Raw genomic sequence first — 57,671 nt, 5'->3', positions numbered from 1 at the left:
ATCCTACTGCCCGCGCAGCAAACTTGCCCTTGGTTAAACAAAATGCCCATCTGAACGCCGTCTAGAGCTAGATCAAAGTCCGCGTCGGCGTAGATGATGTTGGCTGATTTGCCGCCTAGCTCGAGCGTTGCGGGGATGATTTTTTCAGCCGCCGAGATAGCGATCTCGCGTCCGATCTCTGTCGAGCCGGTAAATGCGATCTTGTCGATGCCGCTATGTTTTTGCAAAAACGCTCCGGCGCCGCTGCCTTTGCCCGTGATTACGTTTACTACGCCTTTTGGTAGCACGTCTTTGATGAGGCGCATTAGCTCGAGTACGCTCAGACTGGTCTCAGACGACGGTTTTAGCACGCTCGTGTCGCCGGCTGCGATGACTGGAGCTAGTTTCCACGCCGCCATCAAAAACGGGAAATTCCACGGTACGATCTGTGCTACGACGCCGATAGGCTCGCGCAAGATTAGCGAGAGGTGCTTTTCCTCGAGTACGTTTGCGCTGCCTTCTTCGCCCTGGATCACGCCTGCAAAATACCTAAAATGCTCCGCCGCGTACGGCACGTCCACGTTTAGCGTCTCGCGGATAGGCTTGCCGTTATCCATCGTCTCGACCGCGGCCAAAAAGTCCTTGTTTGCGTCGATTATATCGGCGATTTTGAGCAAAATTTTGCTTCGCTCGCTCACAGTGCTATGGCGAAACGTCTTAAACGCTTCTCGAGCGGCCTTGACCGCGGCGTCCACGTCCTCTTTGCTCGCGTCCGCGATCGCGGCTAGCTTTTTGCCGGTGGCCGGATCAAAGGTATCTAGTGTCTTGCCGCTACTTGCGGGGACGAATTCGCCGTTTATAAAAAGGCCGTATTTTTCTTGTAACCTAACCATTTTTTCTCCTTTAAAATTATTTAATAACTGAAATATTACTCCTCCATTATAAATATTTTGATAATTAGAAAATAATCGTTATCAAAAATTTGAGCTGGAATTTGACGGGATTTAGATTAAATTTGCGGGGAATATTTTAAATTTGATCCGCTGAGACCCATATCGCTTAAACTCGCGACGCTTTGCGTCAGCAAAGCTATGTCGCCACCTTAAAAGCGTCGTAGGGGGGGGGATTAAAGGGGGGGGAGCGACTTCGCAATTTAAGCCCCCACCCTTACAATAAAGCAAAAACAACCCTTGAGCGGTTGTTTTTGCTCAAAGAAACTCAAAAACTTAACTAAGCTAAATTTAGCGTTTTTGCGGTGCGGGTCTCGGTGGGTAAAATTTAAAACCAGATTTTTACAAAATTTGACTTCAAATTTGAACGTAAAAAACAAGGCAAAGTATTTTGAGATGGATTTGAATGTTGTGAAGCAAAAATGAGCAAGGCTAACCACGTAGGTTGCCGCAGCGATATTTTTGCAAACTCATTCAAAGACGCTCAAAAGCCAAGCCGCTAAGCAAATTTATTTAACAAGATCAGCTAGCACCTTCGCCGCATGCTCCTTGGCCTTCACGCTCTTATACACCTTCGCGATCTTGCCGTCTTTACCGATCACAAAGGTCGAGCGCGCGATGCCTAGATACTCTCTGCCGTAGTTTTTCTTTACCTGCCAGACGCCGTAGAGTTTGGCGACTTCGTGCGCGGGGTCGCTTAGCAGGATGTGTTTTAGGCTCTGTTTTTGCGCAAAGCCCGCGTGCGACTTGACGCTATCGGGACTAACGCCTACGATCACGGTATCTTTGGCTATAAAGTCGTCGTAAAGTGCGCTAAATTCGCATGCTTCGGTCGTACAGCCGGGGGTGTTGTCCTTTGGATAAAAGTACAGCACGACGTTTTTACCGACGAAGTCTTTTAGGCTCACGCTTACGCCGTCGCTGTTTTCTAGGCTAAACTGGGGCGCCGTATCGCCCGCTGTTAGCGTGATTTTTCGCTCCAAATCTTCTTTAGAAAATTCGCTCATTTTTGCTCCTTTCTAATCTCCTCAAGCGTCTTGCCGCCCGAGCCTATCGAGCTTGCGTCGTATGTTTCGATATAAATTTGCACTCGTTCGCGACTTTTACCCAGTACGCGTACCATAGTTTCGGTCATCTCTTCGACTAGCTTTTGCTTTTGCTCTTTTGTCGGCTCCGGGCCTGCCATTTTTACGTTTATGAAAGGCATTTTTTCTCCTTAAATTTGATAAATAGAAACTAATTATATCAAAAATTAATCAGTTGCCCAGCTCGTTTGTGCGTTAAAATTTAAGCCTTTATATTAATATTTAGCTTTAAATTTGATATTTAAGTAAAATTTAAAGCTAGTATGATTATTATGTGATTCGGTGGTAGTAAAATTAGATAAATTTACCCAAAAGGAACGAATATGCGTAAGAATTTTTTCGGTTCTATCGTTTTGGCTGCGGCTTTGGCAAGCGGCGCGTTTATAGCGGTGCCGCAGACTGCGAGTGCGGGCGTTTTGGCACATCAGGTAAAAACCCAAGGCGAGCTTGGCTCGGTGTTTATCAACCCATACGACGTGGCGCCTCTAACGGCCGTTATTGATCGTGCGGGCAAGGACATCAAGGATATCCACGTGCGGGTTCTGGGCAAACCTAACGGCGGCATCGACATCGCCTATAACGTCTCCGAGCATGCGCTACTGACGCATGACGGCGTGCCGATCTGGGGGCTGTATCCGGACTATCTAAACGAGGTCGAGGTAAGCTACGTTTTTAACGGCGAAAAGAAGGTCGAAAAGTATAAAATTTACGCTCAGCCGATCGTGACGTATAGCCGTGATTATAGATTTAGCCATATGCAAAAGATGAAGGTTAAAAAGGTCGATCCTGCGTTTAAAAATAGACTCTATCTCATCAACAACACCATCACGAGCGTTTATAAGCCGCTTGATTGGAAAAACGGCGGTGCCGCTAGCTGGAATGATTTCACCGAAAATTTCGTCGTCGATACGCAGGGCGAGGTCAGATGGTATCTGGACTATCAGAAATTTTACGACCGCAGCGAGCGCAGGGTTATGGACGGCGGCATGATGATGGGCTTTCATCAGCTGCCAAACGGCGATCTGAGCTGGGGTATGGCACAGCGATATATGCGCTACGATATGATGGGCAAGGAGGTGTATAATCGCGAGCTACCGCGCGGCTACATCGACCTTAGCCACGAGGTGATGCCGCTAAAGGGTGATCACTTACTGCTTCGCGTCGGCAAATACAACTACCACCACGCAGACGGCAGGATCTCGCACACGATCAGAGATCACATCATCGAAGTGGACGGCAGCGGCAAGGTCGTGGACGAGTGGGATCTGAATGAAATTTTCGGCAAAAACGTCTACCGCAGCAGCCTCATCAAGGCTCTTGACGCTCGCGCCGTGTGCCTAAATATCGACATGGACGCCAAAGAGATCAAGATCAGCGACGATCTGCCATTCGGCGACGTGACTTCGACCGGCACGGGACGCAACTGGGCGCACGTAAACTCGATCTCGCACGATCCTAGCGACGACGGTATCATCCTCTCGCTTCGCCACCAAGGCATCGTTAAGATCGGCCGCGACAAAAAGGTAAAATGGATCCTCGCATCGCCTGAGGGCTGGAGCGCAGACTTTAAGGAAAAAGTGCTAGTACCAGTGGATAAAAACGGCAACAAAATCAAGTGCGAAAACTCAAAATGCGAGGGCGACTTCGACTGGTCGTGGACGCAGCATACCGCGTGGCTAACTCCGCGCTACGACAACAAGGGCCCAGTTAAGCACATCAGCGTATTTGACAACGGCGACGGCCGCGGCATGGAACAGCCTGCGCTAAAAGAGCAAAAATACTCACGCGCGGTCGAGTATAAGATCGACGAGCAAAAGGGCACCGTCGAGCAGACGTGGGAGTTTGGCAAGGAGCGCGGATTTGACTTCTATAGCGCGGTTACGAGCATCGTGGAGTGGCAAAAGGATAAAAGCACCTACTTCATCTCAAGCTCGAACGTCTATCTGCTAAAGCCCGATAAAACGATCAAAATGGTGCTTGTGGAGATCGATCCGAAGAGCAACGACGTCAAATTTGAGATGGACGTGGAGTCCGCGTCTAGAGACGACGTGGCATACCGCGCGCTGGTGATCGATCCGAATATCTTTAACTATTAAATTTGACCTTTCCGGTTTAGTTTTTCTAGCCGCCGTCAAAATCGGGCGAGCGGCTGGATTTAGGATTTTGCGGCGAGTAAAATTTGAGAGAAAATTCGGCTCGCCGCTTTGTTTAAATTTAACCCGCTTGCCGAAATTTTATCCGCAACGCCGTCAAATTTAACCCGTCAAATTTGCCGAGCTTAGCCCGCTTAATCTCAAATTTACCCTTTATTTTATACAATCTTTAAAAATTACCGTAAAGGAAATTCGATGAAAGCGATCTCCAAGATTATACGAGCTCTAGCCGCCGTTTGCTTGCTCGGCATCGGTGCAAACGCGCTAGAGGAGGGCACGGACTATCAGACGCTAGAAAAGCCTCTAAGCGTACCAAAAGATAGCGTCGTAAAGGTCTTTAGCTACGAGTGCGTCCACTGCTATAAATTTGACCGAACCGTCACGCCGAAGCTATTTAGCGAGCTAGACGGAGTCAAATTTATCCCGTACCACCTAAAAACCAAAGGCAAGCTGGGCGAAACGGCGAGCAAAATTTTTGCAGCGATGATCGTTTTGGACGAGGCTAACGACGTTAGTTTGCTAAGCGACAAGTCTAAATTTAAAAAGGCCAAATTTGCGATCTACAAGGCCACTCACGATAAGGACGACGATTTTAACGGCGGCAAAGATAAGGCTAGGTTTATCAAAGAGGCACTTAGCGCGGCAGGCGTGAACGACGCGGACTACGACAAGGCTCTAGCCAGCGAGCGTGCGCAAGAGATCCTAAAAACATGGGACGATAGCTACGACGTGGCGAAGATCCAAGGCGTGCCCGCATACGTGGTCGGCGGTAAGTACCTGATCAACGTGAAGGCGATCGGTTCGGTAGACGCGATGGCGGCGGCAGTGAGGGAGCTGCTAGCAAAATAATGGACTATAATATCGAAAACAAGGGCTTTGTCTGCTTTGTTTATAACTTGCAGCGAAGGCGGGTATTTTGGGCGGCGTTGCTCGCGATTTTGGCGGTCAAATTTATCTTGTGCGAGCTGTTTTTAGGCGGCACGGTAGCTGACGCTCTCGTAGTAAAGCTACGCTTTGCGACGCTGTTTGCGGCGTTTGGCGTATGCGTAGCGATGTGCGCGCCTAAGGTATTTGGCATCAAGCTCGCGGGATTTTTCCTGATTTTTTTGGGCGTGATATTTGGGCTTGATTACTCTACGAGCGATTTTAGTGGCGTTAGCGAGATTAGCTTTCCTTTCGCGCTACCGCTAAACGAAATTTATCCGAGCCTTTTTGCGCCTGATTTTAGCGCGGCAAACGAGGCGGGATTTATCAAAATTTATGCGTGGGCGAATTTTGCGTTTTTTGCGGCGTTTGGGGCGTTTTGTTTGGTGATGATTTTGAGTTGGTTTGTGTATAATGCGCGTAGCAGCGAAATTAATCAAATTTAAAAATCTGAGATTCCCCGCGCTTGACGGATTTCAAAAGTAGTTTTTGATTAAGGCGCTCGGTCACATACTATATGTATGCTCCCGTCACTCCTAATCAAAAGCTATTTAAACTACGCCTACCGACGTCTGGAATATTTATCTCATATCCTGCTAAATTTACAAATTTAAAAACTCGAATTTGACATTTTTGAGGGGCGGGTCTCGGCAACTCAAATTTGTAAATTTGACCCAAAATTTGACTGCAAAAAAACAAGGCGAAGTATTTTTGTCATAGACAAGGCGGATAAGCAAGGGCAAAGGAGCGTATATATAATACGTGACTGCAGCCCGCAGCGAAATCGGGCGCCGTATAGGGCAAAAAGACAAGCCGCAAAGTTAAATTTGATCGCCGCTTAGCAGTATATATCCACTTTCGCTGATATTTTTAAACCTCACCCCCAGCTCCCGCTTTAGCCTCAGCACGACGTTTTGTATCGCGCCCTTGCTAGGCAGCTCGCCCTCATAGACGAACTCCTCTATCATCTCGTAGCTTACGAGCTTGTTTAGATTATACGCAAAGAGCCAAAAGAGCTTGTTTTGCAAAAATGATAGATAAATCTCCTCGCCGTTTTTGTAGATTTTTTCTTTGGCGAGATTTATGCTGGTTTGTGGGCTTAAGCGCACGAGCTTTTCGCCCTTTTCGTAGGTTAGAGCCACGAGCAGGCGGCAGAGTGCGGCGATATCGACGGGCTTTTTTAGAAATGACGCTGCGCCGTGTTCAATGCTTTTGATGAGGTTGTCGTCGGTATCGTAGGAGGTAAAGACGATAAATTTTTGCGTGGGTTTGATGCGCAGTATCTCTTTTATCATCTCAAAGCCGTTCATCGCGGGCATGTGGATGTCGGTGATGACGACGGCGGGAGCTAGCTTTTTAAAGCGCTCCAGCCCCTCCAGCCCGTCCGCCGCGCCCCAGACGCTTAGGCAGTAGGGCTTTAGCCCGCCTATTAGCAGCTCTCTTGCGATCTCGTCGTCTTCTACGATGAGGACGGTCAGGTCTTTAAGCAGCTTTAAGTGCTCTTGCATCTCACTCCTTTAAATTTATCTCAAAGCTCAGCTCAAACGTCGTCGGATCGCCCGCGCTTAGAAGCCTAATGTCGCCTGCGAGCTTTTTGTTTGCTAGCTTTTTGCCAAAATACAGCCCGATGCCGCTTCCTTGCTTTTTGGTGGTTTTTGGCTGGGTTAAAATTTTATCCCGAGCCGCCTTGCTCACGCCGCTGCCGTAGTCTGTGACGGATATTTTGCACATGCCGTTTTCAAATTTGACTTCGATAAAAATTTGCCGCTTGGTGATTTCGTCTTTGTACCGTTCCACGACTGCGTCTTTGGCGTTGTGAATGAGGATGAGTAAAATTTGCTGCACGATGCCCATCCGCTGCGTGGCCTCTTCGTCTTTAAACTCGCGCAGGCTTACCGAGACGTTTGCCTTGCTAAGCTCGGTGTGCATGAGCTTTAGCAGGTCTTTTATGCAGCGCTGCACGCTAAATTTTTGCGGGCTGTCGCTGCTTTTATAAAAATTTCTAAAAATCTCGATCGTATCGCTTAAAAGCACGGTCGCAGCTTGGCCTTTTTGCAGCATACTCTCTAGCGTCGCGGCGTCTAGCTTGCCGTCTTTTTGCAGCATAAGCAAGCTTGAGATCATCAAATTTAGCGAATTAACCGGCTGGATAAACTGATGATTGATGCCGCTGATTAGCTCGCCCGCCTCGCTCATACGCGCTTTGTGCTTTAGCAGGGCCTCGTAGTCGTCCTGCAGATTTTTGATTTTTGAATACATAAAGTTGTGGAGGAAATTTGCCACCAGCGCCAGCGCCGCGAACGCAAAAAGCAGGATGAGGGCGTTTTTTAGCACGGAGTTGAGTAGCGCGGCGAGCTCCTTTTCGTTATCCGTACCTGCGCCGATGAACCAGTTTAGCGTGGGGATCTCGGCGACGGAGATAAAATTTGATCCGATATTTAGGCTCGTGATGTCCTCGTCGCGCAAAAAAAGCTCTTTAAATTTATCCTCGATCTGCTTTTTTAGTGCGGCATCCTTCATCGGCGTTAAAATTTCGCCGCCGTGAGTGACGATGAAGGCGTATGAATCGGGCGCAAGCTTAAATTTTTCCATATTTTTTAGTATGTTTTGCAGCTTCACCACGCCGCAAAACACCCCCGCAAACGAGCCGCCGTCCAGCACGGGCACGCATAAATTTAGCGTCGGCTCGCCCAAAATTTTATGGCGTTGCATAAAATTTACCGTGGGCGCTAGCGTGCTTTTGGTCTCTTCAAACCACACAAGCCCCGTGCGCAGACTCTTTGGCATAGCTTCGTTCTCGCCTAGCTCCTTGCCGTCCACGAAGATCTCCCCGTCCTCGCGCAAAAACTGCAAGGCGTCGAATTCCGCGGAGTTTTCTTTAAAAAGCCGTATGAGGCCGCCCAGCTTTTCGCTATCTTGCGAGATGCCCGCGTTTTCTATAAATTTAGCCGCGCGGACCAAAGAGTGCAGCCGCTCGTCTAGCCAAAACGAGAAATTCCCGACGATATTTTCGCTAGCGGCGATCTTGTTTTTATCCGCGAGCGCCTTGATCTGCGCCTTGGCGTCCTCGTAGTTTTTCACGCCCAAAAGCACCACGAAAAGGCTTGCGAAAATGATGATGAAGTAAATTTTAAAATTATGTTCGCGTAAGGCTCTCATGCGGCGAGTATAGCAAAATCGGTCTAAATTTAGACCGATTTAAGCTTTTTTCAGAGTTAAAATTTTGCAAATAAACATCGTGGCGAGCACGACGAAGCAGACGCCAAAGCCGATAAGCGTGCAGTCGGCCATCGACATAAATTTGCTTGATGGGATCAGGTACCAGCCGTCCCCATAAAGATCGACGAGATACTTCTGAAAGCTGCTTAGCGTGACGCCGTCGGGAACCATCGGATTATCGTAGCCGCAGTCGCCCGTAGGCAAGAACCAGTCAGGCGCCCACTTTTCAAGCGGCAGTCCGAACGGATAGTGCGGCTCGGTCGAGCAGCCCTGCACGCCAAAGGGATCGTCTCCGTGGACGGCGTCGTGGATTTTGATTAGTTTGGCGCTATACATTATGCCCTGGATCGCGCCCCAAAACGCTAACAGGTAGCCAAGTGCGGCGAGGAGTAAATTTTTAGGATTTACGATCGCGACCAGGCCTCCTAGCGCCATGCACAAAAAGGCAAAGCGGATATAGACGCACTGCTCGCAAGGCGGCATATAGACGTAGTTTTGAAACAGCGAGTGCGCGAGGATCACGAGTCCCACGCTCACCGCTACGAGGATCGCCCACGGCAGACGGCTGTCTGCGAATTTCGCTATTTTTTCCGCAAATTTCATGCCCGCGCCCTATTTTTTGAGCAGCTCTTCTATTAGCTGCGCCATGCCGTCGATGGAGCTGATGGACTTCGTCATGATGAGGTATTTGCCGTTTACGACAAAGGCCGGCACACCTTGGATCTTGGCTACGTCGTAGCTTTCGTCCCATTTTTTAAGTAGTTCGGCGACTTTCGGATCCTCTAGCTTTTTTTGATAGTCCGCTTCGCTGATACCCGCCGCATCAAGCCCCGTCTTTAAAAACGCAGCCTCGTCCTTGCCGTCGCTCCAGCGCTGCTTTTGATCGTGATAGGCTTTGTAGTAGGCAAATTTAGCCTTTTTAAACAGCGAGTTTTCATCTAGCAGGCTCACGCCCTTTTCCTCGTCCATTACGGCTAAAACGGCTAAAATTTTACTTCCTAGCTCGCCGTATTCGCCCTTGGTTTTTAGATGAAACGGTACGTATTTTAAGCCGGAAATTTTCTCAACTACCTTTGGCGTTACGGTTTTGTCGTATTTATAGCAAAACGGGCAAGCGTAGCTAAAGACCTTAACTAGCGTGTTTTGCTCTACTGATAGCGGTTTTTCTAGCTTGACGTAGTCCTCGCCCTCGGTAAACGCGGCTGCGCTTATGGCGCCAAACATCGCGACTGCTAGAAAGCCTTTGCTAAATTTAGAAAGTAGGTTCATGGAGTGCTCCTTAAAATGATTTCGTTTGAGTTAATTTTATATCCTCTCGCCGCCGCAAAACTCACGCTAAGATAAATTTTAGATTAAATTTATGAAATTTCGGCTAAATTTTGGCGCAAAAGCTAAAATTTGAAATTATTTTTTATAATTAAGCTAGTTTTAATAAACGCGTGATTTTTACGTTAGCGAGGTTGATTAAAATTACGATATCAAACCAATTCAAAGGAGAATAAGATGAAGCGAACTCTTTCCTCATTTGCGCTAGCTGTGGCGCTTCTGGGCGGTCTAAGCACGGCCGCGCTAGCTATCGGCGGACCTAGCGGCTCGCACATCGACTACGGCATCCCGGGTAAAATCGGCGAAGTAGTCGTAAACCCGTACGACACCGCGCCTCTAACGGCGGTGATCAAAAACGGCGGCTACACGCTAGCAAACGCGAAAGTCACTATCGTGCCAAAACCGGGCGGTCAAGTTATCAGCTATAAAGTCGCGGACAAGCACCTTCGCACGCACGGCGGAATCCCGGTTTTCGGGCTCTACCCCGACTATCAAAATACCGTCGAGGTCGAGTATGATAAAATTTATAAGGGCCAAACCGAGCACGTAAAAGAAAGCTATAAAATTTACGCTCCGGCGATTTATCTAGAGAGCTCGGGTATGCCGTCTCAAAAGGGCGCGCTGTTTGACAAAATCGAAGTCGTAAAAGCTCCGAGCGCGAAATTTGCTAACCGTCTTTACTACGTAAATAACTTCGTAAATAAAACCGGCAAGGGCACCAAAGTCGTGTGGAACAACCCCGCAGGCGGCGCGATCGAGTGGAACTACAGCCCAAACAACTTCGTGCTAGACACCAAAGGCGAGGTGCGCTGGTATCTAGAACCTAGTAAAATTTACGACCTCAAGCAGCCCTTTAGCGCGGGCGTCATGATGGGCTTTAAGCAAAACGACGACGGCGCGATGACGTGGGGATATGGCCAAAGATACGCCAAATACGACATAATGGGACGAGAAATCTTTAACCGCGAGCTACCTGCGGGCTACAACGACTTCTCGCACTCTATGGACGTGGCGCAAAACGGACACTATTTCCTCCGCGCGGCAAACGCCAACTATAAGCGCGCCGACGGCAAAAACGTCCGCACCGTGCGCGACGTCATCGTAGAGGTCGATAGAGACGGCAACGTCGTAGATGATTTTAGGCTGTATGAAATTTTAGATCCGTACCGCGACATCGTGCTAAAAACGCTCGACCAAGGCGCGGTATGCTTAAATATCGACGCTAGCAAGGCGGGCCACACCGCGAGCACGGACGAGCTAGCCGCGATGGATACGAACGAAAAATGGGGCGACATCGTGGGTTCGGGCCCTGGACGCAACTGGGCGCACGTAAATAGCGTGGACTACGACCCGTCTGATGATAGTATCATCATCTCCAGCCGCCACCAAGATGCCGTCATCAAGATCGGCCGCGACAAAAAAGTCAAGTGGATAATGGGCGCGCACAAGGGCTGGAAAGATCAGTTCAAGGGCTATTTGCTTCAGCCTGTGGATAAAAACGGCAAAAAAATAGTCTGCGAGGACGAATACTCAAAATGCCCGGGATATGAGAGCGAGAAGGGCGGATTTGACTGGCAGTGGACGCAGCACACGGCATTCCGTATCGATAGCAAGTCCAAAAAGGGCGTAGTGTATCTCACCGTCTTTGACAACGGCGACACCCGCGGTATGGAGCAGCCTGCGATGGCGGGTATGAAATACTCCCGCGCGGTCGTTTATAAAATCGACGAGAACGCCAAGACCGTCGAGCAGGTCTGGGAATACGGCAAACAGCGCGGTAGCGAGTGGTACAGCTCTGTTACATCGCTTGCGCAGTATCAAGACGACCTAGATAGCGTGATGGTTTACTCCGCGGTCGCGGGCATGCAGTTTGACATCGCCAAAGGTCGCCCGGTCGGCGTGCCTAGTCCTCACATCAACGAGTTTGAATGGGGCGCAAAAGAGCCGTCGATAGAAATCAAAATGACAAACGCGATGGGCTATCAAGCGTTTCCGTTTAGCCTAGAAAAGGCGTTTGAGAAGTAAAATTTAGCGGCTCCCGGCCGGTTCGGTTCGGGGTCGCTTTTGGTAAATTTGGATTTTGCGCTTGCGGCCGGGTTAAATTTGCCCGCTCAAATTTGACGGGTCGCAGGCTTTAAATTTAGATCAAATTTGATCTTGTAAGAGGTAAAATTTAGGCTCGCGTTTCCATCCTTTGCGCTAGTCTAAATCTTACCTTTTCCTGCCAAGCGTTTAGGAAAATAGGACTCCGAAAGACAATAGCAATGCCTGAACGCTTGGATTTTTACTGTTGCTTAAATTTACCCGTTTGCTTCATAAATTTTGCTCAGATTTTTAAAATTTACACCCTTGTTGCCGTAAAACCGATATAATCAACAAAAACGACGGAGGCGAAATATGCAAAAATTTGTCGAGCAAAAATTTATCGGCGAGCGCGCGATGTTTGACGCAAAGGACGCGGAATTTGAGCGGTGCGGGTTTGCGGCAGGCGAGTCCCCGCTAAAACACGGGCAAAATTTGCGCCTAAAAAACTGCACTTTCGAGTGGAAATATCCGCTGTGGTACATCAAAAACGTCGCCGTGGAGGACGGGTTTTTGATGCAAACGGCGCGCGCGGGCATCTGGTACGCGCGAGACGTGAGCTTTAAAGATACGCTAATCCAGGCGCCAAAATCCTTCCGCAGGTGCCAAAACGTGAGGCTAGAAAACGTAAATTTGACCCAGGCCGAGGAGACGCTGTGGAGCTGCGCGGACGTGGAAATAAAAAACGTCTGCGCGCGCGGGGATTATTTTGCGATGAACTGCGAAAACGTGCGCGTTTACGGGCTAAATTTGGACGGGAACTACGGCTTTGACGGCTGTAAGAACCTGCTCGTCGAGGATAGCAAACTGCTTAGCAAAGACGCTTTTTGGAACTGCGAGAACGTGACCGTGCGAAACAGCTTCATCAGCGGCGAATACCTCGCGTGGAACAGCAAAAACGTGACCTTTGAAAACTGCGTGATAGAAAGCTTGCAGGGGCTTTGCTACGTGCAAAATCTCGTACTGCGCGGCTGCCAGACGCTAGATACCACGCTAGCCTTTGAGTACTCAAGCGTGGACGTAGAAATTTTAGGCGGCATAGCTAGCGTGAAAAACCCGCTCTCGGGCGTGATAAGAGCAAGGGAGATAGGCGAAATTATAATGGATAAAGAGTGCGTAGATCCTGCTGCGACTAGGATTATTTTAGAAAAATAGCAGTTTTTGCCATATGCTTCGCCCCGTCGTTTTGTATTCAAATTTGACCCTAAGTGACTCAAAAAGTCTCACAAAAAGTGCGTAAATTTGACCGCAAACAGAGCCAAATTTGGCCTTGGATATTAAATTTTAAAGATATTTTAGCTACACTCAGCAAATTTTATAAAAAAGGATGCCAAATGAACCCTTCCGAATTTATCTGGATGGATGGAAAATTAGTCAAATGGGAGGACGCTAAAGTTCATGTCCTAACCCACTCGCTTCACTATGCAAACGCCGTATTTGAGGGCACGAGAGCCTATATGACGGATAAGGGCTTAGCGATATTTCGCCTTAGCGATCACACCGCGCGCCTGCTAAAATCAGCCAAAATGACGATCCTAAACGTCAAATACACGCAAAAAGAGCTTGAAGACGCGCAGGTCGAGCTGCTTCGCGCAAATAATTTTAAATCAAATGTCTATCTGCGGCCGATCGTTTACCTAGGCTACGGCATCATGGGTCTAGCTCACACCAAAGCCCCCGTAAATACGGCAATCGCCGCATGGGAGTGGGGTGCATATCTAGGTGAAGAGGGGCTTAAAAAAGGCATCCGCGTGAAAATTTCGAGCTTTGCTAAACTAAACGTCGGCGGCCAAATGAGCCGCGCGAAATCAAGCTCGAACTACCTCTGCTCGCAAATGGCAAACTACGAAGCCAAAGAGGCGGGCTACGACGAGGCGTTGCTACTTGATAGCGAGGGCTACATCTCAGAGGGGCCGGGCGAGTGCTTTTTCATCGTGGAAAACGGCGCGCTAATCACTCCTCCAAACGACAGCAGCCTAGCTAGCATCACGCAAGACACCGTCATCAAAATCGCTCACGATCTAGGCATCGAGGTGCGCAGAGAGCGCATCACTCGCGACCGCGCATACACTGCGGACGAGGCGTTTTTCACGGGTACGGCGGCCGAGGTCACTCCGATAAGCAATATCGACAACCGCGTTATCGGCGCGGGCGAGCGCGGAGCGGTAACTAAACGCCTACAAGACGCGTATTTTGACGTAGTTTACGGACGCAATCCAAAATACGCCTCGATGCTAACTTACATTTAAGGAACGAAATGCCAGCAGATTTGAATGATTATTTTAATAAAAAACGAGGCTCCGGCGGCGGAGACGATAACGGCGGCGAGAGTAAAGGCCCAAAAGTAAATTTTAAAACGCCTGATTTTAAAGGATTTGGCAAAATTTCGGCCTTTGCCTACGTCATCATCGCGCTCGTGGCCGTGATCGCGCTCACGCAGCCTTTCGTCACGATAAACTCGGGCGAAGTGGGCATCAAATCAAATTTGGGTAAATACGACCCGTCTCCGATGCAGCCGGGACTGCACTTCTTTATCCCGTTCTTGCAAAAGGTCATCGTAGTCGATACGCGCGTTCGCCTCATCAACTACACGTCAGGCGAAGATATGGGCGAGGCTGCGCAAAAGTACGGCGCACAGGCTCAAGCGGGCATCATACGCAAAAACTCGATCTCCGTTTTGGACGCGAGAAACTTGCCTGTTAGCATCGACATCACCGTGCAGTACCGCCTAAATCCGGAAAATGCGCCTCAAACGATCGCGTCTTGGGGGCTTAGCTGGGAAAACAAGATCGTCGATCCCGTCGTACGCGACGTTGTGCGCAGCATCGCGGGTAAATACACCGCCGAGGAGCTACCGACGAAGCGAAACGACCTAGCCACGGCTATCGACGAGGGTATCCGCAAGGATATCGACGCGCAACCGAATAAACCCGTCGAGCTGCTAACCGTGCAGCTGCGCGAGATTATCTTGCCTGAAAAGGTAAAAGAGCAGATCGAGCGCGTACAAATCGCTAAGCAAGAGGCCGAGCGAACCAAATACGAAGTAGAGCGCGCAAATCAAGAGGCGCTCAAAAAAGCAGCCCTCGCAGAAGGTACGGCAAAGGCCGCCATCATCGAGGCTCAGGGTCGTGCGGATGCTGCTAAGATCGAAGCCGACGCGCAAGCCTACGCAAACAAAGAGGTCGCAAAAAGCCTCGATCAAAATTTGCTAAATTTAAAGCAGATCGAGACGCAGGGTAAATTTAACGAGGCGCTACGCGAAAACAACGACGCGAAGATATTTTTAACGCCCGGCGGAGCGGTGCCAAATATCTGGGTAGATACGAAGGATAAGGCGAAGCAAAGCGCGATAACGCAATAACTTTTGCTTGAAGCGGCTTGTCTCGCGATCGTCTTTAACGGAGCTAGTAAAAATTTAGCTCGGCGGACTACTTTCTCCAGCCTACGCTAAATTTTTACGTCGCTTCTGCTTACAGCTGCGACCGTAAGGGAAGCAAAGCCTTTTCTCGCTTTAGCGTTACGAGCATAGCGAAGTAAAAATCCATCTCGCGATACTTCGCCTTATCGTTTTATACTCAAATTTGAAGTCAAATTTGGCTAAATTTATAAATTTAACTTCAAATTTTACCCGCCGAGACCCGTATCTTGAAAACGTCAAATTTTGCCCCTTGTAAAATTTAAAACCGTGCGGCGCATTAGCGCCAGATAAACCTGCGCATAGCGCAACAACTTCTCACGTGCAGTAGGTTTTAGAGAGGGCTTCTGCGTCGCTGCGCTAGCAGCCACAAGTAGACGGGAGAGGGTCTGCCTTCGGCAGCTCTCAAAGAGAATGCAAGCACAAGGCGAGTGCATAGCACGACGCAAAGGAAGGCGACGCTCTACTTTAGCTTCACTACGTTTGCTACCGTCGCCCTATGGGCTTAGACCGCTTCGCTCGTAGCTGTAAGCAGACCGTAAGTAGACCCTCCTCTCCCAAAGGAAAGAAAAAGAAAACTGTAGAGTAAAATCGGAATATAATTTAAACCCTTCCACTTAACAAAGAAGTAAAATAGTTTTTAATGATGCGACAAATTTGAAAAATAAATTTAGCACCATAAAGTTGCGGGTCTCGGCGAGTAAAATAAAAAAATTCGCTAAATTTAAGACGATTGGCGGTAAAATCCCTCGTATAGCTAAAATTTGCTTGCACGCCAAGCCAAATCCGCGGCCGAAAAGGAAATAAAATGAAAATAGATTGGGAAAAAGTGGGCGGCCTTTTGCCAGCCGTCGTGCAAGAAAGCTCGAGCGGCGAGGTTTTAATGCTTGCTTATATGAATGAAGAGGCGCTAAATTTGAGCCTAAAAACGGGCTTTGCGCACTATTTTTCGCGCACGAAAAACCGCATCTGGAAAAAGGGCGAGGAGAGCGGAAATACGCAGGCTATAGACGAGATTTTCCTTGACTGCGACAACGACACGATACTGCTCAAAGTCGTTCAAAACGGCGGCGTAGCGTGCCACACCGGCGCAAAATCGTGCTTTTTTAGAAAGATTTCGGGGGACGGCGGCGAGTCAAATTTAATCAGCGCCGACGGGCAAAATTTGACGCAAGAGCAAAATTTGAACCAAGCCAAAAGGCCGATCTACGGCATAATCGACGATGTTTATCACGCGATATTAGACCGCAAGCTAAACGCCGATCCGCAGACTTCATACGTCGCTAGCCTGTTTAAAAAGGGCGAAAACGCGATCCTAAAAAAAGTCGGCGAGGAGGCTACGGAGCTAGTGATGGCATGCAAGGATGCCTCGGCGCGCAAAAATGAAATTGCGCAGTTTAGCTCTGCCGCAAACGGCGGTCAAATTTCGTCAAATTTAACCCAAAACGAAAATTTTGCTAAAATTTCAAACGAAAACGCCGCAAACCAAAACAGCCAAACCGAGACGCCTCAAAACCAAAAGCCAAAAACGCCGACCGAGGAGATTGTCTACGAGGCGGCGGATCTATGTTTTCACTCGCTAGTGGCGTTGGCGCTGCACGGCATTCATCCTGACCGCATCAAAGCCGAGCTCGCGCGCCGTTTCGGACTAAGCGGTATCGAGGAAAAAAACTCGCGAAAAGGCTAGGTCGGTCAAATTTGGCACGCTTTATGCAGGCGGACTTCAAATTTGGCTCGCCGCAAGGCAAACAAAGCAAAGAGGCAAGATGATAAACGAACTAAAACAGGGCTTAAATTTCTATCTGACGCACCTTAGCTGGGTGGATTTTGCCGCCTATATCTGGATGTTTTTGACCTTTTTAGCGCTCGTTTCGCTTTGCGTTTATATCGCGTCAAAGTCCTATTTTGCAGGCTTTGCGCTGATGATCGTCACTATCGCGGGACTTGGATGCGGGGCGTATTTTATGCCTAAGCTTTTAGACGAAAATCTGCGAACCCGCTCGCTCGAGCTAGTCTTGACCAAGCAGCTTGAGTACTCAAACACGCTGCTTGTGGATCTGCGCCTAACAAATCTCTCGAAAAAGCCGTTTAACTACTGCAAAATCGGCCTTAGCTTTTATAAAAACTCGGGCAATACGCTGCGCCGATACGCAAACGAGCTAAAGCCGTTTTTGAGAGAAAATATCGTGCTAAAAGACGCGTTAGACGTAAATGCAACGCGCGAGATCACGCACGCGGTAAATAACTTTCGCGCGCAGGACTACAACGTCACGACGAGCTCGGAGTGCTTTTGATGGAAGGGTATTTTAATATATTTCACTTCATCGCGATTGCGGTTTTGGCGCTACTATCAATGCTTTTTGCGCTGATATCGCGCGGCGAAAAAAACCCGAAATTTTTTAAAATTTATGTCGCGATAAACGTCGTATCTACACTGATGCTCGGATATTTTTTCATGATGATCGTGGATAAATACACCAAAAAGGCCGTGCTCATGGAATTTTCCGGCCACCGCGTGCTAAGAAACGAAACCATCGTGTTTAAGGGCTCGCTGCGAAATACGGGCGAGTTTAGCATCGCAAACTGCGATCTGACCGTCAAACTCATCAACAACCCCGTGAGCAAGGAGACGATCGCGGGCTCCATCTTTAAGCCTAGCGGATTATCGCTCTTTTCGCGCGGCGACGAGCGCTCAAACGTCGCGGAGATCACCGCTAGCGTCGCTAAAAATATCGCGCCTAAACAAATACGAAATTTTAGCGTTTCGATGCCGTACCCGTCGTACTTCGCAAATACCCAAACGATAACGAAGCTGGAGTGTAGGTAGGCGCGGGTAAATTTGCCCGAATGCTCTATTTTTATCGAAAAATATAAAAATCTATGCCTAATTCATTGATATTTCTGCCTAGTTTTCTAAGAAAATAAGCTTTTAGTTCACTCCTTTGCGAGTCGGTTTTTGGCAGTATATTTATGAAATTTTTAGCAGACTCGCCGTAAACTACGATATTTTCAAAATGCCTATACTTTCCTCTTTTACCGAGAATTTGAAATAAAATTCTCGCCGCAAAATACAAAATAAGAATGCATAAAAAGATAAATCCCAGTGCCAGGGCAAACCTCGCCGTCCCTTCCACCAAGCAGCCTAAAATCAAATAAACAAAGACCAGTGCCGCGCAAATCAGCGGCGTGCGCTGGAAATACTCGTATCTGCTGTCAGCAGTTCATTTTATGTCTGAGATTTGGCCGATTTTTATGCTGCGTTTGAGTTTTGAGTTTATGAGATATTCGATTTTGTCATTCTTAAAGCGGATGAGTCTGTCATTAAACCAATACCCAAATACGATAGGCGAAATCAAAAGTGGGGTGCAAAAAAGAGCCTTTATGATTTTCTCTTTGCTAGTCGGGAAATAAATTAACATTAAAATTATCAACGGCACAGATACCATGGAAGCTATGAAGGCAAATTCGGGATTGTAATCTTTGATGATTATCGGCTCTTTATCATAATCCCTCGCAAATTTTGTATTAAAATTTGGATAGTTTGAACTATCGGTATTTTTTATTTGCCCGCTTATCTTCAAATTTGTCCCTTTGAAATTCTAATTTATCATTGTCTGTTTTTGGAATTTTACTATTTTTTGTTGATTATGCAAATTTACAAATACTTCCCTAATTTATTTAGGAATTAGGCGAAACAAATCATAAAAATATTTTTACCGTCTTCGTGTTCGTATTTTAGGGCATGACCGTGTTTTTTAAAAAAATTGATTTGCTATATAAAGCCCAAGGCCTAGTCCTGAATTTGACGTCTCTACCTTTCTGTTAAAAGCTCTTTCAAAATCAAGCCTTTCCGGTTCGAGCTCGTCTCCCATGCTGCTTATACAGACGGCGTTTTTATTTATATTTACAAGGACTTTGCCGCTAGAGTATTTTAAGGCGTTATCGATCAAATTTTTAACTCCGGTCGCATAAAGTTCAAAATCAGCCTCAACCGCGCTTATTTCCCCGTCTGCTAGCACTTCTATGCGGCTCGTGTCTTTTAGTAAAAGCATATCTACCGAGTGATCGACGATGTCTATGACTCGGTGCTTGTTCTTTTTAAGCTCCCATTGATTAGATACTAGTTTTTCGACCTTGACAACCTCGCCCAGTATCATTTCAAGCCTTATAAAAATTTGTTTTAATCTACTTTTAAATTTATCGTCTTGTAAGATTTCGGCTATCATATCCGCCATGATCCGCCCCTTCATTATCGGGTTGCGAAATTCGTGCAAGATGTTACGTAAAAACAGCGCTCTAGCCTGCTTTATCGCATCTATTTTTTGCATAGTCGTGTTAAATTCGCTAGCGATTTGGCCTATTTCGTCGTTTGCCTCTACTTTTATTAGCCTAAATTTATCTTCTTCTCCCGCTCTTCTTATCATATTTTTTAAATTTCTGAGTCTCAGCAATTTTTTTAAGACGACTATGAAAAATGCAGCCATTACGATATTTACTATAAGCCAAAGTATCCAAATGTTATGCGAAGAAATTTCTTCTAAATTTTCTAAAGGCACATCGTTTTTCGCGATGTCATTTTCACTTGATATATTAAGCCCTGCCGCATCCATAATGCGCGAAAACATTTTAGGATCTATAGAAGAAAATCTAGGTACAAAATAAAACTTTTTGTTATACCTTATCATGTCGGTATACGAGTCGCTAAAAATTTTCTCGCCCCCTTGCCTGATCTTAATAGGATCAAGCTCGCTATTTTTAAGGCCGATTTGCGCTAGCTGCTTAGCTGCGTTACCTTCTACTTGTCCTCGTATACGCATACCCAGCATAAAGCGCTCATAAGTAAGGTACTCCGCGTCTCTTACCTGTCTTTTTGATTCGATGAAGAATGCTAAATTTACGACAACTAATGCGGCAAAAAAGAAAAACGATATTAGTTTGATTATGGATATATTACGCATTGATAAATTTATACCCTATACCGCGCACGGGGTGAATGAATCGCGGATTTTTAGGATCGTCTCCTATTTTCTGGCGTAGGCGCCCTATGGCCACATCTATGCTTTTTAGTCCGCTTTGAAATTTCGCCTGGCCCAAATTTATCAAAATATCCTCTCTTGGTATAACCATCCCCTCTTTTTCATAAAGGTAGATAAAGATGTCAAATTCCGCTTTCGTTAGCGCTATCTCCTCTTTGTTTTTTATGACGATACGCCTTTGTTTATCGACGCAAAAGGTTTTGGAGTCGTTGCTAGTTTGTATCCCTCGGCGAAATCGCTCTTAGCCTAAATGCAAGCTCTATAGGCTCGTACGGCTTTGCCATATAGTCATCCGCCCCAAGCTCAAATCCCTTTATCTTATCTAGCGTTTCGCTGCGAGCCGATGATATGATGATAGGTAGAGATGGATAGCTGTGTCTTACGTGCTTGCACACTTCAAGACCGTCCATATCTGGCAAGCCAAGATCAAGCACCAATGCGTCGAAAGTATTTTTTGCGTCTAGAATTTTAAGTCCTTCAAGCGGGTTTGTGGCTATGGTTACGCCAATCTCGCTTTTTGATAATGCAAATTTTAAAAGCTCGGCTAGTTCAAGATCGTCTTCTATGAGCAAAATTTCTATCATAGTAGCAATTATATCAAATTTAAAATTTAAAACTAAAAAATATTTTTTAGTTAATGTTACCAAAATCTTACCGTTTTTGATAGGCCTACATGTTATGATTTTGCCAACAAGACCAAAAGAAGATGCCGCAAAAACGACAAAATATAAATTTACGTGGAGCGGCTTCGATCTTATGCGGTAGTAACGATAACGCGACAAAGCAGGTTCAAAAAGGCGGCATTATTAAACAAGACCGGCTTACGGTTTTCTTGTAAAAGATGCTTAAAAATAAAATTAAAGGAGGTTATAGTGAAAACATATTTTTTAACGATGGACAAGAGTAAATTTGCTCTTAGTTTGGCTGCGCTTATGGCTATGGCGTCTAGCGCTTGCGCTAGCGAGAGCTTGGCAGAGGCTTTGCAAACAAGCACGATGGGCGCGACAGTATTTTCATACTACGATATGGACTCGACCGAGTACTTCCCGCCGGCTAGCAGAACAAATAGAATTCGTGAGCATATCGGCGGCCTAGGTGCCGAGCTTAGATTTTTGACCGGCTCTTACTATGGCTTTAGGCTTGGTCTTACGGCTCAGGGTTTGGTAAATTTCGGTCCGTCAAAGGCCGCGAAAGATTATTTTGCATACGACTGGAATAGCGAAGGCATAGCGCTTTCAGAAGCCTACTTAGGATATGAAAATGACTACATAGACTTTAAACTCGGCCGTCAGTACTACAACTCAAAATATACGGGGCTTGTACCACCACTTGTCGCTACAAACACAGATGTTGGATATAAAGAGGCATTTGAAGGTGTGAGCGCTAGGATAAAGCTTGATAGCATCGATACCGTTATCGGCTTAGCCGACTTTTGGAAATTTGCCGGCAGATCAAGCGCCGTAACGGGCGGCGATCACGGCGCGCCGAGATTTAAAGATAGAGTTATCATCGGCGGCTTTGGACCTTACGCTTATAAATTTGACAACATCTTTAACTCGTTTGTAACATATAGCGGCCTTCCCGGCGTCTCGCTCACGGCCGGTTATGCAAACGTATCTGGTCTTGAATATGACGATGCGGCTAACTCAAAAGGCGATATAAATTTTTACTTTGCGGCAGCCGGCTACAAAACGCCTACGCTTTTTGAAAACGCGGTAGTCGGCATAGACTTTATGTATAAAGGCTCAAGAACAAACGGTACTTTAAAAGAGAATTTCGACTTTAACGGCGACTACTACGCAGGCATGATAGGGCTTTATAACGCTTACGGCGCTGATTTTAGATATGCATACTCAACCGTTAGCAAAAATCAAATGGCGCTTCAAGGCGTAGGCAACGATGTTGGCTCATTTACGGCCACTCCGATCTATGGTCCGTTTTTATTTATGAATTTTGCTGGTATGAATTTACATAAATTTAGCGCAGGCTACGACTTTAGCAATGCAGGCATCGACGGTCTTAGAGTGGACGCTGACTACTGGTATGGCAAGCAGCGCAACGGTAGCAACGTCAGGTCAGGCGGCCTTCATGGTCAAGCGCCTGGAACCAGGATAGACGTAGAGGGCTGGGACGTGCAAGTAACCTACAAAGTCCCTGCGGTAAAAGGTCTAAAACTATCTGCTATCTACGAAACTATGGATAGAAAGCTAAAATATACCAATGGCGACTCTAACGGCAAGACAAGAGACGAAGAGCTTTGGCTAAGAGCGTCTTACGACTTTGATATATTAAAATAAAATTTGAAGCAAGGAGTATAAAATGGTAGAAAACAATAAACTATCACGCCGCTCGTTTTTAAAACGTAGCGGAGCGCTCACGCTTGGCTCGGTTGTGGCTGGATCTGCGCTACTAACAGGCTGTGATAACCCGAACAATCACCTCATCCATCCAAAAAAGGAAGTTGCAAAAGCCCCTGAAGTGCCAAAATGGCTGGGCGCTGAGCCGCAAATTCCAGATAGCGATATCAAAGAGACGCTTGAAACCGATGTTCTTATCATCGGTGCTGGCGTTTCGGGACTCCACGCTGCTCGCGCCGCTACTGAAAAAGGCGCTAGAGTTATCGTCCTAGAAAAAGCCGGTCGCTTTCAGGTTAGAAGCGGCCAGTACGGCACTCTAGGAAATAAATTTCAAAGGGAGCTTGGCATCAAGTACGACAAGCATGCGGCTATCAACGAGCATTTAAAACAGATGGGATACCGCGCCGATCAGCGCGTATGGAACTACTGGGCGGATCACAGCGGCGAGGACTTTGACTGGATGATAGAGCTTGCTCCTGCGGTGCATTTTATGAAAGAGACCGATACGCAGCTTGATAGAAGTAAGATAAATTTGATGCTCATGCACTATCCGCTCCCAGCCGGATACGATCCAAATAAAGAAAATAGCCCAAGCTATCCAACCGTTATGACGTTTTTGCCTAGTCAAGAGCCGATGATGGAGCTAGTTTATGAAAAGTCTATAAAGCAAGGCGCAAAGTATATATTTAAAACTCGCGCGCAAAAGCTGCTTCGCGACAAAACGACTGGCAAAATGCAAGGAGCTATCGCGCAAAATATGGCTGACGGCTCATATATAAAGATAAATGCCAAATCAGTAATCTTAGCCACGGGAGACTACATGAATGATCCTGAGATGGTAAAGACATTTGTGCCGTGGGTAGCAAATTTCTTCTGTCCATTTCCAAATGTGGACTATAAAAACCATCCGACAAATACGGGAGATGGACACAAGCTTGGCTCGTGGATAGGCGCAAAACTTGAAGATGGACCTCACGCACCAGTCGCTCACACTCTTGGCGGACCGCTTGGCGTTGATGCGTTTTTACTAACAAATGCAAAGGGAGAACGCTTTACAAACGAAGATCTAAGCGGACAACAAGTAACCCAGCCGCTCTCTCGCCAGCCGGGGGGCTTTGGTTGGCAGGTGTTTGACGCTAAATTCCCAGAGCAAGTCGGACTCATGGGCGTATCACACGGCAGCGTAAACCACTGCGTGGAAGACAATCCAAAACTTCCACCTGACTGCCAGTGGGCGATAGGCAAAACATCATATATATCAGTAAAAGATCTTGAAGAGATGCCTGATGTCATAAAAGCAAACACTATAGAAGAGCTAGCTAGTAAGCTCTACCCTGATAACAAAAAAGCGCAAACGCAGTTTTTGGCGACTATAAAACGCTACAACGAGCTATGTGACAAAGGTCATGATGATGACTTTGGCAAGATAGCCAAAAGGATGTTTCCGGTTCGCCACGCGCCGTTTTATGCCGGCAAAATGGGTGTGGGTGCGAGCCTGGTCGTCATGGGAGGCTTTACTGTTGAGCCAAGTACTGCAAATGTACTAGATACTGACTATAACGAAATTTCAGGACTTTATGCCTGCGGTAATGTTATGGGCGGACGCTTTTTGGGCGATTATCCGGTGGTTTTAGCCGGCACTAGCCACGGAACATGTCTATGCTATGGACGCTTAGCAGGCTATCAGGCTGCGGCAAACGCAAAAGGAGTAATAGCATGAGCAAGAGAAGAAAATATACGATAATAGGACTAATAGTAGCCGCTATCGTGGGTTTTATATCGTTTCATCAGATAGAGGCAGCTAGCCACAAAGCTGAGTTTTGTATCATGTGCCACAACATGCAGCCCGAGTATGACTCTTTTACAAAAGGAAATATGTTAGCCAAAAAACATAATGATGCAAATGTAACATGCCATGACTGCCACGTCCCAACCATAGCAGAGCAGCTAAATGAAGTCAGGATGTATGTAACCGGCGATTTTGAGATGCCGGCAAAGCAAAGGGGCTTTAAAAACGAGCAGTGCGTCAGCTGTCACAAGATAGATGATATTAGGAAAAAGACTGCACACTATGGCTTGTCTAACCCGCACAACGGCACTCACAATAGAGATAATGAGATGCTAGAGTGCCAGTCATGCCACGCCGTGCATCATCCGCAAAAATTAAATACTTGTATGTCTTGTCACCCGATAGACTGGAAAGTAGATAGTAGCTGGAAGATGTATTTGCCTAGCGAAAAATAATCTTTAATCCGCCTCGCTTGGGGCGGATTAGTCTCCTCTGTGAGTATAAACGGCTTAAGATAAGCTAAACTGTATAAATCTAAGCTGCTATATAGCTAGGTTGTGTGCTTTCGGTGTTTTTTGTAGTACCGTGATTTTAAGATTGTATATTAGGTTAAGGTAAATTTGGGTTTATGGGAAAATTTGCTTTTGTTGTTCTGTTCGGTATTTTGGCATAAAATTTAGATATTAAAAAAGAATCGCCTCTAACAATGTCTTTAAATTATTTGCTTACATGCTTTACGATATCTTTTAGCACTAGCGGTATTACGTCGCCGTGTCCTTGCCATTCGTAGATTTTAAATTCGTATTTGACGCCCGACTTTTTTAGAATTTCAGCTAAATCCGCCGCTTTTAGTATATTTTCTTTGTCTGTTTTGCCCGCCCTTTTTTCTGATTCTCCTACGCTAAGTCTTATAAAACTCGCCTTTAATCTAATTTTTAGTTTGCCGTCGTTATCTAAGGCGTCCTTTATAACTTTTGAATCTCCCCACCAAAGAGACGGAGAAGCTATAAAAAACTCATCAAATATACCGTCGTTTTGTAGAAGCGAATAAACTAAAAATAGTCCGCCGAAAGAGTGGCCGTAAAATATTTTTTCGCTATTTTTTATATCGTATTCTTTGTCTGCAAACGGCATTAACCGCTCTTTTATAAATTTATAAAATTTGTCCGCATTGCCGCCTTGTTCGTATTCGTCGCCTTGGGCTAACGGCGTTAAGTCCTTTGTTCGCCTTGCGGTATCGTAAGCTAGCGGAGTATCGTATCCGACGCCTATGATAAGCGGCACGCTACCGCTAGAAGTAAAATTTTTAAATAAATTAAGCAATACGGAAAATTGCGCATTCGCATCGAGCATAAAAATCGCTTTTGGATAAACGTTGCGGTTTTTCGGGACGGCTTGAAAAATTTTATATATTTCTCCGCCCGCGCTTTCTACTATGGAGTATTTTACATCAAAAAGCCGATAAACGCTTTCATCTATCGGCTCTATGTATTGAGTAGGCTTTGCGCTGGCTGCAGCAATCATAATCAAAGCTCCCAAAAATAATTTAACAATCCTTACCACTTCGCGCTTACCTTAAACCAAAATCTCCTGCCCTCTTCAGGATACCAGTAGTAGTTGCCGTCATCGGCCATTCCCTCGTCGTAGCGGATATTATCAAAGATATTATAAGCGGTCAAATTTAAGCTTAAATTTTTATTTACTTCCCAGCTAGCACCCAAATCGACGGTAAAAAGCTTCTTGTCGTTTTGGCTTACTTTATTGCCGGGACCGAATTTGACGCTGGTTAGCTCGCTCTCGTAGTTTGCCCCGGCAAAGGTGCTAACGCTTGCGATAGGCTTATACGTAAGCGTCAAATTTGCCGCGTGCTCGGGCGTTGCGGTTAGAGATTTGCCGTCTAGTCGGCTAAGATTGGTCTGGCTAAATTTGACCGGGCCGTTTGGGGTATTGATCGTCGGATCGCCGGTTTTGATTTTGGAGTTGTTGTATGTGTAGTTGCCGCGCAAATTTAGATTTTTTAGTATGTCGTAGTCTGCGCTAAGCTCGATGCCCCAGACGTCTGCACCGTCGATGTTAAAGTAAGTTCCCCAGCCCGGGCAGTTTACGTGCGGAGCCGTAGCGCATGAGCCAAATGCCGGAATACGGTTAATGCTGCTGCCGTCGGTATCTAGGATTTTATCTTTAAACTCATTTCTAAATAGAGTAACCGAACCTCTAAAATCCTCACCGCTATCGTAGTAAGCGCCGATTTCATAAGTTAAGCTCTTTTCGGGTTTTAGGTCTGCGTTACCGAAGTCTACTATCCTCCAGCCGCCTTGTATGGTGCCTACTTCCGGCGAGATCTGATTGACGTTCGGCGTCTTATATCCTGTCGCTACGCCGCCTTTTAGCGTCCAGTTGTCGCTTAGATTGTAAACTAGATACGCACGCGGCGAGAGATGATCGTCGAAAAATTCGTTATGCGTGAAGCGGCCGCCCAACGTCAAATAAAGCTTGTCGTCTAAAATCTCCCACTCGTCTTCTAAAAATGCCGCATGCTCTTTCATAGAGTAGGCTTTCGGGTTTCGCAGCACGCTTCTACTTGAATTTGATACGATAAATGTGGTTTTAACCGTCTGCTTACTGAAATCATAGCCGAAAGTTAGCGTATGCGAATCCAGAAAGGTGCTAAATTTGGAGTTAAAGTCGTGGTTTTTGACGTCGGCTGGCGTTAAGCTATCAAAGAGGCTCGTTCGCTTCGTCTGATCGTAAATGTAGCTCACGTCGGCATTTAAATTTTCAAAATTTCCCAGATATCCTACTCCGTAGCTATCTTTTTTGTAGTCGTAGCTATTTAGTAGCCTGTTTGTCCTTACCGTTGCCGTCTTGCCGACGGTCCTAGAGTATTCGTGGCGTTCTTGGGAGGCTAGGAGATAAAATTTATTGTATTCGTCGGGCGTGATCCATAGTTTGGCGCTAAAGTTTTTCTTATCGCTTTCTTGATAGCCGCCCGGATAGCTATCCTCGTCGCGTAATTTTTTGTAGCCCCAGAGCTGAAGACCGAGGTATTTGTTAAGAAGCGGAAAGTTAAGATAAAAGTCCGCTTGGCGCTGCGAGCCGATGCCGCTATGAGCCTGCGCGATACCCGATATACTCACGGAGCCGCTAAATTTATCAAAATTTTTCTTCGTGATGATGTTTATGACACCGCCCACCGCATCGCTACCGTAAAGCGAGCTCATCGGTCCTCTGATGATCTCGATGCGTTCTATCGCCTCAACTGGCGGGATAAAATTTGAGTTCATATCGCCGGCGCCGCCTTTTGGATTGGCCGCGCTTGAATTTACTCTTTTGCCGTCTATGAGAACTAGCGTTTGCGAACCTTCCATGCCGCGGATCGAGATACCGCTGGCGGGTCCGTCCTCGCCTCCTATAACGCTAACTCCTGGAGCTTTTGAGGCGATAGAGTGAAGCGAGGTGAAGCTATCTTTTGCCAGGTCGTCATTTTTTACGATTGATATGCTGGCGGGTGCGTTTTTAATACTTTGCGAAAAACCGCTAGCAGTGACTACGACCTCTTCTAAATTTATATTATCTACGGCTTGTAAATTTATTGCACACACTAGCGAAACGATAGGCGCAAAAGCTTTATTTTTTGAAACGATCATATAAAATCCTTTAGAATACTTAATATTGATTTAAGTTATCAATCTTTCTTCGCGAATAATAACTAATATGGAATAAATTTAATATTAATTATCGTATGCAGATAGAATTTGCCGCTAAAGACGAGATGATCAATTTAATAAGATGGCTTTGAGGCAATTTTTAAAGCTTATAAGATATGTTAAATTTGAAATTTTATCCATACCGCAGTCAAAGCCAAGTCATTGACACTAAGTTTTTAACTTTTGGAGCGCGATGAATGAAGCGGTTTTAAAATCAGTAAAAACGATAGGTTATCCTATCGTTTTTACGTTTTAGTTAAAAATTGTAGTGAAAATTCACCATAAACGATCTCTCGTCGCCTAGCCTCGAGCTTGAACGCCAGTATTTTTTATCAAAGAGATTGTTTATCGCTAGCGTCATTTGCGCATGCTCGGTGAAGCTGTATCCCGCACTCACGTCCACTCTAGCAAAGCCCGGCAAGTGTTGTTCTTGAATTCTACCGCCGCTAGTAGAGTAGGAGTAGCGTTTGGAGTAGCCGGTAACGCCGCTTTCTACGTACCATTTGTCGGCGTTTACGTAGCGTAAAAAGACATTGCCCTGCCAGCGCGTGGTTTCATTTAGATTAAGCCCTTCGTTTAGCGAGTTTGAGTTATCTTTGGTAACCTTAGCGTTCGTGTAGCCAAGCGAGCTGCGCAGGTATAAATTCTCGTAAATTTGCCCTAGCACGTTTAGCTCGATACCACGGCTGCGCTCTTTGCCGCGAACCGCCCAAGTATATGGGTCGTTTGTAGGGTCTGGCTGATAGCGGATATTTTTATGTTCGATCTGAAAGACCGCGATGTTTGAGCTAAATTTATTATCCGCCCAAGTGCTTTTTAGTCCGATTTCGTACTGGACGTTATTTTGCGGTTTTAGATCAAGTTTTGACGTATCTTCAGTGCTGATGCCGATGTTGCCTCTACCGCCGTAGGGCGCAAAGCTCTGCGAATACGAGATATAAGCGGTGTGATCGGTCGCAAAGTCCCATAAAAAGCCGACCCTAGGACTAAACGAGTCGCCGGTGTAGCTGTTTGTTTGGCCTCTTATGTTTCTGGTCTTAAATTTATAAAAATCAAACCTACCGCCGAGCATCAACCTATACGTGTCGTCAAGGCTAATGAGATCCTCGAAAAACACGCCATGATTGATCGCGCGGTGTTTGTTATCGGTCGTGAGCGGAACGTTTCTGTTTGACGCCCAGCTGCCCCTAGATGCGTACGGGTCGATATCTTGCATATGGGTTCTACTATACCAGAGCCTTGGATGGCGAGTTTCGACGCTGTTATCGTAGCCGACTGCGATGTTGTGCTTAAATCTCTCGAAATTTAGCTCCTTGGTAAGCGTAAAAGCGTTTGAGATAGTTTCGTTATCCGTCTCTTGTTTTGCGTAGTTTTGTCTTAATTTGTTCCCGCTAACGATTGATCCGCCGTAATAGTGGTCGAAATTTTGGCTAGCCTTTCTGTATCCGAAAACCCATTTTAAATTTAGCTCTTTTGCTAGCTCGGCATTTAATTCCGTGCGGAAAAAGTGCAGTCTATCCTCCACGAAGTCGCCCTCGTGAGAAAAGCCCTTTTTGTAGTCGATACCTAGCTTATCGTAGACGGCCTTGGTCGGAGTTCTATCGGGTACTCGCCAGGCGTTGTCGTACGTATACTGCGCCTCGAAGCTTACGTCGCCGCTTTGGTTGGTTACGATGACGCTAGGGCTTATCATAAAATTTTTATATTTTATACTTTCGCGCCACGATTTACCGCGCTCGCCGTCGGTGGTTAGGCGTACGGCTAGTTGATTATTTACCGCGTGGTTTACGTCTGCGCCAAGCCCCCATCTACTCCAGCTGCCGTATCTACCCGAGACCTTATAAACAGGGGCAAAATTTGCCTTTTTACTGACTAAATTTACAACCGCTCCGCCGTCGCTCCTGCCGTATAGGATAGAAGCTGGTCCTTTTAAAATCTCGACGCGCTCGACGTTTGCGGTGCTACGCCTGATCTGACCTGAGTCTCTCACGCCGTCTCTGTATATATCTCCGCCGTCTACGCTAAAGCCTCTTATTTTGATACTCTCGCCGCGCATATCGTAGCCTGCGTCTATGCCCGCGTTTCCTTCTAGGATGCTAGAAAGATCATTCGTGCCGTAGTTGCGATTTTTCTGGATATCGATAGTTTCGATGGTTTGAGGCGTTTGCTTGTTGCTAAGTCCGTTTCTGTTTACTTCCGCGCTATCGTAGGTTATATAGCCTTTGAGGTTATCTTGCTCGGAAATGCCTTCGACTTCTACGCTTGGAAGCATCACCGAGTAGCCGTCCGTCTTTGTCTCTGCGACGGCAAAAGTAGCCAAAATAGCGACTGAAGCAAAAATACTAAGTCTCATTATTCTCCCCTGATTTTAAAATAAAAACAAGAGTATATATCAATAGTGCTTAAATAATTATTTATAAATCATCTTATCATATACTAGCCATTACATATAGAGCGTTTTTATCGCTTGAGTAGAGGCTAATTTTTAAAATCTGAAAAAAATGCATTTTAAATTTGTGATCTTAAAACTTAACGACACTATTCTTATTCGTTAATGCTCGTGATATTTTCGGGGGAATAATATTTTTTACTATTTTTTATAAAAACGTGCTGGAATTACAAACGTCTTAAATTTTTGCTACATAAATTATTTACTAAAACCTTATTTTTAATCATTGAAAATCATTATATATTTCTGTATAATTGCCCGTTAATAATTTTTAAAGGAGTTTAAATGCAGAGGAAAATCGTGCTTAGCCTTGCTTTGGTCGGCGTTTTGGCTGCCGCGCAAAACGAAGTAGAGCTAAAATCGCTAGAAGGCGTAACCGTCACGGCGCAAAGATCGTCTCAAAGCGTAGACGAGATAAGCAAAAGCGTCTCGGTAGTAGATAAAGAGACAATAGAAAGAAAGCTTGGCAAAAGCGTACCCGAGCTAATCAGCGAGGCGCCTGGGGTTTCAATCGTAAACGAAGGCATGGACTCGGGTACCGTAAACGTGCGAGGTTTTAGCTCGTCTGATTACCGCGTGCCGATGTTCGTAGACGGACTTAGATTTAGAGGTAGGCCGGCGTTTGAGTATTCGATATTTACGCCCGATCAAATCGAAAGGATAGAGATAATAAGGGGCCCCGCTAGCACGCTTTACGGCACGGATGCCTTTGGCGGCATAGTAAATTTAGTCACCAAAAGAGCTAGCGGAGACGTACACGGCGACTGGGCGTTATCGGATACGTATCTAAGCACCCAGTATCAAAGCGCGAACAAAGGTGTGCAAAACCGCTTACAACTCGGCGTAGTCGGACACGGGTTTGATGCATTGCTGGGCTTAAACTACAAACATGGCAAGGACTACGACACTCCGGCGGGCAAAATCCCAAATACAAGGTATAACTACCGAAGCCTTGATTTTAAAGGCGGATATAGCTTTGCCGATTTTCACAGACTTGAGCTCGTGACCAGATATACGGAGTCCGAGCGCGGCGTAGTCGGTACGGCGGTCGGCGCTCCCGGAACGGCGAACAAAAAAGGCTTTCAAAAATACATAAAAGAAGCGCCTCTTAGAGAAAAATACGTAGCGCTAAACTACGAAGGCAACATAAACGATAAATTTATATTAGATTCTAGCTTGTATTACAGAGAGCTTTATACACACCTAAATATAAGGCCGTATATCGGAGCTATGTCGCCTAGACAAGTCGATAACTACGTAAACGGCCCGAAGGTCTACGGCGGCAAATTTATCGGCAAATTTATAGGCGACAGCCTAACCCAAACCTACGGCGTAGATTTTTATTACGAGGACTGGGATAGCGTGTATCAAAGCGTAAACAAAGGCCCTAGCGTACGCAACAGGCTAAGAACCAAACAGCTTGACGTCGCGGGCTTTGGATTGCTTGAATACGCATTTAGCAACGACGCGATTTTGAGCGCAAATTTACGCTACGACCGCATAAAAACGTCCTTTGATATGGATAGCTCGATGAGCCCCGCCGTAAAAGCCTTATACGAAAACGCCAACGATAGAAAAGACGGCAGAGCTAGCTACGGTCTGGGGCTTATTTATCCCGTCGCCCAGGGGCTTGAATTCGTAGGAAATTTCTCGACTTCGTTTAGGGCTCCTATGAGCGGCGAGGTTGCTCCGATACTTACGTTTTCAGGCAGCGAGGCGTATCTGCCAAACCCTGATCTAAATATCGAAAAAGGCGTTACCTACGAGGCTGGACTTCGCTATACGGATAAAGCGCTTAGATCAAATTTGATATTTTACACGGGAGATTATAAAGACCTGATCGTCGAGCGAAACTGGCAAAGCGGCGGCGTGACCTACTATCAGTCGCAAAACGTAAATAGAGCCAAGATAAGCGGAGCGGAATTTGACCTTGCTTATAAAATTTTATCAAATTTGGAGTTTAAAACAAATCTTGCCTACACGCGCGGCAAAAACAAGCAAACCGGCAAACCGCTTCCAGAGATCGCTCCGCTTAGCGGACGCGTGGCTGTTTCTTATTCGCCGGAGTTTTTGGCAAATTCTTACATAGAGTATAGCGGCGACTGGGCGGCGAGAAAGACACGCATAGATGATAGCGTAGAGCGCGAGCGAGCGGGATATTTCGTACATAACCTATACTTTGGCAAGAGTCTGGGCAAACTAGGATTCTTAAAAGATTTTAGCCTAAATTTCGGCGTCGAAAATATCTTTGACAAAGAATACGCCCCAAGCCTAAGCTACGAGCTAATCAGCCAGCCTAGAAGCGCTAGCAACCCGCTAATAAATCCGGGTAGAAATTTCAAACTAGGCTTTAAGGCTAGCTTTTAAAATTTAAATTTACCGAGCGGGTTTTAAACCGGCCCGCTCAAAAACCCTAAAATTTACAAATTTAAGGATCAAATTTGAGAAAAATCATGCCTGCTTTATTGCTACTGGCAGCGACGCTGGGCGCGCTTGAATTTACCGATCAAAACGGCAATAAGCTTCGCTTCGACCGCTCCGTTAAGAGCGTAGCGCTGTTTCCCGTGCCGCTAGCTTCATTTTCTCTTAGCGTCGAAAACAACGTATCTCGCCTAGCCTCCGTCCATCCGATGGCCAAGAAAAACATCAAGCGCGGAATGCTGGGAAAAATGATTAAAGGCGCAGCTAGTATCCCAGCAGGCGGTATCGGAGAGGATTTTACTCCAAACATCGAGGAGCTACTAAAACTATCTCCCGATCTTGTCGTGCAGTGGGGCATGAGAGGCGAAAAGATCATAGAGCCGCTGCGAAAAGTAGGCCTAAACGTAGCTTTGGTAAATTTAAGCGGCACGGAGGAAGATCCTCTTTTTTGGTTTGCAATGCTGGGTAAAATTTATGAAAAAGAGCAAAGAGCGGAGCAAATTTTACAAAACAGAGCCGAGGTAAGAGCTGAGATCGAAAATTTCGTAAAAGGGCTTAGCAAAAAACCGAAGGTTCTTTTTATATTCGGCAGGGATAAAAGCTACGAGGCAGCCGGCGGTGGGACGTATTTTGACTACGAGATAAAGCTAAGCGGTGGGCAGAATGCGGCAAATTTTGGGGGATTTAGAATTTTAAATAAAGAAGAAATTCTCGCTCAAAATCCGGACGTTATCTTGCTTAGCAACTTCGACGAGCTAACTCCGCGGGACTTTTTTAACGACAAAATTTTAAAAAACGTAAAAGCCGTCAAACAAAAAGCCGTCTATAAAATGCCTCTGGGAGGCGATATGTGGGAGCCGCCTACGGGCGAATCGCACTTGGGCTGGGCGTGGTTTAGCGTGCTGTTTTCGGGGCAGGCTCATATAAATTTAAAAGACGAGATGAAAAAGAGCTACAAATTGCTCTATGGCTACGATCTAAATGACGATGAGACGGCTCAAATTTTACGCTTCGATCTAAACGGAGAGAGTAAATTTTACGAGCTTTTTAGATAATGAAAAAGTATCTGTTTTTATCGCTTTTTCTAGCCTTTGCGGTCGTTTTTTCGCTTCTTGCGGGCAGGATTTCGCTTGAGGGGCTAATTGATTATTATCAAAACGACAAAGAGACGCTTTACGCTTTGATATTTGACCTGCGCCTACCAAGGCTGATAGCGGCGTTTTTGATAGGCGCCAGCCTTAGCGCGGCGGGCGTGATATTTCAGGCGATGTTTGCAAATCCTTTGGTAAGCCCGAATATCCTGGGCGTAGGCAGTGGAGCTGGATTTGGCGCGGTAGTTTGCATTTTAGCCTTCGGCAGTCCCATAGCCACGCAAATAGGCGCTTTCGTTTTCGGTTTTTTAGCCGTCATGATAGCTTACGCTCTAGGCGTTTTGGCAAACAAAAACTCAAAGCTTATGCTGGTGCTTGCGGGCATCATCACGGGTGCTATCTTTGAGGCGCTGATCTCGGTTGTAAAATACGTCGCCGACACGCAAGAAAAGCTTCCTAGTATCGTATATTGGCTGATGGGAAGCCTAAGCGCCATCTCTTGGAGCGACGTAGCGGCGCTTGCTCCCGTTTGCGTTAGCGGGCTCGTGCTTTTGAGCCTAATGGGCTGGAAACTAAATATTTTATCCCTAGGCGGCGAACATGCAAGCATTTTGGGCGAGAGTAAATTTTTAGGCTTTATCTTTATCGTACTTGCTACACTGATAACGGCCGCAAGCGTAGCCATCGCCGGTATCATCGGCTGGGTCGGGCTTTTGATGCCGCATGTTACGAGGCTGATTTACGGCTCAGATAACTCGCAGCTAGTTCCGATTTCTGCGATTTTAGGCGGGATATTTTTGATGCTAACCGACGTTGCGGCTAGAAGCGTGAGCTCGGCTGAAATCCCGCTAAGTATCCTAACCGCGCTTATAGGCGCTCCTATGATCGGCGTCATCATCGTTAAAAAGGGCAAAAGATGGTCTTAAGCGTAGAAAATTTAAGCTTTTCATACGAGCGTAAGCAAATTTTGCAAAATTTGAGCCTTGATTTAAAAAGCGGCGAAACGCTTGCGATTTTGGGCCCTAACGGCATAGGCAAATCTACGTTTTTAAAGATTATTTTAGGACTCTTAAAAGCAAAAAGCGGTCAAATTTTGATCGATGGTCGCGATCATGCCTCTCTTAGCGGCAAAGAACGCGCCAAGCTCGTAGGATACGTGCCCCAAAGCGAAAATATCGCTTTTAGCTTTAAGGTAAAAGATCTGATTTTAATGGGCGTAAACGCAAACGTCGGTATGTTTTCAAGGCCGAGCACAGAGGATAGGGCGATGGCCGAGGAAGCCGCACGGATAGCAGGCGTTAGCGAGTATTTAAATTTAAACGTAGACGAGCTAAGCGGCGGCATGATGCAGCTAGTCCTAATAGCTCGCTCGCTAGTACTACGGCCCAAAATTCTAATCATGGACGAGCCGACTTCCTATCTCGACGTATTTCATCAAAACGCCGTTTTAAGCCTAATCAAAAGGCTAAATAGCGAGCAAAAAACCTGCGTGATCTTTACCTCGCATCATCCCGATCACGCGCTTGCGGCAACAGATAAAACCTTGCTTTTAAACGGCCCTTTAGGATATGAATTCGGCGCAACGGATCAAATTTTAAAGGGCGAAAATTTAACCAAACTTTTCGGTATCGATTTTATAAATTTAAACGTCGAAGACAAAAGGAGATTGCTGGTTAGGTGGAGGGTTTAGTAAAAACATTTTCTTGTTTTCGTTAAATATTCTAGATAAGCCTATAAAATAGTGGGAGTAATAAAAATCAAGAAGTTAGAGCTTGGATGAGAGTAGAAGGCTGCTAGTGCCAACGGCTACGTCAGGTCTAAATTTGCTAGATGAGAGCATGACAATAGTGGGGATGAGGATCAAATTTGTGGATATATGCTACGCTAAGGTCATTTTATAGGATTACTTTTTGTAAAATGCTTCCATTGTACCACTTTTTATCAAAAGCGTACCATAGTTTAAGAAAAAATTCAAAGAAAGGGAAACTGAAAAAGAGGCGGTTTAAATACCGATAAATAGGGCATTTATGGTGTCACGGGGGAGACTTGAACTCCCGACCTCCGGCTTATGAGGAATTATTTTAAATCCTTGCAAAGCGCTGATACTACGCTGTTTTAAGTCTTTTTGACTTTAAGGCATCGGCAAGGTGTTCCACTTTTGTTACACCGCCTTATGACGCATATTAAAAATCGCAACGGAACATACTACTATAGAAGCGTTCTGCCTCTTAGCACGAGGAAAATCTTCGGCGTTCAAAGAGAAATTTGCTTTACGCTAAGCACAAACTCCATACTAAAAGCTAAAAAATCTGCTAGAATTTATGATAGATACATTTATCTAATAACCAAGGCGGTGGACATGAAGTTGGACGGCAAGATAATCGACTCTCTCGTGGATAGCTTTATGCAGGCAAAGGTCAATAAAAGTATAAAAGAGCACTCTTTATACGATAAAAAGATAGACGTTGACTTTGCCGATGCTCTAAATAGGCATTTTAAAGAAGCCTTGCAAGATAATCAAATGCCTAAACTTCTAGAGCCTAGCGTGGAAATTTTAGAAAAAGATATCGGCCCGATCGGTGATGAGGATAGGGCTGCGGTAACTCACGCTTTGCTTGAGAAAAATATCCTTTCTCTTAATTATCTAATCGCAAAACTTGAGAAAAACGCAAACCTTACGGCCAAAAGATTAAAATTTTTAAGCGAGCAAGATAGTAGCCGTAAATTTGAAAGTAAAGAACTACGAAGCTTTCAAGACGATATCGGCGTTCTTGACGAAATCGGCGAATTGCCGCTTAATAGGCAAGGGGTTAAAGATCTTATAGATACTTTTACTCACGCTATGGTCGTAGCTGCCCAAAAAGAACACGGACTAAATACGCAGCTAGGGCTAGTAAAAACTAAAGCCGATGAAAGAGAGACAAAAGATATTATGCTCGGTAAAAAGCAAAATATCGTTCAATCTATACGCGCAGGCAAAGAAACTTTTGGCGCGGGAACTCTAGGTAATAATATCGTAGAACAATACGAGATAGTCCCGTTTGCTAGCCAAATACCAACCTGGTCGCAAAACAATATAATATTGCGCGTTGCGTTCGATACCTTCATACAAAACACGAGTAAAAACGAAAAATGGTCTAAAAGCACGTTAGAGCTAGTAAATAGCGTTAAAAATTTGCTCTTTAAATTCTTCGGCGAGGAAAGGAGCGTGTCTCTTATATCAAGAGATGATTTATTAAAATTTCGCGATATTTTATTTAAAGTGCCAACTAAGCTAAATCAAAAAAAACAAGTATAAGGGTAAAAATTTAGAGCAGATACTGCATCTGGGTAAAAACTATAGCAAGCTGTCGGAAGTAACCGTACAAAAATATATGATAAGGGTAGCTCAATTTTTTAATTACAGTTACGATAGCGGCTATATAGGTAAAAGCATTACGAATAATATTAACGTAAAAATAGAAATAGACCCCACGGATCGCAAGGTATTGCCTTACAGCAAAGAGGAAGCGCAAACTATCTTTAAGATAGTTCAAGATTTTAAAAATACCAATAGATCTCCAAGTAAGCGAATAAACGCTAACAATCTTTATTATATTACGATGATAGCAGCATATAGCGGGATGAGGATAAACGAAATAACTCAGCTAAGATACAAAGATATAGTAAAGCGTAACGGAATACTTTGCTTTAATATAAACAGAGAAGAGGGTAAAACCACTAAAAATACTAATTCTATAAGGGTGATGCCTATTCATTCCAAGCTGCTTGAGCTTGGCTTAATAGAATTTATCGATACTAGAAAAAACGGCAAGACGATATTTAGCGTAAATAATAAAATCTTTTCTGAAATTTTTAGAAAACAAATTCAAAGAAAACTAATAACCGAAGATCCTAAAAAGACGTTTTATTCGTTCAGGCACTACTTTATAAATTACCTGGTGCAACGAGAAGTCCAGCTAAGCGTCATAGCTCAAATAGTAGGCCACGAAAAACAGTATAAAATTTTACTGAATACCTACGCTAAGCCGATCAACCCGGATATATTAAAAGCTAAGATTGAAATGGTTGAGTATGGGGTTAAAAATGACCCACATACCTAGAAAGATAAAATTTCTCAGAAACTATAAAGTATATAGTATAGATATATTTAAGAACGAAGAAAAAGCCTTGGTCAGAAAGTATCTAAATAAATCCGCCAAAGAGGGCGAAATAATCAAGATAAGCAAGGAGAAATTTTATAAAAGAGCATTAAAGGATCGAAATAAGGCGGCCCCTAAAATAACAAACCATCCCAAAGATAAAGAGGCTTTAAGAAAAAACGAACTTTGCACGTATAAGTATCCGCTGTTTAAATACCGTTTTTGGAGCAACCCAGGCGGTTCTATACCCTTAACCAACTATATAGCCGCGCTAATGGATAATGATTCGCCTATGAATTTGGTCTACCTGTGCAAACTTTTCGGCGATGCTAAGGTGTTTGAAGTGTATCTTAACGAGTTTTATCAAAAAGGCGAAAGACTGCCTTTGGTAGAGGACTTTTTGGGAATATGAGCGAAAATTTATATCCTAGGGTAGTCGCACTACTTGAATATATCGCTCGCGGCAATGAGCTAAACGGCTTTGTTTTGGTTGGAGGTATGGCTATAACGCTTTATGAGCTTCACAGGCAGCCTCAAGACCTATATTTTTTTGTAAATGAAGAAGAGCTAAGCACTCAGTCGTTATCAAAAATAGAAGCTTTAATCTCAAAGTTAAAAAATGTATACGAGATTAAATTCGTCAAAGGAGACAAAGCGCGGGTATTTTATAAATTTGACGGCGTGAGCGTTAAATTTATAGCTTATCCGATTGAGATTTTAAGCGATGCTAGGAAATACAAAAATATAAACGTAGCCTCAATCAAAAAACTAGCCTACATCAAACTAGACGCTATACTAAGGCATCGCCGCAAGGCAAGGGATTTTTACGATTTAAAATACCTTATGTTAAAATTTAACCTAAAACTAGAAGATGTTTTAGACGTCTGCCGCTATCACGTAAAACTTATGGGTATTGCAGAAAACGCTATGGCGCACTTGCTTTTAAAACATAGGCTTATAGATAAAGAAGGCATAATAGAAGCTAAATTTGATACCGATATAAAGACTATTCGTGAGTTTTTAAAAAACGAAGTAAAAAGGCTAAGCGAAGAAAGAGCGGAAATATTTAACTTTTCTACCAACGAAATAAAGGCCAATATAAATAAAAAATACGGACTAAGCAGAAACTCTTTGCTTATGGAGCTTTATTTGATAAAAATGGAGCAAAAACTATACAAAATCGACCTTTTAGAGGCCAAGGCCGACTTGGGTTACGAAAATTTTAACAAATGCGACATATTTTACTATGCTTTGAGCGATACTAAATTTCTAGATTATCTGCTGTTTTACACCTCAAGTACGCCAAAAAACCTTAAAAACAAGGCTCAACGCTTTAGCGGAGCGCTAGAGCTCGTAAAAAGGCACGAGCTAATAAATGATTGTCTAAATAAAAGCGAGGATGAGATTAAAGAATTTATAAAAAGAAAAAACATTCAAAATCTAAGATTTATAAAGCTCGTAAAAAAGAAAAGGGAAATTTTAAGTGGCTGAATATGCGGGCAGAGCGGCATTTTGCCCGACCCAGACTTTGTAAAATTTAAACCAGCTCGTCTTATTTTAAAACCTAAAAACTAGGTTAATTTTACCCGACCCGTTTCCTAACTTACTAAAACCCTTGTTTTATGTTTTTGAATTTCATAAAATTGCGGATAAAGAAAAAATGTGTGCATACTGATTCCAAAAATAAAATTTTATATAAGATAAAGATGGAAAACAAAAAACGCGAAATCACTAAGAACATAATCAAAAAACTAAGACTAACCGATGCCGAATGGTCGGCTATCGAAAAGAAGCTAAAAGAAACAGGGATGACCTTTTCAAAATTTGCCCTAAGTTCAATGCTGTCCAGGCGAATTAGACTTCCTATCGAAAGGGAGCTTTTGACCGAGCTATCCAAGCAAGGAAACAACCTAAACCAAGTGGCCGCCAAGCTAAACAGCGGCGAGAGTTTAGATAGAGTGGGTCTTATAATTATTGCCGAGAATAACTCTGTATTGCGTCGAATTTATAAAAGATTGGGGAAATAGTGAACTATATCAATCAAGACCGCTACCTCACAAACATAAAGAAAGCTATTAACAACTATGCTAGTTAAATTCCTTCCAACCTACACCGGTGGCGGTCTTGGAAGTATAAACTATCTACTAAACGAAAGAAAAGCGGCTGGAACGGCTAAGGTCGTAAAAGGCGACGAGAATTTAACCAGAGCTATTATTAAAGGAATCGACTTTAAGCAAAAAACATGCTTTGGAGTTTTGTCATTTGAAGAGAAGCATGACTTCTTAACCGAAGAGCAAAAGCTAAAAATAATAAAAGATTTCGAGCGCGCATTGCTCGGGGATTATATGCTAGAGCGGGTAAATGTGCTCTGGGTCGAACATTCCGACAAAGACGGAAGACTCGAGTTAAATTTCTTGATCCCGAAAATCGATTTGGTAACCGGCAAATCGTTTAACCCCTACTTTGACAAGTATGATCAAGGTAGAATCGATCTGTTTAAAAGAATCGTTAATGACGAGTATAATCTTTCAAGCCCCGACGATCCCGCAAGAGAGCAAACGATATCGGCTAGCAAGAAAAACATAGGACACTATCAAAAATTAGAAGAACTTGATAAAAAGCTACACGAACTAGTAAGAGAGGGCTACATCAAAAATAGAGATCATATGATAGAGCTTCTTAATCAAAGCGGCATTGAAGTAACTAGATCGACAAAGAAAAGCATAACTGTAGTACTACCTAATCAAAAAACAAAAAATCGTCTCAAAGGAGGAATATACGATGCAAATTTCACAGGCGCTCAAGCACTTGGAGAGCTCAGCCAAAGCTCAAGCAGAAGAATTCGAGAGTTCCATAATAGGAATCCACAAGAGGAGCTTAAAGGGAATAGGCAAAAACTTGAAGAGCTCATTAGAAAGCGAGATAAATTCAATAGGCAAAAATTTGGAATCCAGCCTTCAAGAAATTATATCGATCCAAAGCAAGAACAAAAGATGGATATTAGCGCTCACGGCTACGATAGCGCTGATAATCGGAATGGCGGCGGGATATCATATGCGCTCTTATTCGGTGGAGCTGCAAATCAAGAAAATGAGACCGGATGCCATCAAGGAGCTGCAGGTGCTTTTGGACGAACAAACAAAAGAGATGGAATCAATTAGAGTTTGGACGATACCGCAAGCTTGGAGGCATTCGGAGCCAGAAGCGGACGGAAGGATGCGGTACTATATATCGATCCCTCGAAGCAAGGAGATCTTCGAGCAAAACAACAAATACTACATACTTATGAGAACGGAATAGAAGATGACAACATTAGAAGAAGCATTGCTAGAAGAAAACGAGAACTTGACGCAGATGATCAAGAGCGAAAGGAGCGAACACGAATTGCAAAAGAAGGCCTTGATCGAAAAATACGAGAAAGAGATAACGAGTTTGCAACAAGACAAGACAAATTTGATAGATCGCATGCAACATTTGATGAACGATTGAGTGAACAAGATACACGAATTGTCGCAAGCGCAAAAAGAAAGATACGAGAAATCTTTGGAGTCTTTAAGAAAGAAATTAATAAGCTTGCAAGAAGAATTGCAAAATTTGAGGGTAAAATACGATGCTTTGCAGATGGACTACGAGGAGTTGAAAAAAGATATAGAAAATTTATAGAGGAATGTGAATATGCAAGAATGATAAACATGCGTCACTCTATCAAAAATACCAATAAAGAAAATACTATAAAATCAGATACGCCTGGATTAGTCTAGGCGTATCCCGCCAAACCGGCCGCCGCATAAATATACTTTTTGGTTTCTAGGCTCTTGGGGGTTTTATGCTTAATTAAATACGATCCGCCAGACTAATTTTATTATCTTGTTATGCGCACTTATAAATAAAAAATTAATCGACTGCCCCCCCCGAGTTCTTGCGGAGATACGCCAGTAAGCTTAAATATTTATTAAAATAGCCTACTTAACTCGGCTATTTTAATAAATATGGTCTAGACTAAAGCGTGGGTCAAGGGAGCAGCAAGCTCTCCTTGCGAGCCTCTCGCGGGGCCAAAACGGTAACGTTGCGTGGCCACGTAGAGTATGCTCGCCCTATTAGTAGAAACAAAAAAGAGCCAATGCGAAAGTTAAGAGAAATTTTAGCAAAACATGGATATAAAGCAACCATTTAAATATGGTATATTTGATATGGTTTATAATAAAAGTATAATTTTAAAAAATTTGTAAAAAAATGCCCGAAGAGCTCGGACGCTATAAGTTTTATGCGTTAAGTTTTGAAAACACCTTTACTCTTGGAGCATTGCCTATAAATTTCTCGATATTTACAAGATTAGCATATCCTTCGCAGCCATCATAATTGCAAGAAGAGACCTTCTTAAAAAGGACCTGAATCCTGTAGATTGGTTAAGGCTTGTTCTTTTGTATCAGCTTCGTAAATAGCTTTTAGCTCACTAGATATTCTCTTTTTATCCTTATAACTTACATATTTAAGGCTATTTCTTATTTGATGGATTACGCATTTTTCTACTTCGCGCTACGCACTCGTAGCTGCAAGCAGAAGAATTTGGGTGTTGGGAAAAGATGAGTTTATGGCTTTACTTATACCGCTTAGATTATCAGTAGATATTATTAATATATCATCTACTCCACGATTTTTAATCTCATTGAATATATCTAGCCAATATACTGATTGTTCGCAATCCTTGCTAATCCACATACCTAAAATTTCTTTGCTGCCATCTAGCTTAACTCCTAGCATTATATATGTGGCTATGTTCTTAACGTTGCCATCTATTCTAACTTTAAGTATAGTAGCGTCTATTATTACAAAGGGATATATTCTATCTAGTGGTCTATTCTGCCACTCTTTGGCTTTATCCAATATCTTTTCAGCCATATTTGATATAGTTTGTTCTGATAGCTCAAAGCCATATAGTTGTTCTAAATGGCTCTTAATGTCTCTAACACTCATACCCTTAGCATAAAGCGAGATAACTAAATCATCTGTGCCATTTAAGACTACTTCACGCTTTTTAACTAGCTTAGGGTTAAATGTGCCATCTCTATCTCTTGGTATATCAACTAATATCTCACCGTAGTTTGTTTTTAATGTCTTGGTATTATAGCCATTGCGGTAGTTTGTATTATCTGATGTGTGGTGTTTATCATAGCCTAAATACTCTGTTATTTCAGCATTACTAGCTTCTTCTATGACATCTTTTAAGATGAGTTTAAACTCATCAACTATGCTTTGAGGAGTTATATTCTCTCCATTAGCTAATCTCTTGGCCAACTCTTGTCTGTCAAGTAATGACATAGTAAATCCTTTTAGTTTTTTAAATTGTAACTTATTTTGGATAAATAGGTTTTAAAAAGGATTTACACGGATGGATTTACACTCTCTATTTCTGATGTTACCTATCTCTTTGGCGTCTGATTCTATATATGTTCTTATGTACGAGCTAAACCAGAGATATTTTGATTTCTCTGAGCTTATCTTTGTGATCTCTGGGTAACCGCCGTTTATGATCTTCTCGGATAAGCCGTCGTTGTCGTATTTTCTAAATGCTAAATGGCTTATATCACCACTTAAAATATCTATCAAATTTTCATCACTATGGCTTAACTCTTTTTGAGAAAGCGGGTAAAGCTCTACTATGCCTATCCTACCGGCAAGCGAGTCTGAAATATCTTTAAAGCCCTTTAAATTTGCAGAGCCAGTTAGTATGAACTGCCCATTTGTTCTATCTTTATCTATAAATTCTTTTATGGCTAGAAGCAGTATGGGCACTCTTTGTATCTCATCTATCACGATAGGCTTATTACAGTGCTCTATAAAGCCCTTAGGATCGTTTCTTGCGGATTCATAGATATTTATATCATCAAGCGTCACGTAGTTTGATATATCTAAATTTAAAGCAAGGGTTGATTTACCAACCTGTCTAGCTCCGCTTATCAAAAGCACTGGAAAGCTTTTCATATACTCTTTTATTTCATCGCTTATGGCTCGTTTGATGTACATAGTATTTTATCCTTAAAAATTTAGGAGTACAATACTACAATATATATAAATTTACAAGGATGGTTTGGTTAAGATAATTGTATATTTAAATTTAATTCGAATTAAAACTGGTAAGATTAAGTCAGTCACTGTGATTTTCCATCATACTGAGTATTTTATTGGTAGAGTTTTAAGCAATATCACCTCAGATTTTCATATTGACAAATGGCAGTCAAATTTTCCCTCAAAAGGAGCAGCACAATAACCATTTTTGGAATATTGCACAGGCTCTTTTGTACTGCGACCTAACTTCCCAATAAATTTTACCTCATAACTTTATCCAGTAGCGATTTATAGCTATCCACTACGTCATAGACCACGCTATCATTGCTTATAGCCTTAAAATGCTCCTTTGTGCAGTGGATTTTAGATTCTTCGATTTGGCGAAGCTACATAGAGTTCATAGACCCTTTAGTCTCCGCAACAAAATAAATGTGCTTGATATCACCCTCATAAAATGCAATCGCCCTAAAAAGACAAACCTCTCCAGATACATCAGTCATATATATAGACGAATTTAAAGGAAATATAGAAAAAGAGAAATATCAGCTAGCGATGTATGATAAAAACCGTAAACTAGTAGATATATTAAGAAATAGACATTCACAAACAATAAAAAATATAATAAACGAATTTGAAATACAACCACAAGTAGTTGTAATGGATATGTTTAAGCCATTTAGAAGCGTAATAAATAGTAATATAGTTCAGGCCCAAATAGTAGCAGATAAATATCATGTAATAAGACAAGGGATATGGGCATTAAGAGATTTAAGAGTAGAATTATTTAACAAAGACAATGAAAAGTATAAGAAGTTAAAAAAATATTGGAAAATACTAAGTAAAAGCCCAATAAGTCAGTTTAGTCAAAGACAAAAAGAAATATTAAAAGAAATATTAAAAGTAGATAAGACATTGAAAAAGATGTATAGAATAATAAAAGAATTTTACAAGATGTTTGAGAGCAAGACAGTAAAGACAATGAGAAGGAGAATAGAGCAATTAATTGAAAAATTGAGAGTATTTAATATAAAGCAAAGTATAAAACTAGCAGATGCAATAACAAGTTGGAAAAAAGAGATAATAAATATAGTAGAATATAAAATAAACAATTGGTTTGTAGAAGGAAATAACAACAAAATAAAAGTAATAAAAAGAGTATCTTATGGACTAAGAAACTATGAAAGATTTAGAAAATTGATATATTTACGTCTTTGCAATAGATAGAGGTGTTTTTACACCCCCACTATTGACAAAGAACCATAATAAATTTTATCCGCTCTATAAATTTAAAAATTGAATACCCTTTTTAAATACATTTAAAAGAAAAATTTATATATAATCCTAATATAAAAAATTAATAATTATACTTAAGGAGCAAACGTGCAAATTCCTATTCGCTACGGCAAAGATGATATCATCGACCTAAGCGTTCCGGAAAAAAATTTACTGGGAGTTTTTAACCCCAACCCCGTGGCTAAATTTGACGAAACGGCGCTAATCGCAAAGGCTCTAGCAAATCCGATAAATCAAAAAAGCTTTGATGAGTTTATCGCGGGCGATGAAAAGATCGTCATCATCGTAAACGACGGCACGAGACCGACGCCGACGGCAAAAGTTTTAAAGCAAATTTACCCAAAGCTACGCTATAAAAAGAAAATTTTCATCATCGCCACGGGCTGCCACAGAGAAGGCACGCTCGATGAGTACGAGATGATCTTCGGTAAAGAAATTTACGCGGAGCTTAACGCCAAAAACGAAGTTCACGATCACGACTCCAAGCACGACGAGATGGTATTTTTAGGCGAGTCCAAAAACGGCACGCAGATGTATCTAAACAAAATCGTAGCAGAAGCCAAAAAGGTAATCGTCATAGGCTCTGTCGAGCCGCACTATTTCGCGGGCTACACGGGCGGCAGAAAGGCATTTTTGCCGGGTACTGCGTCGTATGAGAGCATCACGCAAAACCACAAGCTCGCTCTTAGCGCCGACGCGCAAGCTCTGCGACTAGAGGGCAATCCCGTGCACGAGGATATGATCGACGCGATGAAAGTGCTAGCTCACATCGACGTTTTTTCGATCCAGACGGTGCTTGACAGCGAGCACGGCGTGTATTACGCAAGCGCAGGCGATCTAAACAACAGCTTTTACGACTGCGTAAAAAAGGCCGACGAGGTATTTTGCGTAAATATCCCGTGCAAGGCCGATATCGTGATCTCGGTTGCGCCCTATCCGATGGACGTCGATCTCTATCAGGCGCAAAAAGCCCTAGATAACGGCAAACTAGCGCTCGCGCAGGACGGAATTTTAATAATGGTCGCAAAGTGCCGCACCGGCATCGGACCAAAGCCGTTTTTTGATCTGATGGCTTCCGCGGATACGCCTAAAAAGGTGCTAGAAAAGATTAGCGCGGGCTTTAAGCTCGGCTACCACAAGGCCGCTAAAATGGCTGAAATCTCGCTCTGGGCGCAGACCTGGGCGGTGAGCGATCTCAGCGACGACGAGATGCGAGCCGTACACCTAAAACCGTATCATGATTTGCAAAAGGCCCTAGACGACGCGCTCGCGCAAAAGGGCGCGGACGCCGGGATCATCATCTTGCCGTTTGGCTCTATGACTGTGCCTAAGGTTTAAGTATGGCTAAAATTTTATACTATGATGCTAGCTGCGGTATTAGCGGCGATATGAATTTAGGCGCGCTGGTGGATTTGGGCGCGGATTTTAGCTATCTTTGCGCCGAGCTTGCTAAGCTAAATTTAGCTAGCGAATTTTACCTACGCAAGCGCAAAGTGCTAAAATGCGGTATCTCCGCAACCAAAATAGACGTCGTTTGCGCGGCAAATCAGGGCCAAATTCCGCTTGCCCTCTTAGGCGCTAAATTTAGCCCGCGTCAAAATTTAAACGGCAAAATTCACGGCGCCGAATTTAGAGCGGATAAGCCCGCCCAAAACCGCCCGCATCCGCGAAATTTCGCGCAAATTTTAGAGCTTATCGAGAGCTCTAGCCTAAGCGCTTTCGTAAAAAAAACGGCAAGCGAAATTTTTAGCATTATCGCGCGAGCCGAGGCTAAAATCCACGGCACTAGCGTAGAGCAAGTACATTTTCACGAAGTGGGCGCCGCAGACAGCATCGCGGACGTAGTGGGCGCGGCTATCTGCTTGGAGGCTTTGGGCGCGCCGCAAATTTTTGCTTCGCCTATCGAGCTTGGCGGCGGTTTTGCGCATTGCGCTCACGGCAGGCTGACCGTACCGGCGCCTGCGGTTTGCGAAATTTTAAAAGGCGCGCAAGTAAGCCTAGGGCGAGCGAATTTCGAGATGACTACGCCCACAGGAGCGGCGATTTTAAAGGCCTGCGCGCTAAATTTAAGGGAGCAAGACCGCCGCGAGTCGCCGCGAAATTTTAAAATTTTAAGCACGGGCTACGGCGCTGGCGATAAAGACGTCGCAGATTTTGCCAACGCGCTTCGCGTGATACTTTGCGAAACGAGCGAGGATTTAGGCTTGAGAGATGAGCCAAATTTGAGCGTGCAGATCGGCTATGGCGAGCTTTGCGAGCGGATTTTAATCTCCACTAATATCGACGACATGGACGCCGAGAGCTTTGCCTTTGCGTGCGATATTTTGCGAGATAGCGGCGCGCTGGACGTATTTAGCAGGTCTATTTTTATGAAAAAGGGGCGCGCGGGCTTTGAGCTAAACGCGCTGTGCCGCAAGCAGGACGCCGCGCGGATAAAGGGGCTAATTTTCGCGCATACGACGGCGATCGGAGTTAGAGAGTGCGCCGTGAGGAAAACGGAGCTTGCGCGCGAGTTTTGCGAGGTAGAGACTAAATACGGCAAAATAAGGCTTAAAATTTCGCGCGGCCGAGTTTGCGGTTTTAACGCCGAACAAAATTTAACGGACGAAAATTTAGCCCGAAATTACCCCGAAATTTTAAAAATCAAGCCCGAATTCGAGGACTGCAAAAAAGCCGCGCAGAGATTTCAAACGACGATCCGCGAGGTTAGAAACGAGACTTTAAAAAAATATGACGAAACTAGAAATTCTAAAAAATGATATAAAAAAGCTGGAAAATTTAGCCGTAGCGTTTAGCGGCGGCGTGGATAGCTCGCTACTGCTGCGCGTTGCCGCCGATACGCTAGGCCGGCGCGCGGTAGCTATCACGCTAAAATCGCCCTATATGTCGGGGCGCGAGATAAAAGAGGCGGTGGAATTTACCCGTACTTACGGCATCAGGCACGAAATTTTAGAGCTAGACGCACCCGAAGCGGTAAAAAATAATCCGCAAGATCGCTGCTACGTCTGCAAAAAGGCGGTTTTTACGCGGCTAATCGAGCTAGCAAAACATCTAGGCTTTACAAACGTCGCCGACGGCACGAACCTAGACGATCTTGGCGAATACCGCCCCGGGCTTAAAGCAAAAGACGAACTTGGCGTACTTTCGCCGCTTAAAGGCCTCAAAAAATCAGAGATTAGAGAGCTTAGCCGCGAGCTTGGATTTAGCCGCGTCGCAGACGGCACGAACCGAGACGATCTGGGCGAACATCGCCCCGGGCTCAAAGCCAAAGAGGAGCTAGGCGTACTCTCGCCGCTGATAAATTTAACCAAATCAGATATCCGCGAGCTCTCGCGCGAGTTAAATTTACCCACCGCCGAAAAGCCCGGCTACGCGTGCTTGCTAACGCGCCTACCGCACGGGCGCGAGATCGAGCTGAGCGAGCTAAATTTGATCGAAGCGGCGGAAAATCTACTCATCGCAAGCGGCTACACAAACGTCCGCGCGCGGTGCGACCGCAAAAATATAAAGCTGCAAATGCCCTTTTCTAGCATGGGGGACTTCCTAAACGACGCGAAATTTAAAAGCGTCGTTAGGCAGCTCGTGACGCTTGGCGCAGCGGAGGTGACGCTCGATCTAAAGGGGCTTAGAGAGGATGTTTTGCATGAGAGAGGATGAAATTTTAGAGCTTTTCGCAGGGATAAAAAGCGGCCGCGTGAGCGAGCAAGAGGCGCTAAAATACCTGAAAAACTACCCCTACGAGGACGTGGGCTGCGCCAAAATCGACACCCAGCGCGCCCTGCGAAACGGCGCAGGCGAGGTGATCTACGGCGAGGGCAAGACTGATGATGAAATTTTACGCATCGCAGAAGCGATCGGCGCGAGAGGGCAAAATATCCTAATCACGCGCACGAACGAGCGGGTTTTTGAGCTGGTGCGCGAAATCTTGCCGCAGGCGGAGTTTAACGCTCGCGGCCGCGTCATCAGCGTCAAATTTAAAGAGCCTGCGCTCACGCAAAGCTACATCGCGATAGTATCTGCCGGCACCGCCGACGGCGCGGTCGTGGAGGAGGCGTACGAGACGGCGCGATTTTTAGGCAACGACGTGCGCAAATTTAGCGACGCGGGCGTGGCGGGACTGCATAGACTGATCGCCAATTTAGAGCAGATACGCGGTGCAAAGGTCGTGATCGCGGTAGCCGGCATGGAGGGCGCGCTAGCTAGCGTACTGGCAGGGCTTGTTAGCGTGCCGGTGATCGCAGTGCCCACCAGCGTGGGATACGGCGCGAGTTTCGGCGGGCTAGCGGCGCTACTAGCGATGCTAAACAGCTGCGCAAACGGCGTCAGCGTCGTAAATATCGACAACGGCTTTGGCGCCGCGTACAACGCGAGCCTGATAAATCATCTGTGAATTTTACTAATTTTCAAGTATTTTTATCAATATATGGATATTTTCACACTTGTCATTAATTTTTTAACTCGGACTAATTTCTAAAAAATATAAAATTAGCTCAAATTATATACGCTTGTATATATAAATACTTGAAATATCTTAAAAAATAATCTAATGTTATTTGATAAAGTGATATAATCAAACAAATTTTATTTACCACAGGAGGAAATCATGAGTAAATTCAAATTTTTCACAACCGTGATATTGTCCGCATTGTTAGCAGGATGCGCCAGCACACCTACAAAAACAAGTATGCTAACGCCATATGAAGCAGTATCAAAAGAAGAAAGCCTTAGAGAAATCCCGACTTCGGCTATTTTTATAGGCAACAGCTTTTTTTACTTTAATAACGGCATACATCGTTATGTTAATGACTTAGCCAAAAAATCAGGGATAAATTTTCGTTCCACCATGGTAACTATAAGTGGAGCCGGTCTTGACTGGCACGACGTAAATTCATACTTTAGACCAAATGCTATCGCTTCGTATTCAACTTCAAATGACGGCAAGAATACTCTTAAATTTCGTGATAAAAGTGAAAAACTATTTGAAGTTGCAATCATGCAAGATAACTCACAAGGCCCAGTACATCCGGGACTAAAACCTATCTTTGAAAAAGAGGTCGATAAAAACTGCAAAATAGTTTCAAAACATGGAGTAAAACCAATTCTTTTTATGTCTTGGGCTTACGAGGGCGAGCCATGGATGACAAAAGAGCTTGAAAACGGATATGTAAATGCCGCAGCAAGAAACAATGCCATCGTAATACCTGCCGCACTTGCATTTGAGAAAGTAACCAAAGAGCGCCCCGACATTAAACTACGCATAGGCGACAAACGACACCCAACAATTGAAGGTACTTATTTGGCCGCTTGCACGGTATATGCAACACTATTTAAGCGATCAGCTCAAGGCATCAAAAACAATGCCGGCCTAAATGAAGAAACTGCAACATATCTCCAAAAAGCCGCGTGGGAGGTAGTTAGCGATTTTTATGAGCTAAAATAAATTTCAACCCTAGCCGACCTGGCTAGGGTAGCTTTATTTTTTAAATTTTAATTATTCGTTTTATTTTAATATCCAATCATAAATGCTAAATTGCAATTTTAGATATATAAACATAATTTTTGACCTATACATTACTTAGAATTAAACTCGATATATTGAACTAAAATTAATATGCCAGGCATTGGAAATATGTACTCAAAATTTCACAAAGGAGAAGCGATGGATAAACAAAAAGCCGCCCAAAAGATGACCGAAGTCATGGCGAAATTCGTCGGCTACACGGGCAAGGTGCTGCCTGACGACGTGACGGCAAAACTGCGGGAGCTTAGCGAACGCGAGACGCAGCCGCTGGCAAAAGAGATCTACAAAACGATGTTTGAAAACCAGCGCCTAGCTAAGCAGCTAGATCGTCCGTCTTGTCAGGATACGGGCGTGATCCAGTTTTTCGTGCGCTGCGGAGCGAACTTCCCGCTCATCGGCGAGCTTGAGGAGCTGCTGCGAGAGGCCGTACTGCGAGCGACGCGCGAGGCTCCGCTGCGTCACAACAGCGTCGAGACCTTTGACGAGTACAACACCGGCAAAAACGTCGGCAAGGGCACGCCGAGCGTATTTTGGGAGATCGTGCCGCAAAGCAGCGAGTGCGAGATCCACACCTATATGGCGGGCGGCGGCTGTAGTCTACCCGGCAAGGCAATCGTGCTGATGCCGGGCATGGGCTACGAGGGGGTCGTGAAATTCGTCATGGACATAATGACGAGCTACGGCATAAACGCCTGTCCGCCGCTGCTAGTGGGCGTAGGCGTGGGCACCTCTATCGACGTGGCATCCTTGCTATCCAAAAAAGCGCTGATGAGACCGCTTGGCTCGCATAATCCAAACGAACGCGCCGCGCTAACCGAAAAGCTGCTCGAAGAGAGCATAAACAAAATCGGCCTGGGCCCGCAGGGCATGAGCGGCGCGAGCTCAGTGATGGGCGTACATATCGAAAACTGCGCCCGCCACCCTAGCGTCATCGCCGTCGCCATAAACGTAGGCTGCTGGTCGCACCGCAAAGGCCATATCGTCTGGGACGAGCAGCTAAATTTTGCCGTAAAATCGCACAAGGAGTTCGCGCTATGAGTAAGAAAATTTTAACCACGCCGATCGCGCCCGAGGATCTAGCAGATATCAAGATCGGCGACGTGATCTACCTCACGGGGCACATCAGTTTGTAGATTTGGCTAGCACACAAAGAGAGCTAGCAGATGAATTAGGAGCTAAGTTTTTAGAATTTTGTAGTTCATACCTAAATGAAAAATGTGTTATTGCCAAAAGTGAATTTACTTACCAAGAATCTTTTTTGCCAGCAAGCCTAACTATCGAAGCCTACACTAAAAAACCGACTGCTAACACAACAATGGTAGATGCGTACATTGGTAATGTGCATTTTAGGTTAAATTATGATTATGTATATGAAGAGTATGATGATGACCATTTTAAAGATGAATATGTGTATCAATATCTTGACTTTCAAATATAACAAGTGCTATAATATAATCAAGTTATATTTAAAAAAAGGAGGGCAAATCATGGCAAACGGAGATTATGAAGTAACTCATAATAGGATTCTTAATAGTGTAAAGAAAAAATATCATTCATACAAAGGTAAAGTAGGCAAGATTGCTGATAATATAATAGACAGAAATTTTAAAGCTGATAAGCCGTTGCAAAAATGGAGTACTGATGTATCTCAATTTAACTTTTCATGGGGTAAATGCAACATTTCACCAATACTTGATATGTATACAAATGAAATAATCTCTTATGACTTATCCTTAAGTCCTAATTTAGAGCAAATATCTAAAAAAATTTTGTTAACTTCTTTATATTGAGGATAGGAGACTATATAAAAGATTTTTACTATTAATTAGAAAGAGTGGATAAATGGGGAAAGGTTTCTTTAAGAATAAAAAATTATGCATATTGGTTCTCTTTGTATTGCTATTGCTTTTAATACTAACTTGTATTTGTTTAGGAAGATATCAGGTTAGCCCCTATAAAGCATTTATGATTATATACAAAACAATAACCGGAGATGTTAGCGGCTTAGATGTACATGAAACTAGTGTAGTAATTGACATAAGACTACCTAGAATACTTATGGGAGTTTTAGTAGGTGCAGGGCTATCACTGGCAGGAGCAGCATATCAAACTGTTTTTTCAAACCCTTTAGTTAGCCCGGACTTACTAGGGGTGTCTTCAGGAGCAGGTTTTGGGGCGGCTTTATCTATATTATTATCCCTAGACATGATAGTGACTCAGCATGTTTCTTTGCTTCTGGGGCTTTTAGCAGTTTATATAGTTTTAAACCTATCCAGAGTAAAAAAACGAACAGATTTGTATGTGTTAGTTTTATCCGGAGTAATTGTAAAGTCACTATTTGATGCTTCAATATCATTTATTAAATATATAGCAGATCCGGAAGATAAGCTTCCAACTATCACTATGTGGTTGCTGGGAAGTTTAGCAAGTGTATCCTATAGAGATCTTGTTATTTGTTCAATAATAATAATACCTTGTATTTTCGGCTTCTTTCTATTAAGGTGGAAATTGAATCTTTTATCTCTAGATTCTGATGAGGCTAGGTCTTTAGGAATTAATGTAAAAAAATTACGTATTGTGGTTATCTTACTCTCAACATTGATAACTGCAACTACAGTTTCTGTATGTGGAATTATAGGATGGATAGGTTTAATAATTCCCCATTTGGCGAGAATGGTTATCGGAAATGATAATAGGTACCTTATTCCAACTTGTTGTGTTATGGGAGCAATTTATTTATTACTGATAGATACCCTTTCAAGAGCAGCTACAAGCAATGAAATTCCCATTTCAATATTAACAGCATTTATAGGTGCGCCATTATTCATAACTATACTTAGAAAGAATTCGGGAGAAAGAAGATGATACTCCAAGTTAAAAAAGGTACTTTTTCATATGACAAGAGAAAAATTTTAAAAGATATTTCATTTGATTTAAAAGAAGAAGAAGTAATGTCCATTCTTGGACCCAATGGGGTGGGTAAAACTACTTTCTTAAGGTGTCTTATGGGATTTTTAAAATGGGACACGGGAAAAGCCTTATTGTTCGGCAAAGATATAAATGAATATGCAGAAAAAGAATTATGGGAAAACTTAAGTTATGTTCCTCAAGTTAAGAAAAGTGTGTTTAGTTATGGGGTTTTAGAAATGGTTGTGATGGGTTTAGACAAGGAAAACAGTTTTTTCCATATCCCTACGAAGGAAGATTATGATAAAGCTTATGAAACTTTAAAAGAATTAGGAGTTGAAAAGCTATCAAATAGATACTGTGATGAGCTATCCGGAGGAGAGCTTCAAATGGTTATGATTGCGAGAGCTCTTGTTTCTAATCCAAAACTTCTTATTTTAGATGAACCGGAGTCAAACCTGGATATGAAGAATCAAATTAGAATCATAGAGGCAATTAAACATATAAATGTAAATAAAAAATCTGCTTGCATAATAAACACTCATTTTCCTAGTCATGCATTGCAGATATCTGACAAAACTTTGTTTATCGGTAGTGACTACAAAACAACCTTTGATGAAAGTTCGAAAGCCATTACTGAAGATAACTTACAAAAGTATTTTCAGATCAAAGCTAAAATTTTAATTTTTCAAGCAGAAGAAGTTGAATACAAAACAGTTGCACCTTATAAAGCCATATAGAACTGTTAGAAGGAGGTTAATGAATGGAATATAGAAAATTAGGATCTACAGGCATACAAATTTCAAGAATATCTATGGGAAGTCATCACTTAAAGAATCCCCAAGATATAGATAAACATGCAGAAAATTTCTTCTATGCATATAAACAAGGAATAAATTTCTTTGAAACCGGCGATACTTATGGAAACAATTGTTCAGAACTTATATTAGGTGCAGCCATAAAAGAAATGAAGAAGCATAAAAAACCATTTTATATTATGTCAAAGACACATGCCGGAGATTCTAAAACATTTCGAAAAAATCTTGAAAATTCTTTGAAGAATTTAGGAATAAGTTGTATTGACTCCTTTACTTGTCTTTGGGGTGTAAAATCTTTTGAAGAATGGAGAGGAGCTAAAAACTATGGAGCTATAAGAGAGATGGAAAAAGCAAGAGAAGAAGGACTTATTAAGCATATTACTTTTTCTTCACACTTACAAAATAAAGAACTAATTGAGATGATTGGGGAGTATAAATTTGATTATAGTTTACAGGGCTTTAATATAATTAATTCCAAATACAGATTAAAAGGAATAATGAAGACTCATGAAAAAGATATAGGGACAATAGCTATGAATCCGCTGGCAACAGGAGACTTGTTGCTTTATGAAGATATATTTAACGCTATTCGTATAAAAGAAGACCAAACTTTGGTTCAAGCGGCATATGCATATATTCTGTCCTTTCCTTTTATAGATTCTGTACTGGGAACCTTTAATTCAAAAGATGAAATTAATGAAGCTATTAAAACCCTATATCAAGAACCTTACTCTGCTAAAGAAAGGAGTGAACAAGAAGGAAAATTAAAAGAAAGAATTAATCAAGTTGATTTAGAAAGAAAGATAGAAGTTGGCAAAGCTCTTAGACAAAGACCTCATATATTAAGAGAAGAAGTTGCAGATTTGTTTGGAGTTTATCCACTAAGTGTATAATTTTCAAAGGAGGAAAAATGAAAAGAAGGATTAGTTTATTATTATTTTTAGTACTAGCATTAATTTTAAATGCTTGTGACGGCAGCTCTCAAAGTAATAAAAATGAAATCAGTGAAAACAAGGAAAAAGAAGCTAGTCAAGTGCGAGAAGTTAAAGAGGTAAAAGAAAGCGAATACTCGGTTACTGATGTTAGAGGAAAAACGATTAAATTTGAAAAAACACCGGAAAGAATTGCAACGGTGGACAAGCCTCTTCCGTCTATAATATATGCAATTGATGGAAAGACAGATAAAATTGTAGGATGCAACCCATCTTCTATTAAAGCTTTTGAAGAAAGTGTTTTAAAAAACATGTATCCACAACTAGCTAATGCGAATACTAAATGGTGTTCAAAAGACTCAGTTGTTAACGTGGAAGAGTTATTGAAGCTAAAACCGGATGTAGTGTTTATTTATTCGAATATTGAGAAAGAAATTGAAAAAATGGAAGCTGCAGGACTTAAGGTAGTAGCTTTAAAGAGGGCAGAATTTGACAGTATAAAAGAAAATATAAAAATGATATCTGAAGTACTTCAAAAGAAAGAACGTGGCGACTTATTAGTTGAATATATGGACAAAGGAATTAATGAAGTAACATCAAAGTTAGCTGAAATAAAAGATGAAGATAAACCAAAAGTTATAGAGTTTTATAGTGACATGAAAATAGCTGTAAAAACATACGACCATTGGATGAAACCAAGTGGAGCCCATAATCCGGCCCACGAGCTTAAGGGTAAATTGGCTGAAGTGGACATGGAGCAGATGATTGTATGGAACCCTGATATCATTTATTTAGGAAATCATTCAGACTTAATGCCGGAAGACTTTATTGAAAATAAGCAGGAAGGTAGAGACTGGTCAACAATTAAAGCTGTAGCTAACAAACAAGTATACAAAATTCCTATAGGTGTTTATAGGTGGGATCCTCCTGGGGTTGAAACTCCGCTTACAGTTAAATGGGCTGCAAAAATACAGTATCCACAATTGTTTTCAGATATGGACATGGAAGTAGAGTTAAAGAATTTCTTTGAATATGTATATGATTACAAATTATCAGATGATGAAGTTGCTACAATATTGAGGAAGTAGTTTTAACAAGAAAGGAAGAAACATGGATAAATAAAAGTATTAGAAATATGATTACAAATTATCAGATGATGAAGTTGCTACAATATTGAGGAAGTAGTTTTAACAAGAAAGGAAGAAACATGGATAAAATAAAAGTATTAGAAAAAGGACATGAATTAGAATATAGCTTTGATGATTTACTAAACTATCATGGTGTAGGTTATCCCGGGGGAGTAGCTCATGCATTTCAAGTCATGAGTAGAGCCTTTCCACTTTTAGATGATGGGAAATTATTAGAAAGAAGAGAGATATATCTTATTACAGCATTTCCGGGACCGGGAGGGCTAGATGCTTTTGAAATGGTAACAAGATGCGTAACAGGTGGTAGAATTTCCGTTGATGTTAATTTAAAAGAAGCTGAAGAAGTCCTAGAAAGTCCCCATGGAAGATATTATTTTAAATTCAAGTATAGAGATAAAACAGTCGTTATAACCATAAAGCCAGGTTTTGTACTAAAAGAATTTATTGAATTATCAAGAAAAGAAGATAGAAGTGAAGAAGAAGAGACTACTTTGATTCAGATGAAAAAAGATATGGCAGCAAGACTATTGGCCGCTAAGCCCGAAGAAGTATATAACGCAAAAGTTCTATAAAAGAAAAAGAGAAGGGTTTTGATATGTACCCTCTTTACTGGACAAACCAGTAAGGAGGGTATTTTTTGAAAATAAAGATGCGTTTGAGTTATTAGTGTTTGGTTCTTATGGAACAAAATACAGTAATTTTTTAGGCTGTATAATAAATATGGGGTTTTAGGGACTATCCCTAACGAGGTATTTTTGTCTGACTTGTCGGACAAAAAGTATCCTCGCCCAGATGAAATAAAAGATGGCTTTTTTATAGCAGATACCATATATACAGATCCAAGCTGGTTTAGGTTATGTT

Annotated in this window: 56 protein-coding genes and 1 pseudogene (1 of these 57 cut by a window edge); 39 read left to right on the top strand and 18 right to left on the bottom strand. The window is 43.4% G+C overall.

The window, feature by feature from the left end; translation table 11 throughout:
• The 3 genes from H7R39_RS04305 to H7R39_RS04295 all read right to left on the bottom strand — a co-directional run.
• Positions 1 to 872: the 5' portion of an aldehyde dehydrogenase family protein gene (locus H7R39_RS04305; RefSeq protein WP_185898104.1), read on the bottom strand. 589 nt of this gene lie to the left of the window's left edge; only the first 872 of its 1,461 coding nucleotides appear in the window; it begins with the start codon at positions 870 to 872; its stop codon lies beyond the left edge, outside the window.
• 566 nt (positions 873 to 1,438) lie between these two features.
• A complete protein-coding gene (gene bcp / locus H7R39_RS04300; RefSeq protein ID WP_185898103.1) occupies positions 1,439 to 1,936 on the bottom strand; it encodes a thioredoxin-dependent thiol peroxidase in 498 nt (165 codons plus the stop codon).
• A complete protein-coding gene (locus H7R39_RS04295) occupies positions 1,933 to 2,136 on the bottom strand; it encodes a tautomerase family protein (RefSeq protein WP_185898102.1) in 204 nt (67 codons plus the stop codon). The genes bcp and H7R39_RS04295 overlap by 4 nt, the downstream gene beginning before the upstream one ends.
• Positions 2,137 to 2,337: 201 nt before the next feature.
• Here H7R39_RS04295 and H7R39_RS04290 point away from each other — a divergent pair, with 201 nt between their 5' ends.
• From H7R39_RS04290 to H7R39_RS04280, 3 genes are all read left to right on the top strand, one after another.
• Positions 2,338 to 4,110: an aryl-sulfate sulfotransferase gene (locus tag H7R39_RS04290; protein ID WP_185898101.1), complete on the top strand. Its 1,773-nt coding sequence runs from the start codon at positions 2,338 to 2,340 to the stop codon at positions 4,108 to 4,110.
• Between the two features lie 252 nt (positions 4,111 to 4,362).
• The gene (locus tag H7R39_RS04285; RefSeq protein WP_185898100.1) at positions 4,363 to 5,016 is read left to right on the top strand and encodes a thiol:disulfide interchange protein DsbA/DsbL; all 654 of its coding nucleotides are present in this window, start codon (positions 4,363 to 4,365) and stop codon (positions 5,014 to 5,016) included.
• Positions 5,016 to 5,537: a disulfide oxidoreductase gene (locus tag H7R39_RS04280; RefSeq protein WP_185898099.1), complete on the top strand. Its 522-nt coding sequence runs from the start codon at positions 5,016 to 5,018 to the stop codon at positions 5,535 to 5,537. Before H7R39_RS04285 ends, H7R39_RS04280 begins: the two co-directional genes overlap by 1 nt.
• 375 nt (positions 5,538 to 5,912) lie before the next feature.
• On the opposite strand, the gene H7R39_RS04275 is transcribed toward H7R39_RS04280, so the two are convergent.
• Genes H7R39_RS04275 through H7R39_RS04260 form a run of 4 tightly spaced genes read right to left on the bottom strand, consistent with a single transcriptional unit; the run spans position 5,913 to position 9,579 of the window.
• Positions 5,913 to 6,599: a response regulator transcription factor gene (locus H7R39_RS04275; protein WP_185898098.1), complete on the bottom strand. Its 687-nt coding sequence runs from the start codon at positions 6,597 to 6,599 to the stop codon at positions 5,913 to 5,915.
• 1 nt (position 6,600) lies between these two features.
• Positions 6,601 to 8,250 (bottom strand): sensor histidine kinase, encoded by a 1,650-nt coding sequence (locus H7R39_RS04270; protein ID WP_185898097.1) that lies wholly within the window; start codon positions 8,248 to 8,250, stop codon positions 6,601 to 6,603.
• A gap of 39 nt (positions 8,251 to 8,289) precedes the next feature.
• Positions 8,290 to 8,913, bottom strand: coding sequence for a protein-disulfide oxidoreductase DsbI (gene dsbI, locus H7R39_RS04265; protein WP_185898096.1), 624 nt, complete (start codon positions 8,911 to 8,913; stop codon positions 8,290 to 8,292).
• Between the two features lie 9 nt (positions 8,914 to 8,922).
• Positions 8,923 to 9,579 (bottom strand): thiol:disulfide interchange protein DsbA/DsbL, encoded by a 657-nt coding sequence (locus tag H7R39_RS04260; RefSeq protein ID WP_185898095.1) that lies wholly within the window; start codon positions 9,577 to 9,579, stop codon positions 8,923 to 8,925.
• Between the two features lie 234 nt (positions 9,580 to 9,813).
• Here H7R39_RS04260 and H7R39_RS04255 point away from each other — a divergent pair, with 234 nt between their 5' ends.
• From H7R39_RS04255 to H7R39_RS04240, 4 genes are all read left to right on the top strand, one after another.
• Entirely contained in the window at positions 9,814 to 11,661 is a 1,848-nt protein-coding gene (locus tag H7R39_RS04255) for an aryl-sulfate sulfotransferase (RefSeq protein ID WP_185898094.1), read from the top strand.
• Between the two features lie 372 nt (positions 11,662 to 12,033).
• A complete protein-coding gene (locus H7R39_RS04250; RefSeq protein ID WP_185898093.1) occupies positions 12,034 to 12,873 on the top strand; it encodes a DUF3737 family protein in 840 nt (279 codons plus the stop codon).
• 179 nt (positions 12,874 to 13,052) lie between these two features.
• Positions 13,053 to 13,967: a branched-chain-amino-acid transaminase gene (ilvE, locus tag H7R39_RS04245; RefSeq protein WP_185898092.1), complete on the top strand. Its 915-nt coding sequence runs from the start codon at positions 13,053 to 13,055 to the stop codon at positions 13,965 to 13,967.
• A gap of 8 nt (positions 13,968 to 13,975) precedes the next feature.
• Complete coding sequence (locus tag H7R39_RS04240) at positions 13,976 to 15,079, top strand: SPFH domain-containing protein (protein ID WP_122863408.1); 1,104 nt, start codon at positions 13,976 to 13,978, stop codon at positions 15,077 to 15,079.
• A gap of 156 nt (positions 15,080 to 15,235) precedes the next feature.
• On the opposite strand, the gene H7R39_RS04235 is transcribed toward H7R39_RS04240, so the two are convergent.
• Positions 15,236 to 15,376, bottom strand: a complete 141-nt coding sequence (locus tag H7R39_RS04235; RefSeq protein ID WP_185898091.1) for a hypothetical protein — start codon at positions 15,374 to 15,376, stop codon at positions 15,236 to 15,238.
• 565 nt (positions 15,377 to 15,941) lie between these two features.
• Here H7R39_RS04235 and hisIE point away from each other — a divergent pair.
• From hisIE to H7R39_RS04220, 3 genes are all read left to right on the top strand, one after another.
• Complete coding sequence (gene hisIE, locus H7R39_RS04230) at positions 15,942 to 16,820, top strand: bifunctional phosphoribosyl-AMP cyclohydrolase/phosphoribosyl-ATP diphosphatase HisIE (RefSeq protein ID WP_185898090.1); 879 nt, start codon at positions 15,942 to 15,944, stop codon at positions 16,818 to 16,820.
• Between the two features lie 79 nt (positions 16,821 to 16,899).
• Positions 16,900 to 17,427, top strand: a complete 528-nt coding sequence (locus H7R39_RS04225; RefSeq protein WP_185898089.1) for a DUF2393 family protein — start codon at positions 16,900 to 16,902, stop codon at positions 17,425 to 17,427.
• Positions 17,427 to 17,960: a DUF2393 family protein gene (locus H7R39_RS04220; RefSeq protein WP_185898088.1), complete on the top strand. Its 534-nt coding sequence runs from the start codon at positions 17,427 to 17,429 to the stop codon at positions 17,958 to 17,960. Before H7R39_RS04225 ends, H7R39_RS04220 begins: the two co-directional genes overlap by 1 nt.
• 31 nt (positions 17,961 to 17,991) lie before the next feature.
• On the opposite strand, the gene H7R39_RS04215 is transcribed toward H7R39_RS04220, so the two are convergent.
• From H7R39_RS04215 to H7R39_RS11260, 5 genes are all read right to left on the bottom strand, one after another.
• Complete coding sequence (locus H7R39_RS04215; RefSeq protein WP_185898087.1) at positions 17,992 to 18,267, bottom strand: hypothetical protein; 276 nt, start codon at positions 18,265 to 18,267, stop codon at positions 17,992 to 17,994.
• Between the two features lie 87 nt (positions 18,268 to 18,354).
• A complete protein-coding gene (locus H7R39_RS04210; RefSeq protein WP_185898086.1) occupies positions 18,355 to 18,714 on the bottom strand; it encodes a hypothetical protein in 360 nt (119 codons plus the stop codon).
• A gap of 174 nt (positions 18,715 to 18,888) precedes the next feature.
• The gene (locus H7R39_RS04205; RefSeq protein WP_228724725.1) at positions 18,889 to 20,091 is read right to left on the bottom strand and encodes an ArsS family sensor histidine kinase; all 1,203 of its coding nucleotides are present in this window, start codon (positions 20,089 to 20,091) and stop codon (positions 18,889 to 18,891) included.
• Positions 20,084 to 20,284 carry a winged helix-turn-helix domain-containing protein gene (locus H7R39_RS11265; RefSeq protein WP_323874599.1) on the bottom strand — a complete coding sequence of 67 codons (201 nt, stop codon included), beginning with the start codon at positions 20,282 to 20,284 and terminating at the stop codon, positions 20,084 to 20,086. Before H7R39_RS11265 ends, H7R39_RS04205 begins: the two co-directional genes overlap by 8 nt.
• A gap of 97 nt (positions 20,285 to 20,381) precedes the next feature.
• Positions 20,382 to 20,816 carry a response regulator transcription factor gene (locus H7R39_RS11260; protein WP_228724724.1) on the bottom strand — a complete coding sequence of 145 codons (435 nt, stop codon included), beginning with the start codon at positions 20,814 to 20,816 and terminating at the stop codon, positions 20,382 to 20,384.
• Positions 20,817 to 21,041: 225 nt separating this feature from the next.
• Here H7R39_RS11260 and H7R39_RS04195 point away from each other — a divergent pair, with 225 nt between their 5' ends.
• Genes H7R39_RS04195 through H7R39_RS04185 form a run of 3 tightly spaced genes read left to right on the top strand, consistent with a single transcriptional unit; the run spans position 21,042 to position 24,770 of the window.
• On the top strand, positions 21,042 to 22,466 hold the full coding sequence (locus tag H7R39_RS04195) for a metalloid reductase RarA (RefSeq protein ID WP_185898085.1): 1,425 nt from the start codon (positions 21,042 to 21,044) through the stop codon (positions 22,464 to 22,466).
• A 22-nt stretch (positions 22,467 to 22,488) separates the two neighbouring features.
• Positions 22,489 to 24,246 (top strand): FAD-dependent oxidoreductase, encoded by a 1,758-nt coding sequence (locus H7R39_RS04190; protein WP_185898084.1) that lies wholly within the window; start codon positions 22,489 to 22,491, stop codon positions 24,244 to 24,246.
• Positions 24,243 to 24,770 (top strand): cytochrome c3 family protein, encoded by a 528-nt coding sequence (locus H7R39_RS04185; RefSeq protein WP_169766227.1) that lies wholly within the window; start codon positions 24,243 to 24,245, stop codon positions 24,768 to 24,770. The genes H7R39_RS04190 and H7R39_RS04185 overlap by 4 nt, the downstream gene beginning before the upstream one ends.
• Before the next feature lie 262 nt (positions 24,771 to 25,032).
• Here H7R39_RS04185 and H7R39_RS04180 read toward each other — a convergent pair whose 3' ends face one another.
• The 3 genes from H7R39_RS04180 to H7R39_RS04170 all read right to left on the bottom strand — a co-directional run bounded on the left by H7R39_RS04180 (position 25,033) and on the right by H7R39_RS04170 (position 30,375).
• Positions 25,033 to 25,839 (bottom strand): alpha/beta hydrolase, encoded by an 807-nt coding sequence (locus H7R39_RS04180; RefSeq protein WP_221892066.1) that lies wholly within the window; start codon positions 25,837 to 25,839, stop codon positions 25,033 to 25,035.
• A 32-nt stretch (positions 25,840 to 25,871) separates the two neighbouring features.
• Positions 25,872 to 27,962, bottom strand: coding sequence for a TonB-dependent receptor domain-containing protein (locus H7R39_RS04175; protein ID WP_185898082.1), 2,091 nt, complete (start codon positions 27,960 to 27,962; stop codon positions 25,872 to 25,874).
• A gap of 316 nt (positions 27,963 to 28,278) precedes the next feature.
• Complete coding sequence (locus H7R39_RS04170; protein ID WP_185898081.1) at positions 28,279 to 30,375, bottom strand: TonB-dependent receptor; 2,097 nt, start codon at positions 30,373 to 30,375, stop codon at positions 28,279 to 28,281.
• A 381-nt stretch (positions 30,376 to 30,756) separates the two neighbouring features.
• Between H7R39_RS04170 and H7R39_RS04165 the strand changes: the two genes are divergently transcribed.
• From H7R39_RS04165 to H7R39_RS11240, 12 genes are all read left to right on the top strand, one after another.
• Complete coding sequence (locus tag H7R39_RS04165; protein ID WP_185898080.1) at positions 30,757 to 32,838, top strand: TonB-dependent receptor; 2,082 nt, start codon at positions 30,757 to 30,759, stop codon at positions 32,836 to 32,838.
• Between the two features lie 74 nt (positions 32,839 to 32,912).
• The gene (locus H7R39_RS04160) at positions 32,913 to 33,947 is read left to right on the top strand and encodes an ABC transporter substrate-binding protein (protein WP_185898079.1); all 1,035 of its coding nucleotides are present in this window, start codon (positions 32,913 to 32,915) and stop codon (positions 33,945 to 33,947) included.
• On the top strand, positions 33,947 to 34,909 hold the full coding sequence (locus tag H7R39_RS04155; protein WP_185898078.1) for a FecCD family ABC transporter permease: 963 nt from the start codon (positions 33,947 to 33,949) through the stop codon (positions 34,907 to 34,909). The genes H7R39_RS04160 and H7R39_RS04155 overlap by 1 nt, the downstream gene beginning before the upstream one ends.
• Entirely contained in the window at positions 34,900 to 35,673 is a 774-nt protein-coding gene (locus H7R39_RS04150; protein WP_185898077.1) for an ABC transporter ATP-binding protein, read from the top strand. Before H7R39_RS04155 ends, H7R39_RS04150 begins: the two co-directional genes overlap by 10 nt.
• 82 nt (positions 35,674 to 35,755) lie before the next feature.
• Complete coding sequence (locus H7R39_RS11445) at positions 35,756 to 35,884, top strand: hypothetical protein (RefSeq protein WP_267454720.1); 129 nt, start codon at positions 35,756 to 35,758, stop codon at positions 35,882 to 35,884.
• Between the two features lie 272 nt (positions 35,885 to 36,156).
• Positions 36,157 to 37,281, top strand: a complete 1,125-nt coding sequence (locus H7R39_RS11255; RefSeq protein ID WP_228724723.1) for a DUF6538 domain-containing protein — start codon at positions 36,157 to 36,159, stop codon at positions 37,279 to 37,281.
• 190 nt (positions 37,282 to 37,471) lie between these two features.
• The gene (locus H7R39_RS11250; protein ID WP_228724722.1) at positions 37,472 to 38,086 is read left to right on the top strand and encodes a site-specific integrase; all 615 of its coding nucleotides are present in this window, start codon (positions 37,472 to 37,474) and stop codon (positions 38,084 to 38,086) included.
• A complete protein-coding gene (locus H7R39_RS04140; protein WP_185898076.1) occupies positions 38,058 to 38,537 on the top strand; it encodes a hypothetical protein in 480 nt (159 codons plus the stop codon). Before H7R39_RS11250 ends, H7R39_RS04140 begins: the two co-directional genes overlap by 29 nt.
• A complete protein-coding gene (locus H7R39_RS04135; RefSeq protein ID WP_185898075.1) occupies positions 38,534 to 39,616 on the top strand; it encodes a nucleotidyl transferase AbiEii/AbiGii toxin family protein in 1,083 nt (360 codons plus the stop codon). Before H7R39_RS04140 ends, H7R39_RS04135 begins: the two co-directional genes overlap by 4 nt.
• Positions 39,617 to 39,789: 173 nt before the next feature.
• Positions 39,790 to 40,152, top strand: a complete 363-nt coding sequence (locus tag H7R39_RS04130) for a plasmid mobilization protein (RefSeq protein ID WP_323874592.1) — start codon at positions 39,790 to 39,792, stop codon at positions 40,150 to 40,152.
• A gap of 57 nt (positions 40,153 to 40,209) precedes the next feature.
• On the top strand, positions 40,210 to 41,286 hold the full coding sequence (locus H7R39_RS11245) for a relaxase family protein (RefSeq protein ID WP_228724721.1): 1,077 nt from the start codon (positions 40,210 to 40,212) through the stop codon (positions 41,284 to 41,286).
• 3 nt (positions 41,287 to 41,289) lie between these two features.
• Positions 41,290 to 41,886 (top strand): hypothetical protein, encoded by a 597-nt coding sequence (locus H7R39_RS11240; RefSeq protein ID WP_228724720.1) that lies wholly within the window; start codon positions 41,290 to 41,292, stop codon positions 41,884 to 41,886.
• A gap of 616 nt (positions 41,887 to 42,502) precedes the next feature.
• Here H7R39_RS11240 and H7R39_RS04115 read toward each other — a convergent pair.
• Positions 42,503 to 43,444 (bottom strand): annotated as a pseudogene (locus H7R39_RS04115) (IS256 family transposase).
• 51 nt (positions 43,445 to 43,495) lie between these two features.
• Positions 43,496 to 44,149: an ATP-binding protein gene (locus tag H7R39_RS04110; RefSeq protein WP_228724719.1), complete on the bottom strand. Its 654-nt coding sequence runs from the start codon at positions 44,147 to 44,149 to the stop codon at positions 43,496 to 43,498.
• 501 nt (positions 44,150 to 44,650) lie between these two features.
• On the opposite strand from H7R39_RS04110, the gene H7R39_RS04105 reads away from it, so the two are divergent.
• The 14 genes from H7R39_RS04105 (at position 44,651) to H7R39_RS04035 (ending at position 57,382) form a co-directional block, all read left to right on the top strand.
• Positions 44,651 to 45,415, top strand: coding sequence for a transposase (locus tag H7R39_RS04105; RefSeq protein ID WP_185898486.1), 765 nt, complete (start codon positions 44,651 to 44,653; stop codon positions 45,413 to 45,415).
• Positions 45,416 to 45,571: 156 nt separating this feature from the next.
• Positions 45,572 to 46,822, top strand: coding sequence for a lactate racemase domain-containing protein (locus H7R39_RS04100; protein WP_185898073.1), 1,251 nt, complete (start codon positions 45,572 to 45,574; stop codon positions 46,820 to 46,822).
• 2 nt (positions 46,823 to 46,824) lie between these two features.
• Positions 46,825 to 48,243, top strand: coding sequence for a nickel pincer cofactor biosynthesis protein LarC (gene larC, locus H7R39_RS04095; protein WP_185898072.1), 1,419 nt, complete (start codon positions 46,825 to 46,827; stop codon positions 48,241 to 48,243).
• On the top strand, positions 48,215 to 49,141 hold the full coding sequence (locus tag H7R39_RS11235; RefSeq protein WP_185898071.1) for an ATP-dependent sacrificial sulfur transferase LarE: 927 nt from the start codon (positions 48,215 to 48,217) through the stop codon (positions 49,139 to 49,141). The genes larC and H7R39_RS11235 overlap by 29 nt, the downstream gene beginning before the upstream one ends.
• On the top strand, positions 49,128 to 49,874 hold the full coding sequence (gene larB / locus H7R39_RS04085) for a nickel pincer cofactor biosynthesis protein LarB (RefSeq protein ID WP_185898485.1): 747 nt from the start codon (positions 49,128 to 49,130) through the stop codon (positions 49,872 to 49,874). Before H7R39_RS11235 ends, larB begins: the two co-directional genes overlap by 14 nt.
• 213 nt (positions 49,875 to 50,087) lie before the next feature.
• On the top strand, positions 50,088 to 50,924 hold the full coding sequence (locus tag H7R39_RS04080; RefSeq protein ID WP_185898070.1) for an SGNH/GDSL hydrolase family protein: 837 nt from the start codon (positions 50,088 to 50,090) through the stop codon (positions 50,922 to 50,924).
• Between the two features lie 219 nt (positions 50,925 to 51,143).
• Entirely contained in the window at positions 51,144 to 52,043 is a 900-nt protein-coding gene (gene ttdA / locus H7R39_RS04075; RefSeq protein ID WP_185898069.1) for a L(+)-tartrate dehydratase subunit alpha, read from the top strand.
• Between the two features lie 97 nt (positions 52,044 to 52,140).
• A complete protein-coding gene (locus H7R39_RS04065; RefSeq protein ID WP_163026473.1) occupies positions 52,141 to 52,443 on the top strand; it encodes a hypothetical protein in 303 nt (100 codons plus the stop codon).
• Positions 52,444 to 52,492: 49 nt separating this feature from the next.
• Positions 52,493 to 52,795 (top strand): transposase, encoded by a 303-nt coding sequence (locus H7R39_RS11090; RefSeq protein WP_051282770.1) that lies wholly within the window; start codon positions 52,493 to 52,495, stop codon positions 52,793 to 52,795.
• A gap of 52 nt (positions 52,796 to 52,847) precedes the next feature.
• Positions 52,848 to 53,870 (top strand): FecCD family ABC transporter permease, encoded by a 1,023-nt coding sequence (locus H7R39_RS04055; protein ID WP_021086678.1) that lies wholly within the window; start codon positions 52,848 to 52,850, stop codon positions 53,868 to 53,870.
• Complete coding sequence (locus tag H7R39_RS04050; RefSeq protein WP_009295486.1) at positions 53,867 to 54,652, top strand: ABC transporter ATP-binding protein; 786 nt, start codon at positions 53,867 to 53,869, stop codon at positions 54,650 to 54,652. Before H7R39_RS04055 ends, H7R39_RS04050 begins: the two co-directional genes overlap by 4 nt.
• Before the next feature lie 23 nt (positions 54,653 to 54,675).
• Entirely contained in the window at positions 54,676 to 55,623 is a 948-nt protein-coding gene (locus tag H7R39_RS04045; protein ID WP_021086681.1) for an aldo/keto reductase, read from the top strand.
• A 17-nt stretch (positions 55,624 to 55,640) separates the two neighbouring features.
• Positions 55,641 to 56,750 carry an ABC transporter substrate-binding protein gene (locus H7R39_RS04040; RefSeq protein ID WP_103559558.1) on the top strand — a complete coding sequence of 370 codons (1,110 nt, stop codon included), beginning with the start codon at positions 55,641 to 55,643 and terminating at the stop codon, positions 56,748 to 56,750.
• 119 nt (positions 56,751 to 56,869) lie between these two features.
• Positions 56,870 to 57,382 (top strand): hypothetical protein, encoded by a 513-nt coding sequence (locus H7R39_RS04035; protein ID WP_185898068.1) that lies wholly within the window; start codon positions 56,870 to 56,872, stop codon positions 57,380 to 57,382.
• Positions 57,383 to 57,671 lie beyond the last annotated feature (289 nt).

It is taken from the genome of Campylobacter massiliensis (assembly GCF_014253065.1).
GTDB lineage: Bacteria > Campylobacterota > Campylobacteria > Campylobacterales > Campylobacteraceae > Campylobacter_A > Campylobacter_A massiliensis.
Note: the sequence above shows the minus strand (reverse complement) of the source record. Positions and strands in the feature narration are given on the sequence as shown.

Excerpts from the sequence above, each read along its gene's own strand:
- H7R39_RS04110 (WP_228724719.1), bottom strand. The coding sequence starts at position 44,149 with ATGTACATCAAACGAGCCATAAGCGATGAAATAAAAGAGTATATGAAA.
- H7R39_RS11245 (WP_228724721.1), top strand. The coding sequence starts at position 40,210 with ATGCTAGTTAAATTCCTTCCAACCTACACCGGTGGCGGTCTTGGAAGT.
- H7R39_RS04135 (WP_185898075.1), top strand. The coding sequence starts at position 38,534 with ATGAGCGAAAATTTATATCCTAGGGTAGTCGCACTACTTGAATATATC.
- H7R39_RS11235 (WP_185898071.1), top strand. The coding sequence starts at position 48,215 with ATGACGAAACTAGAAATTCTAAAAAATGATATAAAAAAGCTGGAAAAT.
- H7R39_RS04205 (WP_228724725.1), bottom strand. The coding sequence starts at position 20,091 with ATGCGTAATATATCCATAATCAAACTAATATCGTTTTTCTTTTTTGCC.
- bcp (WP_185898103.1), bottom strand. The coding sequence starts at position 1,936 with ATGAGCGAATTTTCTAAAGAAGATTTGGAGCGAAAAATCACGCTAACA.
- H7R39_RS11090 (WP_051282770.1), top strand. The coding sequence starts at position 52,493 with ATGGCAAACGGAGATTATGAAGTAACTCATAATAGGATTCTTAATAGT.
- H7R39_RS04080 (WP_185898070.1), top strand. The coding sequence starts at position 50,088 with ATGAGTAAATTCAAATTTTTCACAACCGTGATATTGTCCGCATTGTTA.
- H7R39_RS04285 (WP_185898100.1), top strand. The coding sequence starts at position 4,363 with ATGAAAGCGATCTCCAAGATTATACGAGCTCTAGCCGCCGTTTGCTTG.
- H7R39_RS04035 (WP_185898068.1), top strand. The coding sequence starts at position 56,870 with ATGGATAAAATAAAAGTATTAGAAAAAGGACATGAATTAGAATATAGC.
- larC (WP_185898072.1), top strand. The coding sequence starts at position 46,825 with ATGGCTAAAATTTTATACTATGATGCTAGCTGCGGTATTAGCGGCGAT.
- H7R39_RS04155 (WP_185898078.1), top strand. The coding sequence starts at position 33,947 with ATGAAAAAGTATCTGTTTTTATCGCTTTTTCTAGCCTTTGCGGTCGTT.
- H7R39_RS04250 (WP_185898093.1), top strand. The coding sequence starts at position 12,034 with ATGCAAAAATTTGTCGAGCAAAAATTTATCGGCGAGCGCGCGATGTTT.
- H7R39_RS04255 (WP_185898094.1), top strand. The coding sequence starts at position 9,814 with ATGAAGCGAACTCTTTCCTCATTTGCGCTAGCTGTGGCGCTTCTGGGC.
- ilvE (WP_185898092.1), top strand. The coding sequence starts at position 13,053 with ATGAACCCTTCCGAATTTATCTGGATGGATGGAAAATTAGTCAAATGG.
- H7R39_RS04165 (WP_185898080.1), top strand. The coding sequence starts at position 30,757 with ATGCAGAGGAAAATCGTGCTTAGCCTTGCTTTGGTCGGCGTTTTGGCT.
- H7R39_RS04180 (WP_221892066.1), bottom strand. The coding sequence starts at position 25,839 with ATGATTGCTGCAGCCAGCGCAAAGCCTACTCAATACATAGAGCCGATA.
- H7R39_RS04140 (WP_185898076.1), top strand. The coding sequence starts at position 38,058 with ATGGGGTTAAAAATGACCCACATACCTAGAAAGATAAAATTTCTCAGA.
- H7R39_RS11255 (WP_228724723.1), top strand. The coding sequence starts at position 36,157 with ATGACGCATATTAAAAATCGCAACGGAACATACTACTATAGAAGCGTT.
- H7R39_RS04190 (WP_185898084.1), top strand. The coding sequence starts at position 22,489 with ATGGTAGAAAACAATAAACTATCACGCCGCTCGTTTTTAAAACGTAGC.
- larB (WP_185898485.1), top strand. The coding sequence starts at position 49,128 with ATGAGAGAGGATGAAATTTTAGAGCTTTTCGCAGGGATAAAAAGCGGC.
- H7R39_RS04045 (WP_021086681.1), top strand. The coding sequence starts at position 54,676 with ATGGAATATAGAAAATTAGGATCTACAGGCATACAAATTTCAAGAATA.
- H7R39_RS04280 (WP_185898099.1), top strand. The coding sequence starts at position 5,016 with ATGGACTATAATATCGAAAACAAGGGCTTTGTCTGCTTTGTTTATAAC.
- H7R39_RS04270 (WP_185898097.1), bottom strand. The coding sequence starts at position 8,250 with ATGAGAGCCTTACGCGAACATAATTTTAAAATTTACTTCATCATCATT.
- H7R39_RS04290 (WP_185898101.1), top strand. The coding sequence starts at position 2,338 with ATGCGTAAGAATTTTTTCGGTTCTATCGTTTTGGCTGCGGCTTTGGCA.
- H7R39_RS04040 (WP_103559558.1), top strand. The coding sequence starts at position 55,641 with ATGAAAAGAAGGATTAGTTTATTATTATTTTTAGTACTAGCATTAATT.
- hisIE (WP_185898090.1), top strand. The coding sequence starts at position 15,942 with ATGAAAATAGATTGGGAAAAAGTGGGCGGCCTTTTGCCAGCCGTCGTG.
- H7R39_RS04225 (WP_185898089.1), top strand. The coding sequence starts at position 16,900 with ATGATAAACGAACTAAAACAGGGCTTAAATTTCTATCTGACGCACCTT.
- H7R39_RS04170 (WP_185898081.1), bottom strand. The coding sequence starts at position 30,375 with ATGAGACTTAGTATTTTTGCTTCAGTCGCTATTTTGGCTACTTTTGCC.
- H7R39_RS04295 (WP_185898102.1), bottom strand. The coding sequence starts at position 2,136 with ATGCCTTTCATAAACGTAAAAATGGCAGGCCCGGAGCCGACAAAAGAG.
- H7R39_RS04185 (WP_169766227.1), top strand. The coding sequence starts at position 24,243 with ATGAGCAAGAGAAGAAAATATACGATAATAGGACTAATAGTAGCCGCT.
- ttdA (WP_185898069.1), top strand. The coding sequence starts at position 51,144 with ATGGATAAACAAAAAGCCGCCCAAAAGATGACCGAAGTCATGGCGAAA.
- H7R39_RS04055 (WP_021086678.1), top strand. The coding sequence starts at position 52,848 with ATGGGGAAAGGTTTCTTTAAGAATAAAAAATTATGCATATTGGTTCTC.
- H7R39_RS04220 (WP_185898088.1), top strand. The coding sequence starts at position 17,427 with ATGGAAGGGTATTTTAATATATTTCACTTCATCGCGATTGCGGTTTTG.
- H7R39_RS04175 (WP_185898082.1), bottom strand. The coding sequence starts at position 27,962 with ATGATCGTTTCAAAAAATAAAGCTTTTGCGCCTATCGTTTCGCTAGTG.
- dsbI (WP_185898096.1), bottom strand. The coding sequence starts at position 8,913 with ATGAAATTTGCGGAAAAAATAGCGAAATTCGCAGACAGCCGTCTGCCG.
- H7R39_RS04260 (WP_185898095.1), bottom strand. The coding sequence starts at position 9,579 with ATGAACCTACTTTCTAAATTTAGCAAAGGCTTTCTAGCAGTCGCGATG.
- H7R39_RS04150 (WP_185898077.1), top strand. The coding sequence starts at position 34,900 with ATGGTCTTAAGCGTAGAAAATTTAAGCTTTTCATACGAGCGTAAGCAA.
- H7R39_RS04275 (WP_185898098.1), bottom strand. The coding sequence starts at position 6,599 with ATGCAAGAGCACTTAAAGCTGCTTAAAGACCTGACCGTCCTCATCGTA.
- H7R39_RS04050 (WP_009295486.1), top strand. The coding sequence starts at position 53,867 with ATGATACTCCAAGTTAAAAAAGGTACTTTTTCATATGACAAGAGAAAA.
- H7R39_RS04240 (WP_122863408.1), top strand. The coding sequence starts at position 13,976 with ATGCCAGCAGATTTGAATGATTATTTTAATAAAAAACGAGGCTCCGGC.